A 56202-nucleotide genomic window follows, 5' to 3' on the forward strand; every position below is an offset into this window, starting at 1 on the left:
GCGGCCTTGCTCGCAGCATAATGAGACAGTCCGGCCGCGGGTCGGTGACCAAAGGTGCTCGACACGTTGATGATGGTGCCGCACCTCGTCTTCAGGTGCGGAAGGGCAGCGGAGGCAAGCAGGCTAGGACCGAGCACATTAACCGAGAAGATATCCATGATCCGATCGGCCGTGGTATCGGCCAATGGAAGGATTGCGCCCGCGCCGGCGTTGTTGACCAAGGCGTCTATTCTGCCCCAGAGATCCATCGCCTTGGCAATTGTGCGCCTGGCATCATCGATCGAGGCCGCATCCGCAACGATACCCGCGATGTTCGGATGCTCGGCGATCGTTTCGTCCAGAGGACCCGCCCGGCGGCCGGTCACGAGCACCTTGTCGCCCTGGTTGGCAAGGCGGATTGCCGCCGCTCGCCCGATCCCTGAAGTGCCGCCGGTCAGGACAATGACCTTTTCTTCGCTATGCATGTTGATCGCGTTCCTTTGCGGTTACTGGGCGGTCCAACCGCCATCAACCGAGATCGCGGTTCCGGTGATCTGGTCGGCGGCGGACGAACATAGGAAAGCGACAGTGCCGCCAAGCTGCGCCGGAGAAACAAATTCGAGGGACGGCTGCTTCTCCGCCAGGAGTGTCCTGGCCGCTTCCGTCCGGCTGACCCCTCTTTGCACAGCGATGTCGTCGATCTGCTTGTCGACGAGGGGCGTTCGCACCCAGCCCGGACAGACTGCATTGCATGTGACCCCGCTCCCGGCAGTCTCCAGGCCGACTACTTTGGTCAAGCCGACCAGTCCGTGCTTGGCCGCGACGTAGGCTGCCTTATGCGTCGAAGCGACGAGGCCGTGCGCGGAGGCAATGTTGACGATCCGCCCCCAGCACTGCTTCTTCATCTGCGGGACCGCCGCCGCAATGCCGTGGAACGCGGCCGACAGATTGATCGCCAGGATCGCGTTCCACCTGTTGGCTGGGAACTCTTCGACCGGCGCAGTGAATTGGATGCCGGCATTGTTGACGAGGATGTCGAGCCGGCCGAATTTCTCGACCGTCGCTGCGATCAATCCGCGCACGGCCTCCTCCTTCGACATATCGGCGCCATCGTAAACGGCGCGCACACCATGCTCGCGTTCGATGCCGCCTCGGATCGCCTCGATTTCGCTGGCATCGCCAAAGCCATTCAAAACGATGTCTGCCCGGAGCTTAGCCAACTCCCTAGCGATACCGAGCCCAATACCGCTGGTCGATCCGGTGACGACGGCTACCCTGCCCTTCCACATGGGACTTCCTTTCGATGGTTTGGGATTAGATTTGCCGCGAGATCAGTCACGGCGGTGGATATCGTGCGTGACAATGCCGAGCTCGGGAGCAGGCGGGTCGAGCCGCCGCGGATCGGCCAATGTACGGCGGATATCCTCCAGACCGCTCTGCCAATGCGCCCGCATCGCATTCAACCCGAATTCGTAATCCTTTGAATGGCGCTCGTAGATCTTGGACTGGTAGATCAGATGGATGATGTTGCAGGAGCGATGGCGAGCCATGTCCGCGATGGCGCGGATTTCCGGATCCTGCTTCGCGCCATCCGGTAACATTTCGAGCATTCGCTGCAGCGCCTGACGCATCTTCTGCATCCGTAGCGCCTGGTCCGTGATGGCGCGTGTGCGGCTGGAATACTGAATGTCCTTCTGGCGGCTCGACACCTCCATCAAGTCATTCGGCACACGGCCCCGTGCCGACCAAAGATCGACCTGGAAGGTCAGCGTGTCGCGCGGCTCGCTCGACAGCACTCGGGATAGAGGCGTGTTCGAAACGACGCCGCCGTCCCAATAGTGCTCGCCGTCGACCTCGACCGCAGGGAAGCCCGGCGGCAGGGCACCGGATGCCATGAAATGCTGCGGTCCGAGCCGGCGTTCAGCCGTGTCGAAATAGGTCAGGTTGCCCGTACGGACGTTGACCGCGCCAACGCTGACGCGCACCTCCCCGGCGTTCAGCCGATCAAAGTCGACAAGCCGCTCCAACGTCTGCTGCAATGGTGAGGTATCGTAGAAACTCGTCGCCGCGTTGCCCGAGAAGGGCGACAGGAACGGTGGCGGGAAGCGTGGCTTGAAAAAGCCGGGTTGCCCCTGCAAGAGGGCCCTGAGCGCCGCCAGGGCATTGTGCGCTGAGCGGAGATCGAAGGCGAACGGCATCGCATTGGCAAGCCCTTCGCCGACCGGCCATTCCACCGCCGCCGCGCAGATGCTCTCCCAGAACTTGCGTAGCCGTTCGATCCGCTCGGCCTCGGGCGAGCCGGCAATAATGGCGGCGTTCAGCGCGCCGATCGAAATGCCAGCCAACCAGTTCGGCCGTATGCCGGCTTCGTGCAGTCCTTCGTAAACGCCGGCTTGATATGCACCAAGCGCGCCGCCACCCTGCAGCACCAAGGCCACGACATCATATGGCAATGGCTTGGCCGCTTGCGGCGCCGGATCGATATCCCCGCGCATGACGTTCAGCATTTTCTGGAGCTCCGGATGTAGGGCTGATCTCGGTCAGCCGGCATTTGCTTCGATCAAGACGTCCGAGACCGAGCCGCAGCCCTGGTCGGTGGCAAGATAGTCATGGACCACGCCGCCTAGCCCGAGCGTCAGGTCCACGACGAGGTGCTTGGCCGACAGCACCTGCAGCACCGGCAACTCGGCGACGGGTGCCAGGGCATGCGAGTACAGATCCAGGGCAGCGGGGCCGGTCCAAGCACCCTTCACGGTGATGTCCTTTAGGTGGAAACGCACCAGCTCGCAGATGCGCGGCGAACCATCGACATGCGGAATGATCTTGAGCAGGAAATTGGGGGCTGCGAGCTTGCGGGCTTCCGCCGCCGTATCGAGCGACCGGTGCTTGTAGCCCATGGTGCCGGTCGCAATGCGGATTGAGCCATAGTTCAAAGTGCCAACCAGCGTATCGATTTCGACCTCGAGCTTCGGTTGCGCCAATTTCTTGGGAAACCCCCATAGCTCGCGCCCGCCCGCAATCGGCGGATGGTCGTTCAGGAACATCTGATGGGTGAAGCCGCCCAGCTGGCCCCTGTAGGATACGGGAATGACCTGGCCGCTCTCGGTGTAGTCGCCGAAGCCGGTGGAATCCGGCATGCGAATGAACTCGTAGTTCACTAATGGTTCGGTGATCTCCAGCGGCTCCGGCACCACGCGGCGCAGCGCGTCGGGATCGGTGCGGTACTGGATGATGAAATATTCGCGGTCGACGAAGCGGTAAGGACCGGGAGGAAAGGCCGGACTGCTCAGCGGCATCGCGAACGACGATGCGCGCACGGTCTCGTGTTTCACGGTGGTAAGCTCCAAGCTTGTCAGTGGCGGGCGCGGTCGCCGCTTGTCAGCGCCCGCCCCTGGTTCGGATTTGAGCCAACAATCGGTCAGTAGTCCCAGAAGGCCGGCACCCAACGAAACGCGTCGCCTGCGACCGCAACATGACCGACCGACGGGAACGGCATGTGCGTGGCCACCAGCAGTTCGCGGTTCGCTGCCAGTTCGCGCAAAAGTTCGATCCGGACGCGAGCGGCTTCCTTGGGATCGTGCTCGAAGCCGTTGTGCCAATCCGGGTGCTCGAACCCGACGGTGAAGACGAGGTCGCCAGCGAATGTCAGCCGGTCGCCGCCGGATGCCACGCGAACCACGCTGTGTCCGGGAGTGTGGCCACCGGTGCGGCGGACTACGACGCCCGGCGCAACTTCGTGCTCATCTTCGAACGTCCGCAGCTGGTTGTGGTACTCGTTCGCGAACCGCTTGGCGGTGGCCCGAAGCGCGTCCGGGAATCCCGGCGGCATGGAGACGCGGGAGAAATCGGGCGCCTCCCAGAATTTGACCTCCGCGGCCGCCACGTGGATCCGCAGGTCCGGACGCAGCCGGTCCTTCACGCCCTCGACCAGCAAGCCGCCGACATGGTCCATGTGCATGTGGGTCAGCACCACGTCGGTCACGGATGCCAGGTCGATGCCGGCGGCTTCCAGTCGCTTGACCAACTGCCCGGCCCGCGGCAGGTGCAGATCCGGGTCCAGTCCGAGACCCGCGTCGATCAAGATGGTCTGCGCGCCGCTGCGTACCACGACCACGTTCAGTGCCCAGTCGAACGCGTCCGGCGGCAGGAACATGTCGTCCAGCCAGGCGGCGCGGACGGCCGGGTCGGCGTTGTGCGCCAGCATCTTGGACGGCAGCGGCAGCACGCCGTCGCTGATCACCATAACATCGATGTCGCCGATTTTCAGCGCGTAGCGCGATGGTACCAATTCGTCGGGCTTCGATCTAACGGAGCGTACGGCAGTGTCTAAGTTCATGGTTGTCTCCTGTTGAGTATTGCGAATCATCCGATCCATCTTCGAGAACTTCAGCGCTCGATCCTGAGCGGCTCGTGCTTTCGCGCAGAAAGCGCGGTCAATGCTCGTGAGGTGTTTAGAGATCAGTGACACGCTCCGGATCAGCGGAAGCAAGAGCAGCGGCACGCTCGGCCCGCGGCGGATAGATCCAGACGGTATTAATCTCCTTCTTGGTCTTCTTGGCTTCGTCGCCAACCATCTCGACCTTGCGCTCCCAGCCGCGCGTGAAGAGCGCACCGGCTTCTCCTAAGTCGAGACAAGTGACGTAAGCCTTCTGGCGGTACGGTTTGGTAGGGACGCCGAGCAGCTCGGCGGCCGCATTGTTGCCGGCGAAGGCGCCCATCCGCGTGGCGTGTTGGCAGGACATCAGCGCGTAGTTGCCAACCTCGTCACATGCCGCCCTCGCCGCATCGCCGGTCGCAAAGACCCCAGGCACCGACAGCACGCGCAAGTCGGGATCGACGAGCAGGCGCCCAAAGTTGTCGCGCTCAGCGGGAATCTGCGCGGTTAGCGGAGCGGCACGCATGCCGGCCGCCCAGATCACGGTCCCGCTATCAATATGCTCGCCGCTGGAAAGCGTGACGCCGGACTTGTCGAGCGAGGTAACGCCAACCCCGAGCCGGGTCTCGACCCCCAACTTGCGGAGCGCGGCTTCGATGATAGGACGAGGACCTTCGCCCATGTCGGGGGCGATCGCACTGTTTCGTTCGACGATGATGACACGCGGCTTGGCATCCTTGCCGAGGATCTCACGAAGCCGTGCGGGCATTTCTGTCGCGACTTCGATGCCAGTGAATCCGCCGCCGGCCACGACAACCGTGTCGCGCATCCGTGATACCGGCCACCCCACCAAATGATGCAAATGCCGGTCGAGGGCGATCGCGTCGTCGAGCTGGTCGACGCTGAAACCGTGTTCAGCGAGCCCGGGGATACTGGGACGGAACAGCCGGCTACCAGCTGCGACAATCAATCGGTCATAGGTGAGTCTCTGCTTCGCACCCTTGGCCGCAACGATGTCTACCACTTGAGACTTGGTATCGATCGACTCGGCGCTGCCTTTCACATAGGCAACGTCAACGGCCTTCAGCACATCCAGGAGCGAAGCTGTCAGGGTCTCCGGTTTCGGCTCATAGAGCCGCGGTCGAATCACCAGCGTCGGCTCCGGTGAAACCAACGCAATTTCGAACGCCTCGGGCGAAACGCCCTGGATGTCGCGCAACCGGGCCGCAGAGAGAGCGGCATACATGCCGGCGAATCCGGCGCCAATGATGACTAGTCGCATTTGATTACTCCTTGGGTTTGACTCTCTTCGATGAAGGCACCGGGTTAGGCGCTCACGAATTTCAGCAAGTCTGCGTTGATGATATCGGGATGCGTCGTACACAGACCGTGCGGTAGCAGGTCGTAGATTTTCAAAGTGCTTCGTTTCAGAAGCTTCGCCGACAAGGTTGCAGAATCGCCAACGGGCACGATCTGATCGTCGCCGCCATGCAGGACGAGCGTGGGGACGTCGATGTTCTTCAGATCCTCGGTGAAGTCGGTTTCCGAGAAGGCTTTGACGCCATCGTATTGTGCCTTGGCGTTACCCATCATTGCTTGGCGCCACCAATTCCAGATCACCGCCGGGGACGCCTGTGCACCTGGGCGATTGTAGCCATAGAACGGGCCACTCGCGAATTCGAGATAGAACTGTGCCCTGTTCGCTGCAAGCTGCTTGCGCAATCCGTCAAGCACCTCAATGGGCACGCCCGCCGGATTGGCTTCCGTCTTCAACATCAAGGGAGGCACGGCCCCGATCAGGACCAGTTTGGCCACCCGGTTCCTGCCGTGGCGTGCGACGTAGCGCGCTGCTTCGCCGCCGCCCGTGGAATGACCAACGTGAATGGCATTGCGAAGATCGAGATGGTCAACGACAGTCGCAACGTCGGCTGCGTAGTGGTCCATGTCATGGCCATCGCTCACTTGACTCGAGCGGCCATGACCTCGCCGGTCATGCGCAATGACTCGATAGCCCTTGCCGACGAAGAACAGCATCTGCGCGTCCTAATCGTCGGAACTGAGCGGCCAACCGTGATGAAAGACGATCGGCTGGGCGGACTTCGACCCCCAATCCTTGTAGAATATCTGCACGCCGTCCCTGGTCGTCACAGAAGTCGCGGGATCGCTTCCTTGTGTGGCCGACATCGAATGGTCCCTTTCCTTGCCAATCGCCGAAGACGGGCGAACGGCCAGCGATGTCGCGCAAATGAGCGTGCTCGCCAGCAAGTTTCGACGCGACGTGGCGAGGCCGCTGAAGGTCTTTTTGGAAATCATCTGTTGGTCTCCGTGTCGTCAGATTTCTTGCGGCTATCTAGGGGAGCTCGCGGACCACTGCCCAAGAGCGATTGCGCCGATTGCAGCGCGATTGCTGCTAACGCATGCTGCGCCGCCAATTGGTCGGCGTTTCGCCGGTGAACCGTTTGAATGCCGCGGCGAACGCGGTCTGAGAGCCGTAGCCGAGGACCTCCGCGACCGCGACGACCGATGCGTCCGTGTCGCGCAGCATCTCCATGGCCTGCTCGAGCCGTCGCTGGCGGAGCCAGGCATGAGGCGAAAGGCCTGTGCTCTCCTTGAAGGCACGGCAAAAGTGGTAGCGCGAGAGGCCGGCCTCGGAAGCGAGTGCTCCGAGGGAAACGTCCGCATCGTTATCGGAGCGCAAGCGCTCGATGGCGCGGCGCAGGACATTTGGCGACAGGCCGCCCAGAGCTGGCCGGACCGTGATCGACGAGCCAGCATGTGCTGCCAAGAGGCGCGTTGCCAGAAGGTCCATCAATTGCTGCCTGAACAATGCTTCCAGCGTCGCGTGTCCTTCCAGAACATCCACTGCACTCATCAGCAACCGGGATGTAACGGGATCCGAGTACACTGTCCGCTCCAGAAGATCGCCGGGCGCGGCCACGTAGGCTTCGTCGGCAACACGCGAGAGTGTTGCCTGCGGAAGATAGAGCTGAAGGACATGCATCGGCCGGTGAATATCCCACCGAGAGGTCGAACCAGCCGGAATGAGCGTCACGACGCCGGGACGAGCCGTTCCGATCGCAACTGATCGTCCGGTGCGCCGCTCGAGCCGTTGTACGCCGGTCGGGTAGGTCATGATGACGTGATCGACCATCGGCTTGACGATGTCGTGTACGGGCTCGTGCTTCCAGTATGCAATCGTGCCGCTGGACGGCTCCAAAGCAACGCGAAAGGGCTTAGTCCTGAGCACGCGTGCCATCTCTTCATTGGCGGGGCGCCGCTCACCGACCGGCAGGTCACTCCTATGCGCCTGCGTCGCGCCGGGCACATTGTCCAGGGGGGCGCGCAAGATGGGCTTGCTCATGAACTTCCACTCGCATTGGGGAAGAGCGTTCGTTCCGCGTGTCTGCGGATGCATCGCTTCCCGTGTGCTGCGATCATGGCGGTGAGCGCTGTACGAGGGCATCGTGCAGCGGGTCTGGTCGCGCTGGTTCAGCGGATAGGTCGACCTATACCTCGGTATAGTTCGGGAGAGATTGTCCGCATCGCGGGCGCAATTCCTTGCAAACGCAGGCGCTCATGCGAACGTTGGCGCACTTACCGAATGAGCGCGACAACGCTGGAATCGGGACCGGCAGTCGCCGGCACCGGAAGCGTGAAGCGAAAATGCGCGCCGCCATTTGGACGATTCGCGCCCAAAATGCTGCCTCCGTGCGCCCTAACGATCGACTGGCAGATCGCGAGGCCGATGCCAATTCCTGCATCCTTGGTGCTGAAGAAGCTGTCGAAGATGCGCCCGAGGTCTCCGGTGGCGATACCCGGCCCATTGTCGAAGACGGAGAAGCCGACCGAGCCTTCTTCGGTGACCGACGTCTGGACGTCGATTCGACGTGTCGGTTGACCGGAGTGCACGATGGCCTGGACGCTGTTGACGAGCAGATTGATAATCACCTGCTGCAGCTGAATCCGGTCACCAATCACTTGGGGAAGCCCAGATGCAAACGTAGTCGACAAGGCAATTGATTTTGACTCAATGTCGTGGCGAATGAATAACAGCGCTTCTTTCGCGACGTCATTGATCTCCATGAGCCGCTTCTCTGGTTCATGCTTCGCCGCCATGCCTCGTATGCGATGAATGATTTCGCTCGCGCGCCGCGCATTCTCCACGATTCGGGACGTGAGCTGGGTGACCTTTTCGATGTTTTGATCTGCGCGCGCCAGCCACCTCAAGCTTGCCTCACCATTGGTCACGATGGCCGTAAGCGGCTGATTGATCTCATGCGCGATCGAAGTTCCGAGCTCCCCAAGAGTTGCGATGCGGCCAGCATGCGCGAAATCAGCTTGCAGCTTCCGAAGTTGCCGTTCGGCGTTCAAGCGCTCACTGATGTCCTGGATGGTGATGAAGGTGTTGTCGAGTTGCTCGGGAGGCACAGGATATGTGACCGTGAACAGGACATCGATGAGCGAACCGTCGAATGCACGGATCCTGGTCTCCTCTATGAGATTGCGTCGACCTTCAAAGTGAGCCACCATGACCCGCTCGGCGAGCCCCGGGACGGCGGCAAACAGGTATCGAACCGGTTTGATTAGGTCGGCGGGATTGCGTGCCCGAAACAGTGAGACTGCATCGTGGTTGACGTCCGTCACACGAACGACGTCCTTGGCGTGCTCGATAAGATCAGGGTGTGTCGCCAGATAGGAAGCAATATCGCGAACACCCTTCGCCTTCAGATCGTCGAAGACCTCGCCCGCGCGTCGGGAATCGACCTGCCAGAGAGCCGTCGGTAGATACTGAATGAGCTTGCGATATCGATCCTCGCTCGCGTGCAACTCCCAGGACGTGCGGTCATCATCGATCGCGCCGTTGATCGTAACAAGCACGGTGCCCGACGGCTTCGGGTCCGCAGAATGCCAGGCCCTGATGATGGGGTTGCGTATCGCGCCGCTCAGGACCATTCTGCGGGTCTCGAGGCGCGAGCGGTCTGTGGCAACGTCTCCGATTAGTCCGGCCAGGATTGAGCGGCTTTCAGCCGGCCAGAACGTACCGATCGGTTGACCGATCATCTGCTCGTGCCCTGCATGTGCCCCGAACATGCGAACCGCGCGATCATTGACAGCCAGAATTCGAGTGGCGGTAAGCAGTCCGTTGACCCAGTCCGGATGCTGATCAAGGTCGATAGCGGCTCCGCCGCGCCTGTGCTTCGCGATTGCATCGAGCAGGGGCCGGGCCGGCGAGGCATCAAGCTCCCAAGCAGCGGCCAGAGATCCCTGCAACTCGGCATCCATGCGCAGGTACGCTGCTTCGGTTAGTGGTCCTGCATTTCGGCCACACTCAACGATGTCAAGGACCGCGCCGGTTGCGTCTCGTCGCACCACCTGCCGCACGGCCGCCGCAACCTCGACCCCGGTCAGGCTACGCCGAAAGACGATACCTTCCCATCGACCTTCGCGGAGCAGTATGTCGATGTGATCGACACCCGAGTGGCCGCGCGAGCCGATCTCTGCCACGTGTCGACCGACCATCGCCATGGAAGGCCAGCCGTACAGGACTTCCGATGCGGCATTCCAGTACTGGATGACACCGTGCAGGTTGCTGACGATGATGCTTTCGGACACAAGGTCGGCCAGTTCCGTGCCGGGAGCAGAGGCAACGAGATTCGGCTGGCCGCCTTGCGATATCTGTCGGGCGAGATTAGTCATCTGATGGTGGATCCCGTCGCTCGTTGCGTCGCGAGCGGCCTGCGCAGTTCATTGCGTTCTGCAGGAGATGAAAGAGCACCTCATCATTGACCGGCTTCGTCAGGCAGGCATAGGCACCGCCCCTCAGTGCGCGAGCCTCTGTCGCCGGGCTTGTGTCCGCGGTGATGAAAATGACCGGCATTGACGAGCCCAGCTCGCGCAATCGCTCCTGTAGTTCGAGCCCGCTCCGGCCGGGCATGCTCACATCCGTGATCAGGCAATCGAAGCGGCCTGGCACAAATTCAGCCATGAACGCCTCCGCCCGATCAAACGAGCGACACGCAACGTCCAGGACCAGGAGGAGATCGCAAAGAGCCTCTCGTACAGCTTGGTCGTCATCTACGATGGCAACTAGGGGCGTTTTGGACAAACAGATGACTTTCGCTGGCATGGCCCGCCGATCATCTGCCCATTGCTGATCGGGTTGTACCTATTCCTTGGTGTAGGATGGGCTACCTCCCGCGAAGTTCCGCAGGAAGTGCTTCCCAAATCCGGATCAAGTCTCCGACGGACGTTGCTTGCAGCTTTCTCGTCGCGTTGCCGCGATGCAACTTCACAGTGATCTCGCTGATGCCGAGATCAAAGGCGATCTGCTTGTTGAGGCGCCCCCTTGCTACCTCGCCCAGGACTTCACGTTCGCGCGGTGTCAGCGTTGCGAAGCGGGCGGCGTGTTGCGTTATGCGCCTGGCCGCGGCTCTTTGCGAGACATCCTTCTCGATCGCCGCCGCGACGGCGTCGAGGAGTGTCTGGTCTCTGACTGGCTTCGTCAGGAAGTCGACGGCTCCCGCCTTCATTGCCTGGACGGTCATGGCTATATCGCCATGACCCGTGAGGAAAATGATCGGCCTCGTGTTGCCGTTCAATGCCAGACGCTGTTGCAGATCCAGCCCGCTTGCTCCGGGCATGCGAACATCGAGAATCAGGCAGCCGGGCCGCTCCGGAAGATCGGCACGCAACAATTCCTGCGTCGAGCCAAAGCAGCACGCGTCGATGCCGACCGATAGCAAAAGCTCCCGAAGCGCCGACCGGATCTCCTCGTCGTCGTCCACGATCAAAACAAGTGGGCGGTCTGCAGTGTTAGTATTGAGAGTCATAGGTAAGCGCGCTACGTGCGATGAAGGCTGCGAGCCCGTGGATACGGTTGCCCTAAGCATTTGCGTGGCCTCCTGATCGCTTCTGCCCCGCGGTCTTTCGCTGCTTTTTCGCAGATGCCCGTAAGGTCCATGTCATGACACGGCCGTCACGGTCACTTGGCTTCTACGGCGTGTTTCTAGGGCTCGCAGGGCCCCCGCGTCTTTCCCAAAGCCGTCATGTCTTGCCTCATTCCGTGCCAAACGAGGACCATGCGACTGCGAGTCGCGGAATCACGTGTGCTTGCGAATCGTTGCGACCTGCGCTCCGGATTTCACCCCAGTTCCTGGCGGCAGTTGATTGGGTCGACCGCATTGAAATTGCTTCCGAATTCGTTGCGACTTTCGCGACGATTTGCCCTCACGAAAAGTTGCGCGTCGCCGGGTGGCCGTGGACAGCCGCTTGCCTATTTCCGATAATGCACCGCAAAATTCGCAGGGCGATCAGCGCCTGCGGTCTAACCTTCCGGATCAACTCAAATGGCACAGGCCGGCGTCTACGGATCGAGGCTCGGACGACCCCTGCAGGCGAAGAACGCACCTTCGCTGATTGCACGTACGCTGCGCAGTTCCGAGCTGGCGGTGACCGAAACCCGAAACGACGACCCGGTGCCGAGCCTTTCCGGTTCGCTGCCCTCCGAGGACGCCTACCTCGTCAGCCTCAAATTTCGTGATTATCCGGACTGCGAGTGCTGGGAGCGGGGCCGATGCGTCATCAAGACGAATGTCCACGGCGGCGCGACCTATCTCTACGATCTGAAGCGCGATCCGCGCTACGTCATCGACAAGCCGTTTCACTCCCTCTTTTTCTATCTTCCGCGCTCGGCCCTTGACGACATTGCGAGGCAGGCCGGCGCACCGCGCATTGGCGAGCTTGCCTATGAGCCGGGTATAGGCCACGACGACGCAGTCGTCCGTAACCTCGGTGCGTCGCTCGTGGAAGCTTTGCGTCGAGCGGACGAGACCAACCAGCTTTTCGTCGACCACATGTTGCACGCACTTACTGCGCACGTCGCTCAAACCTACGGTGGCCTTCGGCGTAGCGCCAAGACGATACGCGGCGGCCTCGCTCCGTGGCAGTTAGACCGCGCTTGCGATATGCTCAATGCCGATCTCGCCGGAAAGACTCCTTTACGGCAGATCGCAGCCGAGTTTGATCTTTCGGTCGATCATTTCTCGCGGGCGTTCCGAATCTCCACTGGTCTGCCGCCGCATCGATGGCTACTTCGCCGGCGGGTGAAGACGGCCGAGCAGTTGATGACCATCCGCGATCTGCCGCTGTCCGAGGTTGCGAAATCGGCTGGGTTTGCCAATCAGAGCCACTTTACGAGGGTATTTTCAGCAATGGTCGGCGTCAGTCCGGGAGCGTGGCGCCGAGGAGTGCGAGGCGCGTCGGATAGTGAGGGGTAATCAGGGTTACGCATAAAGACGGTCTGCGACCTACACAACCGCAACGTATGCATGGCTAGGCCGACCCTCATGACGATAATCCCGGCGAGCAGCACCAATTCCTAGCCGTCCTCGCACGACAACTAAAAGGCATTTTCGACGCCCAACTCATGGAGCGAGCTTCAATAGCGCGCGCGCCTCCGGCACGGTCGCTGGACGCCGCCCGTATCGACCGCAGAGTTCGACCACACGCTTGACAAGCGCAGCGTTCGACGGTGCAAGCTTCTCACGATCCAGTCGCACATTGTCCTCAAGTCCTGTGCGGCAGTGTCCACCGAGTTCAAGAGACCACGCATTGAGCGTGATCTGGTCCTTTCCAATGCCGGCGCCGGTCCAGGTCGCATCAGGCGCCAACCGGTTAAGGGTCTCAATATAGAACTCAAACGCTGCTCGATCGACGGGCATTGCGTTCTTCACGCCCCTTTGCTTCGCAATCTCTGACGATGCGGCCATCACGGGTCGATACCACGATCGGCGGGGTGGTGTAGTCGTCGCCTCAATCGCCACAATCTGCTTCAGGATGGATTATGCTGCACTTCCCTTGCACTCTCGTAATGGTTGCTGTTGGATAAGTGGGCGTCACATTGGCGTGTCGCGAAAACATTTCATTGTCTATTTGAGGAGGAAAGTATGCTTCGGATCACTGCTCTTATTTTCTTCGCCCTTACCTGGTCCGCGAATGCCCAAACAAACCGCACCGAGTTGAAACGCGCCGACCTAAGCGGCACGAATATGGAGATTGTAGTCAGCGTCGTCGACGTACAGCCCGGAAATAATCTCATTCGCCACACGCATCATGGCGAGGAAGCCGTTTACGTTCTAGAGGGCGCAACGTTGGCGCTACCCGATGGAAAAGAGGTGCCATTTCCTACGGGAGCAGCAACAATCAACATTCGCGACGTGCCCCACGGTGGTTTCAAGGTGGCAGGCGACAAAACCCTGAAGATGTTGACGGTCCATATCGTCGATAAGGGTAAACCAATGATGGAGCCTGCAAAGTAAGAGGTCCCCTCAAACCGACATCAAGAAAAAGCGGTCGCAAACGCGCACCCGCTTTTTCAGCTTGAGAAAGCTACGCCGGGGGCATTCTCGAATCCAGATGGTCGCCTCCGCGCCCATCCGCGCCTCGGCGACGCGCTCAACGCCGCATCGCTATCTCGAAGTAGCTCCAGCTCGGGGGGCACGTCGCCTTCCGCCACGGAAAGGACAGCGCATGGTCATTAAGCGTCGGCACTTCAAGCAAGAGCACTCTCTGGAGGAACGCCTTACCGAAGAGGCCAAGAGTCTTCGTGAAGAAGCAAGCGTACTCCCCGCAGGTATGGAAAAAGAGCAGCTACTTAAGAGAACCCGGCAAGCTGAGACCGGCGCGCATATGAGCGAGTGACTTCAATCTTCCGGGTTCTGGCCCCCCATATGAACCAATCAGCGAAGCCAAGCGCCGGACGAAAGATAGCGGCCGGGGCGTCTGTTTTGCTCGCCCTGCTACTGATGGGTTTTTTCTTTGTCGCGTTCTAAGGTAGGCCCGCAGCGAATGTCCTAACTAGGACGGCACCCAATCGCATGACCCCAGGCCGGCGAGCATCTGTTCGGCTAACCGAATAAACACGACTTCAGCTGAATGTTTATTTCGGTTCGCTGATAACGCTGGCACTCCGCGGATCACCCAGGTCAGCAAAGACCTTTTCGCGTAGTCTTTGCAAAAACGGCCCCAACGCGGTGAGGCGCGGCGCGGAGGGCCGAGTTGCCACGATCACCTGCACGCCAAAACCAGCATCACTGGGCCGTTTATCCTAACGATCGATAATAGGAACGATCGGCTTGGCAACGAGTCGGCTCAGGTCCCCCAGCCGATCCAGCCCCCCCCCGGCTGCTGGAGGAAAACCCGCATTGTTCGGGTTGGCGGCCCTCGGGTTGGGGCCGTTTCAATTCGCTGGACGCATGAAACCCTTCAATTTCACAGGTGGTGTTGCAATGGAATTTATTGGACGCCCGATGAGAGGCCGATTCCTCGTTCGGCAAGGCGGCAACGGCTGGATGGTCTACGATAGCGAATGCAAAGGACCGGCCCAGATAGAAAAGGACGGCGCGTTCGCCGAGAAGCTGACAAAAGACCAGGCTGAGATTTTAGCGAAGCTATTCACGAGTCGCGAAAAGCGGCCCCTGACGTTAGAATGGCCTCAACGCCCGCGGAGAGCGCTAAGGCCGCGGTAATAGTCCCAGTCCATCGTTTAGATTTGACGTCGTGGACTGCTGCTCGTTCCCTGAACAGAACGGCCCCGGCGAGACGCTGAGGCCGAGTCGACGGCCCTAGCGAGGTGCAGCCGGGGCCACCGGTTTAAACTGATTGAGAATGTACCCCGGATCTTCGGGGGCAAGGAAGCGTTGGCAGGAACTAGCTTTGGGTGGCCGACGTTACTGCCGCGACGGTCAATTTTGCAAACCGCCCCGACAATAGCCTGATCTTCTTCGGACCAGCCAACGGCCGCGACCTTTTATTTTGGGATAGAAGCAATGCCGGACAATTTAACCAACCGCGTCCAGCCAGATCGCTCGAAGATCAACATGCACGAGCCATACGAGGTGAAGTATTGGACCCATGCACTTGGTGTGTCGAAGAATGACCTTCAGAAGGTCGTCGAAAAGGTCGGCAACTCCGCTGCTGCGGTCCGCAAGGAATTGGGTCTGCCCGACAAAGCTCAAGAATGACCAAACCGACCTGTCCGATTTGCTTGGGGTTGGGCTGGGTCTGCGAGAACCATCCGCACTTGCCTTGGACGGCGGAGGCACATGGCTGTCAGTGCGGCGCCGGCATGCCTTGCGAGTGCAATCGGGCGGATGGGATTGATGAGCCTGATGCGAGCAAGGTCATTGAGCAATCCGAATAAGATATTGCCGTCTGGCAATTCGTAGGGCTGCGCTGCATGGACGCTACCGACGAGCTAGGAAGGCGCCTAGCAAGAATGCAACGGCAAGGGACTGAAATGGAGCTGCCCGGGTCGCTTCACTCAAATGATGCAGCCACCGATCATGTTGTGGCAAATGTTGCAACGCGTCGTCTTCAGCCATCCGCCGGATCGCTTCTGAAGCTCGGTCTATTCGCTGCTCGGGCGTGGCAGTAGGTGCAACTGAGCTTTCGTCAGCCATGTAAGTCTCCTCGCGCCGGTCGCCTACCAAACGGACTTGTTGCATGAGCGCTAACGTCCGGCGAATATCGACTGTTCCTAGGTTGTGCCGTTCGGGCCGATAGCTGATCGGCGGCCTCTCGGGCATCTTCGTCAAGGCCGTTGGGGGCGCGGCTTGTCCGTCGTACAATCGGGCATCGCTTGGATCGCGGGTCCATAGTGCAAGAGCGGCCAGTTCGGATAGAGCGCAGGCTGTCGGCCATAATGGCGGCCGATGTCGCCGGCTATTCACGGCTCATGCACGATGACGAAGAGGCCACGCACGCCAAGCTGAGCGAACTTCTCGCAAGAGAAGTGAGCCTGCTATTGCCAGTCACGGCGGCCGTATCGTGAAGAACACCGGAGACGGGTTCTTGGCAGAGTTTCCGAGCGCGGTCGAAGCAGCGCCATGGGGCATGCGGCGAGAAGCTGCCCTCAGGGAGGCCGTGTCGCTGATGCGCTGTCCCTGCGGCGCAACGTCGATAGCCAGCACCGGCCGAGAGCTGCACACACCGCGGGCACATCTAAAAACGACGCAATTCGACGATGAAGATGAAGAAAGAACACTTAACTCAAAGGCAAACCTCGGGTGGAAGCCTGCCGGATGAATCGGAGCGCCGAAGCAATGCAGTCACCTGCCCATTAGCGCTGGGTAACAGTCGTATACGTAGAGTCGGCGGGGATTTGTGCTTCGTAATGCTTGGCTTTTTCTATCAGTGCGTCGCGGACTGGACCTTCCGGCAGAAGCGCGGCTTGATGGCGCGCCTGTCTCGCGCATTCTGCGATTTTACTTGCCAGTTCCTCCGTCTCGCGATCCATCGTCGCCGCTCCTCCGAACTAGAAGCCACGCTAGCGCGGTGGGCTAGCGCTTTCTTGGCACGCCACCGAATGCTCGGAAATCCACTTGGTTGCGTCGTGCTCCGTAACAAAACCTTTGATGACTTCGGTTTCGCCATCGGCCCACAGAATATCGATTCTCCAGCCGGTGCCGGGGTTTTTGCAAGCCATGAAGGCTGGGCGCTGCTCGATCATTGCTTGACTATGCGCCGACTGGTGGCTGCTACAAGCCAGTGATCCTGCCACACTTCGCTTTTTTGGCCCCAATCTATTGAACCTTAACTCCCGCGCTCGCGCCGTTCTTCCTAGATCGGGAGTCAAGAAGATCGGGCAACGGTGGTAGTTGCTGGCGCTATGCAAGAAATTCACTGACTTGAAAAATTTGAAGGCTCATTTCGCACGGCTTGATGAGGTGACGCTGAACGGATGCTCGACCGTCTCGCGACGAAGGCGCATAGCAAGCGGGTTCGCATCGAGCCGCTGCTGCAAAGCGTCGAGCAGATCCTCGCGCTCCCATCGCGTGATCCGTCGCGCTGATCCGGGCGTGGAGGCGCAGCGCCTCGTCGGACTCTTCGTTTGTGTAGCGATACGCCAATCGAAGTGCACGTGGCGTGGCGCGGAGCGGCGGTGAGGCGATAGCCAAATCGCAATCCTGAGACAGAAGCGCTGACCTAAATTCACCCTCGATTGAAATAAAATTTGATGGGATAAGTCCAAAAGCTGACTTGATCTTTAAGCTTCCTTGAAATCGCAACGCTCCGCCAATTCGAATGGGTAAGAAGCGATGACCGATCAACAGCTGGCTCTTCATGCCGTCAGCGAAGCCCTGTGCATATTGGACGAGTATCTTCTGCCCCGCCCCCACGACAGTGAACGCATACTCGACAAGTTAGTTGAGGTTCTTGAGCGGCCCGACTTGGTCGTTGCTGTAAGTCGACTGCGGCAACGAAGTAGTCTCTAAGTGTTCCGATGAAGAGGCAATTTTCATTTATTCCTTTGGCCGCTCGCATCGCTACTTTTCTATTGATTGGAATGCCGACCGCGCAGGCAAAACAGCAATGCAGTGCGGTGATGCCCCCAAATCCGCGCGAGTATTGGTCTTGGCGCCTCATCGACGGACGAAAATGCTGGTACGAAGGCAAGCCCATGCTTTCAAAATCATTATTGGAGTGGCCCGTGCGGATTTCGACGCAGGCACGTCCCACCGAGGAGCTTGCAAGTGCACTCATAGAGAAGCCCAGCGATCCGATCGGTTCAGAAGAATGGACGCCATCTCGCCAGAATACCTTCGATGCCCTGTGGCGCACCAGGGTTGAACAGCGGTAGGGCTTTGACCTTCAAATTAAGAGAGGCTGACTTTCTCTTCATCGCTGAGGCTGTAGGACTCGGTGACTGGTATAGTCGACGTCGGCCATGCATCGATCGATCGAACCAATACTGTAGCTTCGTCGATCTCAAGTCTTTCGCTTCGATTGCCGTGAGAGCGCCATATTTTCCAATGAATGCACACGGAACGGCGCCCCGCAGAAAAGTAGCTAATCTCCAAACCGCCGATGAAACTGACCGCAGATCGTCCTTTACGCCAGTCCCGAGAAAGCCGCCCGCAGGATCATGGAGCACGCTCACGCATTCGAGCCGATCCAGGGCGGCCGGATCTAGATCGAGAAGATCAACTATCCAATGCTCTACCGGGATAAGGCGACACCGGCTGAGTATTGGGCTGACCTGAAGTATGCCGAGGAAACATGAAGTGGCTTGAGTACCGCGAGAACGGCACCTTCGTCAGAATGACGCAGGCTGGCAAAGGCCCGTTCGGCTGATCGGCAGAGAGCACGCCAGTCGTGCGACAACGTGGGCGCGCCGCGCGTTCTGACGGCAAGCTACCCCTTCAGGGGTATTAAACTTTTTAAGTCTTTGTGCAGACTTAGCTTAGCCAGGATTTTGCAGATCCTTCCTGGGGCTAGAACCGACGCCGTCCGCATGCATTTTAAGCGGGCGGCGTTCGTACAATCTGAGCCGGCGTAAGCAGCAAGAAGCCCCGACGGGGGCTAGCGGCGTCAGGGCTTCTTTCCGGATGTGATCCTCCCCGGACCGCATCCTCAGCGCGCGACTGGCTGAGCGCACCGTCAGTCTACCGGGAAATCTCAGCATTTTAGACCGCTCTGCCGGATTACCTCGACTTGACACGTGTCTAAGTTCGGTAATGTCTCACCTTGAATTTTATCGTATCCCTCCGTTGAGGGCCGCCTTGTTTGACGAACGCGATCGCTGCAGGTCCTAGGGGTAATCCTAGGAAGAAGCGCTATGACGATTTCGAGGGCGGAGGTGATCACGTCGGTCGAGCGGCGGCGCCGCTGGTCGCAAGATGAGAAGGAACGGCTTGTTGCAGCGTCGCTGGAGCCCGGCGCCAATGTTTCCGAGGTGGCTCGCGTGGCCGGGCTTCATGTGAGCCAGCTGTTCAGGTGGCGCAAGGAGCTTTGCAGGCACGGCGAAGCGAGCATAGCGCCGTTTGTTCCGGTCGAGATTGGGTCGTCCGCGCCACCGCGGGAGGTGGCCGAAGCGCCGTTGACGACGACGACGCGTCGACGCAAGAGCCACGGCATCATCGAGATTGATCTTGGTACCGGGCACCGCATCCGGGTCGATGGCGACGTTGATGGAGACGCGCTACGTCGTGTTCTCGATGCTTTGGTCCGCCGATGATCCCAGTTCCCACGGGCGCGCGAGTGTGGCTCGCGACAGGCTACACGGACATGCGCCGAGGCTTTCCGTCGTTGGCACTCCAGGTGCAGGAGGTGCTGCGCAAGGACCCGCTCAGCGGTCATCTGTTCGTCTTCCGCGGTCGCCGAAGCGATCTTGTGAAGGTGATCTGGCACGATGGCCAGGGAGCATGCCTGTTCACCAAGAGACTCGAGAGAGGAAAGTTCGTCTGGCCATCGGTTGCGGGTGAAGCTGTGACGATCTCGCCGGCTCAGATGAGCTACCTGTTGTCCGGAATCGATTGGCGTAACCCTCAAGAAACCCATCGGCCGACGCGGGTCGGATAGCCGCTTTTACGATTTGAATCTGCTGCTCGATCTGATTCAATGGCTTCATGACATCGAAGCCGGACGATCTTCCTTCTGACCTCGCGAGCGCCTACCTTGCGCTGCTGGCCGAGCGAGAGATGTTGCAGGCTGAGCGCGATGTCGCCGTCGCGGATGCCGCCAGTGCGCGGGCGGAGCTGTCGGACAACGAAGCGCTGATCGCACATCTTGAGCTGCGGATCGAGAAGCTCAAGCGCGAACTGCACGGGCAGCGATCCGAGCGCTCGGCACGGCTGCTCGAGCAGTTGGAGTTGGAGCTCGAGGAACTCGTAACCACGGCGAGCGAGGATGAGCTTGCCGCTCAGGCGGCGGCGGCGAAGACGCAGAACGTCCGTCCCTTCACGCGTAAGCGGCCGGTGCGCAAGCCTTGGCCAGACGATATCGAACACGAGCGCGTCGTCGTTGAAGCTCCAACGACCTGCGCCTGCTGCGGTGGATCACGGCTGGCGAAGGTCGGCGAGGATGTGACCAAGACGCTGGAGGAGATCCCGCGCCGCTTCAAGGTCATAGAGACGGTACGCGAGAAGTTCACCTGCCGCGATTGCGAGACGATCAGTCAGGCGCCGGCGCCGTTCCATGCCACGCCGCGCGGCTTCATCGGTCCACAATTGCTGGCGACCATCCTGTTCGACAAGTTCGGCATGCATATCCCGCTCAACCGCCAAAGCGCGCGCTTCAAGAGCGAGAGGATCGACCTGTCGTTGTCGACGCTGGCGGACCAGGTCGGCCACGGGACCTTCGCGGTCATGCCGCTCTTCCACCTGATCGAACGCCATGTGCTCGCTGCCGAGCGCCTTCATGGCGATGACACTACCATCCGGATCCTGGCGAAGGGCAAGTGCACGACCGGACGGATCTGGACGTATGTACGGGATGATCGGCCCTTTGCCGGGCCTGCGCCGCCTGCGGCGGTCTATTACGCCTCGGGTGACCGACGAGGCGAGCATCCCCAGAAGCATCTGGCCGCCTTCGCCGGCATCCTGCAAGCCGATTGCTACAACGGCTTCGAGCCGCTGTTCGATCCGCAGAAGAAGACACTACCAATTACGCCGGCGTATTGCTTTGCCCATGCCCGGCGAGGCTTCTTCGAGCTGGCTGACATCGAGAAAAATGCTCGGGAGGGCAAGAAGGGTAAACCGGTCTCCCCGATCGCACTGGAGGCGGTCAAGCGGCTGGACGCGTTGTTCGAGATCGAGCGCGCCATCAACGGCTGTGACGCTGACGACCGGCGCGCCGTCCGCCAGGAACAGAGCAAGCCGCTTCTCGACGACATGCACGCCTGGCTGCTGCGCGAGCGCGAAACCCTCTCGCGCTCGTCCGAGGTCCTGAAGCCGATCAACTACATGCTCAGGCGCTGGGAGGGCTTCGCCCGCTTCCTCGACGACGGCAGGATCTGCTTGACCAACAATTGCGCTGAACGCGCATTGAGAGGCATCGCCTTGGGACGGCGCAACTGGACCTTCGCCGGCAGCCAGCGTGGGGCCAACCGTGCCGCCATCATGCTGACGATGATCACGACGTGTCGTCTCAATGACGTCGATCCAAAGGCCTGGCTTGCCGACGTCCTCACCCGTATCGCCGATCTTCCCACTTCGCGTCTGCACGAACTGCTGCCCTGGGAATGGAAGCTTCTGCGCCAGGCTGCAGAGCCCTCCGATCAGCGGGCCGCCTGATCTTCACCCAACGCCATCATAGCGCTCTCGAGACCCGCGCGCATGCGTCAATCGGGCGGCCCTCGTCGTGTGCGTACATTTTATCCCGCTTTGTCGCGTTTTCAGACGCGCGCTCCATCTGCTCGGCCGTAAGGAGGCGCACGCGAGGCTAGAGCGTTGATTCTTTGCCGCAGATGATCAACCAGCCGCTCCGCACCGACAGTCATGCAGCCATCATGCCCCCAAGGCACTTGGACGACCTCGAGCTGAGAACACAGGTGCCGCCAGTTCCGTCCCTCGTGTTCGGCCGCGTAAAAGGCAACGGCGACCTCGAGCGATGCCGGAAGATATCGCGCCATCGCCATCGAATAAGCATCCCACAGAGCCGGCGAAATCTTGCCCTTGGCGGTCCATACCGGTTCGCTCGTCGAATGCTTGGCGTCTCGCTATGCGGAAGCGATACTGGCGCTGGATCATGCGCGCGCTTTGCCGCCTGGGCCGGCTCGCGTTGAAGCGATGAAACATGCCGGCGCCCTTCGCGTCGCGGCAGACCGGATCACTGGCCCGAAGCTGCCCCGTCGCGGGCGTCCACCAAGTTAATCGGGCGACAAGGAGTGAGGCGCATTGCTCATCAAGCGCTTTGACAGGATGTCGCAGCGCCGGAACGTTTGAGCGATTCGTCAAATCGGTTCGGGATGGGAAAGTTTCGGCATCACGCTACTAAGCGTCGCGATAATCGCGGCGATGTATTTCTACGCCCTCAGTCTCGGATAGCCTATCCGCTCTCATATTCCAGTTCGCGCGCACCTACCTTTCTTGACTTGCAAGGCCGTGCGGCGTGCTTGCCGCTAATGCGACAGTTCCTGGACAGCAATTAGATCAGCTTCCCCGGGCCCGGATCGCGGACCCGTACCGCGTTCCTAATCCCGGCCTTGGCCGTGAACCCGAGCGCTTGAGATACACGGACTCAGATGTCTGACAGTCTGACATATCGCAGTCCAACTAACGCGTGACCAGCGGCCCTGACTGGGCCGAGCGCACTAAGCGTTCAGCCGCGCGCGTGCCGGGTCTCCACATTTTTCTCAGGGCCTCGTGGTGCGGGAAGTAGAGGCGCGCTATATCGCTTCGCCTGAGGAGATAAGGTTCCCGCGGCGCGGGCGAGTACCTGCGCTAGGCTTGCTCGCGCGAGCGCTTCCTAGAACTCGCTTTCAAGACCCGATTTGCGGCCGACCGGTTATTCGACGATGCTCCCACACGCTTTTCGCGAATGCAGCGCACTTTGATGACGAGCACACCGCATTTCGAGGGCAATCAGATTGGTACTCGGTAATAGTCATTTACCGATCGACCGGCCGCCGGATCATTCCAATTCCATGCCGTCTCATCACGATATTTGGGCGCGCCCTGCAGTTGGCTTTCTGTCACGCCTGTGACGTACCCGCCAAGATTGGTGTCGTACTTCAACGATTGCCAAGGCAGTGGATAATGGTCATCGCCGATGCCAAGAAGGCCGCCGAAGCTCAGGACCGCGTAGGAGACCTTTCCGCTCTTTTTGTCGATCATCACCCGCTCGATACTGCCGATCTTCTGACTGTCTGCACCGTAAACTGTCGTGCCTTCAACCTTGTCGCTGCCGATCAAGTTGCCGGATTCCTTCGCTTCGAGTGCCATAACATCCTCCGTTTAAGATCTTAACGGCAAATGTCTTCGGGAGAGCAAGGTTCCTACGATACGCCCGGTGCCAGCTTTAAGGTTGGGAAAAAGATGCAACCTTCGCCGTGGAAAGGGATTGCACGCCAATGATGCCTTCGTCGCGGAGCTTGAAATGGCAAATGCAATCACATTGCGGACTGCGATCGATATCGCTTGGAGCGTTTTCTGCGCCACTCACTCCGGGATTGATACATCAGATAGGCGTCGTTGCCTGCTTGAGCGTCACCTCTATGGGAGCTGGGATCGCCGCGAAGGCGATGCGGAAGACCTCGCAAGTTTCGGATTGGCCTATCTGAGTCAGCTTTCCGAAGACGAACATTGACGCGTGGGCAAGAGTTCCTCGAGCGCATCACTATAGAGGGCACGCGCGCGGTGATCGGCACCGCAAGGCCGGAGCATTGCCGAACTCGGTTCGGCTGCAATCATCTTACTGCTCCGAGCGGTGCTTCCTATCTGAAGGACCATCGATGCGCATCGCCCAACTTGCCCCCTCGCTTAAAGCGTAAGCTCTATGGAGGCGCCCGGCTCAACGTCCGGATTGCTGAGACGCCAAAGCTTCCCTTTCACGACGAAGTAGCGGCCATCGGGCGTCACGGGATGCTTTATGCCAGCCACTTCTCAGATGAAGGGTTTGCCCCCGGTCACCGCGACGGTCGTGCCCGAAGTGTAGCTGGATAGCGGGTCGGCGAGCATCACGTAGGCTGTGGCGAGTTCAGCCGGCTGGCCAGCCCTCTTCAGCGGCACTTGCTTGCCAAAGTTCTTTACGGCTTCCTCTGGCATCGTCGAGGGAATGAGCGGGGTCCAAATTGGACCCGGCGCAACGGCATTCACCCGGATGCCATTCTCCGCCAGCATCTGGGCCAGGCCGCCCGTAAAGTTCTGGATCGCTCCCTTCGTCGTCGCGTAGGCGAGCAGGATCGGGTTCGGCATGTCGGAATTTACCGATGCCGTGTTAATGATGGCGCCTCCAGGCTTCATATGCGGGACCGCGGCCTTGGCGAGGTAAAACATCGCATGGATGTTCACCTCGAAGGTCATGCGCCATTCTTCGTCGCTAATGTCGCCGATGTCGGCGAAGGTCGCCTGATGCGCGGCATTATTGACGAGAATGTCGACGCCGCCAAGTTCCTGCACGGCGCGGTCGACAACGGTGCGGCAATGGTCGGCCGAGCGAAGGTCGCCCTCGACGAGGACAGCCCTGCGCCCTTCCTTCTCAATGATCGCCGCGACTTCTTTCGCATCGTCGCTTTCGTCAAGGTAGGCGATCAGGACGTCGGCGCCCTCGCGGGCGAAGGCTATGGCGACCGCGCGCCCGATGCCGCTGTCGCCGCCAGTAATAATGGCGCACTTGCCTTGAAGCCGTCCCGAGCCCTTATAGCTTGTCTCGCCATGATCCGGGCGCGGGTCCATCTTCCCCGTCGAGCCTGGCATGGGTTGTCGCTGGCTGGGAAACGGCGGTTTGGGATATTCGGGCATGATTCTGTCCTTTACTTCGTCCGGACGGCCTTAGCACCAACGGATTTCAGCGCGTCCGCGACGCGCTTCGGATCGTCGCCATGGAAGTCGACGGATACTTCGATCGGGCCCTCAAGCTTCTCGCCCGGCTTCGGCTTTACCTTCACGTCGGCGAGCGCGGGTCGATCGCCGGATGTATTGTCGGCGCCCATCGGCTGCACCACGTCGGTTCTCTGGACTCCGCACTCCTGCACAACGTGCTCGACCGCGAGTTCTGCCGCGCGGCGAGTATCGAATTCGGCGACGAGGATGCCTTCCATGCGTGTCTCTTTCGGGCAGGCGATGGCAAACAACCAACTGCGTCCCCCGGTGTTCCTATGGGGGCTGGCGGCCTTCGATGAACTAGTTAGAGCGCTCGCTTCAAATATTCTGCTGTCCGGCTCCCGGAGGCAGCAACTTGATCCGGTCGTCCGGACGCCACGATGCGGCCTCCTTCGTTTCCAGCGCCAGGGCCGACTTCTACGATCCAGTCGCTCTCCGCTGCAACAGACATATCATGCTCGACCAGAACGACGGTGTTGCCAGCCTCGACGAGCCCTTGCAGTTGATTGCCGAGCTTTGTGACATCGGACGGATGCAGTCCCGTCGTCGGCTCGTCGAGCACATATAATGTGCCGCCACGATGGGCGCGCTGGAGCTCGGTGGCGAGTTTGACGCGTTGCGCCTCTCCTCCTGAAAGTTCGGTGGCCGACTGGCCAAGTCTAATGTAACCGAGCCCGACCTCACGCAGAACGCCCAAAGAGCGCGAAAGAACGTCATCGTCTTTAAAGAACTCGAAAGCCGCGTCGACGGTCATCGCCAGCACATCGGCGATCGACTTGTCCCGTATCTTGATCTCGAGCGTTCTCGCGTTATAGCGAGCGCCCCGGCACGTCGGACACGGAGTATAGACGCTCGGAAGGAACAGCAGCTCTACGCATACATACCCTTCGCCCTCGCAGGTTTCGCAACGGCCCCTGGCCACATTGAACGAAAATCTGCCCGCGTCGTAGCGCCTGGCACGCGCCTGCTTCGTCCCGGCGAACAGTTTACGCACGTGATCGAGCAAGCCGGTGTAAGTCGCCAAATTGGACCGCGGGGTCCGGCCGATCGGCTTCTGATCGACCACAACGAGACGTTTAACGCGATCCAACCCTTCCGTAATTTCCCCACTCAGCGTACGCACGGTCTCCTGCAGCTCAGCTTCGTCCAGATCGGATTTGCGTTGCTGACCTAGGTTCTCCGCGATCGCCTCGACGAGAAACTGGCTGATGAGAGTGGATTTGCCCGAGCCGGACACGCCGGTCACACATGTAAGGACGCCGAGAGGGAGGTCGGCATCGAGACGGCTCAGGTTATTCCGCGTCACGTTCCGCAGCTTCAGCCAGCTGCTCGGCCGACGGATCTTGCGTGGTGCCCTCGCGGCATCTTCGAACAGATACCTTCGTGTTTGGGACGCCTCGACTTTGGCCAAACCGGCAAGGCGCCCGCTGTAGAGTATCCGACCGCCCTGGTCCCCGGCAGCGGGCCCAACGTCGACGATCCAGTCGGCCTCGCGCACCACATCGAGCTCGTGTTCAACGACAAAGAGCGAATTTCCCGATGCCTTCAGGCGCCCGAGTGCCCGCAAGAGCGCCTGAGTGTCTGCCGGGTGCAGGCCAGCGGAGGGCTCGTCCAGTACGTAGACGACCCCGAACAGGTTCGATCGGACCTGCGTCGCGAGACGCAGACGCTGCAGTTCGCCCGGCGATAACGTCGGCGTGCTGCGCTCTAAGGTGAGATAACCGAGGCCTAGCTCAAGCAGAACTTCGAGACGCCCGACGAGATCCTCGACGATTCTCTGAACAACAAGCGCCTTTTCGGGATGATCGTCGGTACCGTCTTTCTTGCTTCCATCAATATACGGTTTGATAAGCTCGTCGAGCTTGGCCAACGGCAGGCGAGACATCTCGGCAATGTCCATTCCTGCGAATTTGACCGAAAGTGCTTCTGCTTTTAGCCGCTTCCCACCGCAGACCGGGCAATCATCGCTCGACAGAAACTGCGCTACACGCCGCTTCATCATGACGCTCTGCGTGGTGGCATATGTCTGAAGCACGTACCGGCGGGCGCCGGTGAAGGTGCCCATATAGCTGGGCTCCTCCTTGCGCTTCAGGGCTTTTCGCGTCTCGGCTGGCGTGTATCCCGCATACACCGGTACGGTTGGCTGCTCGTCCGTGAAGAGAATCCAGTCACGATCTTTCTTCGAAAGCTCGCGCCACGGCCTATCGACGTCATACCCCAAGGTGACGAGAATGTCCCGGAGATTCTGGCCCTGCCAAGCCGAAGGCCAGGCCGCAATGGCGCGCTCACGGATCGTCAAAGTGTCGTCGGGTACCAGACTTCGTTCGACGACCTGATGAATTCGCCCGATGCCGTGACAGTTCGGACAGGCGCCTTCCGGCGTGTTGGGCGAGAAGGACTCCGCGTAAAGCAAGGCCTGCCCGCGTAGATATGTGCCCGCCCGCGAATACAGTATGCGCAAGAGGTTGGAGAGCGTCGTGACGCTTCCCACCGACGACCTGGTTGTCGGCGATCCGCGCTGCTGCTGAAGAGCGACGGCTGGCGGCAATCCTTCGACTGCGTCGACGTCGGGCACCTGCATCTGATGGAATAGCCGACGTGCGTAAGGTGATACGGATTCGAGATAACGACGTTGAGCCTCCGCGTATAACGTCCCAAACGCTAAGGAGGACTTGCCGGATCCGGACACGCCTGTGAAGACCACGAGCTCATTGCGCGGGATGTCCAGCGAAACGTTCCGGAGGTTATGCTCCCGCGCTCCGCGGACGCGGACGAAACCGTCGGCAATCGCGGAAGTCAGTTCTTCACTTCTATCGGCTTTCTCGAACATCGAGAGGTAAAAGCCCGGCTGCATCTCGTGGTTCCCGAGGGCACCCGGTCGAGTCGCCCGGGGCGCGTTAACGAAGGAACCATGAAGGAACACCCTTGTTGCGTCTGATACGGCAAAGTCCTTGAGACGACCGAAGAATGGCCAAGAGAGATGTGCTACGGCTGGGGCCACCTGGCGCCAATACGATTCACATCTGCGTCGACCCAAGTATCCGTCAGGCTGGCTCGATCGCCCTCATGAGGTCCCGCGCGATCTTTTGCTTCATCTGTTGGTGCACTGGTTCGCCTTCTTGTCGGACCTCCATCTAAGGATGGTCGTGCCGTGCCGAAAGCGGCCACCGGTGAAGTGATCGTAGGACACTTCGACAACGTATTTCGGCTTCACCGCCTGCCATTCGGACGACCGTCTCGTCGACCATCGGCTTGGTCCGCCTGGCGCGTTGCCAGTGAAGCTTTTGGTCGCCGCAATCATCTCGAGTCTTTCGGTCAGCGCCGGCTTGTCCTTTGCCTTGATGGCTGACGAAAAGCCGACGTGGTGCAGGAGGCCATCTAATCTGCATCGTAAAGCCCCAGCAGCAATGAGGCGACAGCTTTGCGGCCGGCCTGCAGCTTCTCGCCGTAGCGAAAGCCTCCAATGACGCAATCAGCGCAGCGATATCGCTTGATCTTCTGCATGCCCTCGCGCTTCCCGGTCTGGTACGGAAGATCGAGCCGCTTCGCGACCACGCCGTCACTTCCGCCGCCGGCCGACTGCAGCCACCGCTCGGCATCCCCGAACTTCGTGCTGGCCGGCGATAGCCGAAATAGCGGCGCGCTCGAAAAACTGCGGCCAGCAAGCTTTTCCAACTGAAGTCGCCGTCGGGACAACGGTTGGTCGGCCAACTTTTTGTCGCCCAGCTCCAGCAGATCGAAAGCGAGAAATAGGGCCGGCGTGTCCCGGGACAGCTTCTGAACGCGGCTAGCGGCCGGATGGATGCGCTGCAGGAGGTCATTGAACGAAAATTGCCCGCCAATCTCGACGACGAGCTCGCCGTCAAGCACAAGCCTCTGCTCGCGCAAATCGCGGGCTGCGGCGACGATCTCCGGGAAGTATCGGGCGAGATCCCGGCCGGACTTCGAGCGCATGGACACCGCGTCCCGGTCCCGCGCCAGCAGGCAACGAAATCCGTCCCATTTGGGTTCATATTGCCACTCCTTTCCGACTGGAATGGCATCGACAGAACGTGCCTCCATCGCCTCCATACGGACACCACGCGGCGGCATTTCGACCTCCTGCTCGATGATTGGTCGCGGGAATACTATCGTGCGCGCCACTTTGGCGGTCAGGAGCCGCGCCAGGACGTCACCCGTAACTTTCAAATGCGCTTCGACGAGCGCGCGGGGAAGCCATTGGTTAAGCGAGATGTCGACATACCGGTTCGACCTGACATCTCCAGAAACCGCAGCGGGCGGTCTCCCGTGTTGTCGATGTAGTGCCCATCGCGAACGCGGCGTGTGGGCGAGCCAGTCGGTTAGTAGGAAAGTGTTTTCTTCCGAGAACGCACCATCGTCGAAGACGAGCAGAAACTCGCACCCTTCACGTCGCTGTTGATTCCTTGGATCGAGTGCGGGATTCCCGCCGGAAAATAGAAACATCGTCCGCGAATGTTCGAGCCGGCCTCGTCGACCGCGGTGATCCGCGCCTTGCCTCGAAGCATGTACGACCATTCGGCTTGTTTGTGCCAATGCAGTTCAGACGCCCCCTGCCTCCAGTCTCATGTTGACTCCTGACACGTCCTTTGCGATCGGCAGTTCTCGGATCGTCGTCTCGCGGGTCCACCCGCTCTTTTCGATCCTGACGTGACTGTCAGCGAACGACCATTTCAGATTGGGCATCGAGCCGTGATCGGTTTCCGGCGGGCGGATGGTGAAGGGCTCCTGAACTTCCCGCGCAGGCTTGCGAGAGCCCGAGATGTGGGCCCCTTTGCCGTCTCGTTTAGGCTCCGGCGGATCTTTAGCCATGACCATTCTTGATCGATCGTTGTCGGTCCTTCCAGAACGGCCTCGGGTCCCCTTCGTTGCTAGAGCACCGCGTACGGCCACAGCGTTCGCAGTAGGAACGGTTCCGCCGCCGGTCCATTGCCCAGATTGAAGGAGCAGGGAATGGCGGATCAGGTGCGGCGCGGAGCGATGAAGCGCAATCCAGCACAGACGTTTCGGAAGGCGTGAGACCGCCCGCACGGTGCGGCAAAGGAAAGAAGGGCAGCCGCCGGGCCAGGTGCTCGCATTTCTGCGTGATGTGGTGCGAGAGGCTCCGCTGCCCTCGGTGCTCGTCGCCTTCATGCTGGGCTGCCTGATCGCGCGTCGTTAGCCGGGAATATCGCGATCAATCGCAAGATCATCGAACAGGGGCGAAGAACCTCCGGCAAGCATCGCCGCCAGAAGTTCCGCCGCGAGGAAGCTGAAGGTAATGCCGTTGCCGCCATAGCCAAAGGCGGCGAAGATATTCTTGGAGCCGGGCACCCTGCCGATCAACGGCAAGCCGTCATGGGTGGTATCGAAGGCGCCCGACCAGCCGAACGCCACATCTTCCGATGCATGCGGCCAAAGCGCCTTCAGATAATCTTTGAGCGCCCTCACCTTGGCAGGCGTGGCGTCATCACGAGCGTCAGGCTCGATGAGCGTACGGTCATCTTCGCCACCAAGGATGATGCGGCCATCAGCGGTGGTCCGCGCATAGTGATAGTTCCGGCTCGCTTCCCAGATGAGCGCCTGTTCGGGCCACAGATGGCCTGGCTGCCGCCGGCTCGCGATGACCCAGCTGGAAGCTGGTTGCTGCGCCGTGGGCCGCACAATATCCGGCATCACATAGCCGGTCGCGAGCACAACCTGGCGCGCCTCGATCGAAAGTCCGTTCTCAAGGCCGACGGTGACTCTCTGGGCCGTGCTGTCGTAGGCAACCGCGTTGGCCTTGAGAAGGCGGGCACCGCGTTGCAGGGAGATATCAAGCAGGCCATGTGTGAGCAGCACAGGATCGGCATCAGCCGCGTCCCTTGACAAAAGGGCGCCCGCCCGCGCGATGCCGAAGCGCTTCAGCAGCGCGGCGTGATCGAGATAGAGGGACGGCAGATCGGCGCGGCTCCTCAGCGCATATTCATCCTGAACAAGGTTCGGACTGTCATCGACGACGAGATAGAGCGAGAGACGCCGTCGCATCTGGCAGGCAATTCCATGCTGCCTAACCAGGGACGGCAGGCCTTGCGCGGCATGGTGGCTGGCCCGATAGCAGCGAACGGCCTTCTCGAAACCATAGAGCTGCGCGAGTTCGAACAGCGGCCGGTCGATTTCCCAGAGCAGCATGGCGGTGCTGGCCACCGTGCTGCCGAGACTGGGAAGCTCGCGATCGATGACGACCACCTGGCGGCCTTGCCGTGTCAGGCGCTCGGCCATCAGCGCACCGGTGATGCCGGCGCCGATGATCAACACCTCGCACCGAAAGCTGTCAACGATCGGCTCAATTGGCAGCGGCCGTAGGACGGCCCACGGTGTGCGCGGGCTACGCAGATCGCCCTGCTCGATGTCCTCGTCCTTGAAGATGGAACGCTCCCTGAGCCTTGACCGGATCTCGCTAGACCTTTACCGGGCGCAAAGCCGACACGGCCGGAGCATTGATCGGCCGTCCGTTGGGCGCAAAGATCGAACCGTGGCACGGACAATCCCAGCAGCTCTCGAAGCTGTTCCAGTGCAGATGACAGCCAATATGCGTGCAACTGGCCGAATGAAGATGCAGTTCGCCAGCCTTGTCCTTGTAGGCTGCGATCTTTTCGAGTCCCCGCCGCAGAATGGCGCCCTCACCCGGCTGAAGCTCTTCGAGCGAAGCGATTTCACCCGGCGCCACATATTCCGCGAGGTTTTGCAGGATCGTCATGTTCTCGCGCAGGAAATTCCGCGCCGCTGCGAGCGGCTTGCGATCCGGCGCATAGACGGACTTCCACGGATGATCTTCGCCCAGAATGAGGGCTGTGTTCAGCATCGCGCCCATCACACCATGGGTCAGGCCCTGGCCTGAATCGCCCATTGCAAGGTAAATGCGCTGGCTGCCGGGCTCGCGGCCGATGAAGCCGGCATAGTCGATCGTGTCGAGAACCTGACCCGACCAGCGATGGGTTAGGCGGTCCAAAGCCGGGATCAATTCACGCGCCCAGTTCTCCAGCCGAGCAAAGCGCTGGTCGGCATCGTTGGCCTCACCGCTTTTATGGTCTTCGCCGCCGACCAGCACGAAATCAACCTCCTCGGGGCCCGTTTGCAACCGCACATAATGGTAGGGATCTTCGGTGTCCCAATAGAGCGCGTCGGGCAGTTCGCCCCGCGCGATGGCAAAGGCGAGCACGTAAGTGCGGTAAGGAGCAACCTTGGTATGCAGTTGAAAGCGGTCGGCGATTGATGCGTTGGTCGCGATGACAGCATGCGCGGCCGTGATCTGCCCCTGTGAGGTTCGCAGCGTGACGCCGCCGTCATGTTCGGCGACTTCCTCGACCGGGCTGTTGGCAAAGAAACGGACGCTGCCGCTTGCGCAAGCGGCAGCAAGTCCGGCGAGATATTTGAGGGGATGGAATTTTGCCTGGCGCGGATAGCGCAAGACGTGCCGGCTCTCGCAGCCCTTGAGCGGCACGCCGACCAGCCGGTGCACCGGTGCGCCGACCTCGCGCACCGCTTCCAGCTCCTCATCGAATATGTCGGCCGGCATGCCATTGCCTTGAAAAAGATAACCGTCAAGACGGAGAAAGTCGCAGGCAATTTTCTCGCTTGTCTGGATTTCCTCGACGCGATCCACGGCGGCGGCCTGACTTTCGTAGAACAGCTTGGCGGCCTCGGCGCGGCGCAGCTTCCTGAATTCGCTCATCAAATCATCGCAGAGCGGCGCAAGATGCGCCGAAGTGCGCGCCGTCATGCCGCTTGCGATACCCTTGCGGTCGATGACGATGACCGAGCGGCCGCGCTTCATCAATTCGTACGCCGTCGACAGTCCGGCGATGCCCGAACCAACCACGGCGACATCGCATTGCACATCGCCTTTGAGGGCACCCGCCTCCGGCAGGATTTCGGTCTCCATCCAGAGCGAGGTGCTGACCATGTTGAACTCCACCCAAAGAGGCAAAACGCGGCCTGTTTGCGCGAGTTCCTGCGGACGCACGAGGCGCCCCCACCATCATAATCTTCCCGGCCGGCTGCGGCGTTCACGCCCAGGAACCAGCACGGCGAGCATGCGTTCCCCCCGCTTTAGGAGCGAGGAGCGGCGTCATGGGACTATTCACCAAAGACATCAAGACGATGGATGATCTTCTGCTGCATGGCTTGCAGGACATCTATTATGCCGAGCAGCAGATCACCAAGGCCCTGCCGAAAATGATCGACAAAGCCAACAACCGGGATCTGGCCACGGGCCTCAAGAGCCATCTCGAGGAGACCAACAAGCAGATCGAGCGTCTCGAAAAGGTGTTCGAGAAACTCGGCCAATCGCCAAGCGGCACGCAATGCCCAGCCATCGACGGGATCATCAAGGAAGCCGACGAGACGGCCGGCGAGATCGAGGACAAGACGGTGCTGGATGCGGCGCTCGTCGCCAACGCGCAGGCCGTCGAGCACTACGAGATATGCCGCTACGGCACCTTGATCGCCTGGGCGGAGGAGCTCGGCCACGACGATATCGTGCGCTTCCTTACCACGAACCTAAACGAAGAGAAGGCCGCGAACGCCAAGCTCAATACGGTTGCGTTGCGCAAGGGCGTCAACAAGAAGGCCTCCACCTCCGCCTGATTCCCGGCAGGGCTCGGCGGATCGATTTCCGTCGGGCCCGCTGCTCCTTTCGAGGCCCGAGTCGTCCGCCATGACCAATCTGACAAAACTACCGAGTTGGGCCGACCATAACAACATCTTCGCCGTGGTCGAGACGCCGCGCGGCAGTTCGTGCAAGCTCGATTTCGATCCGAAGCTTGGCGTTTTTGCCTTGGCGAAGCCACTGATGGCCGGCCTGACCTATCCCTACGACTGGGGGTTCATTCCCTCGACCAAGGCCGAGGATGGCGATCCGCTGGATGTGCTGATCTTGCATGACGCGCAGACCTATCCGGGCGTCGTGCTGCGCTGCCGTCCCATCGGCATTCTCGAAGTCGAACAGAAGAAAAAGGGCAAGACGGAGCGCAACGATCGGGTGTTTGCGGTGCCTGATAGATCACCGCTCGAAACTGATCTCAAGGATATCCGCGATCTTCCCACCCATGCACGCGATGACCTCGAACAGTTCTTTCGAGCAACGAATGCGCTGGAGAACAAGGAGCTGAAGTTTCTCGGCTGGCATGGTCCCAGCCGTGCGGCCAAGACCATCAAACGGCTGGCCCGCTGAATCGGGCTCGAAATAGGAGGTGAACCCTTGGGACGAACCATCGTGTGGCTACCCTGATCCCTTGGTTGATGCAGCAACAATTTCCGGGAGTATTTGCCGTTCAAGCTGACGGGCTGTCGCCTCCGCCGACCATCCAATCCTCGATACCTTCTTCATCTTCCTCGGTGCTAAGCCGCCAACCGCGTCGGCCGGCTTGGTCGGATGGCTGGTGCTTGAGCCGAATTCTGGTGCGGCGCATCGATCGAGGTTCTCCAACCTATCAAGCGTGAAACATCTGACAGCGTTCCTATGAGGACACCGCATTCGGTATATCCTCTAACGGATGCTCGGAATGGTGCGTTGGAACTTGCCAGCGCCATCTAGATTGTCGATGCGGTGGATGGGAAAGCCGACAGCGCGGAAGTCATGCTTCTGGCAGTTCAACTAGCAGCGTCTTTTAGTGGAAAGTGAAGAACCCATGGCAAAAAAAGCCAAGAAGAAGCGTCGCTACTCGAAGAGCTCGGGCTCGGACGTCAAGAGCGAGATGCGACGGTACAAGAAGGGGACGGCCAAAAGTGGCCGTGGCGGAAAGGGCGGCAAGGTAAAAAGCAAGAAGCAGGCGATCGCGATCGGACTTTCCAAGGCCCGCAAAAAAGGCAAGAAAGTCCCCAAGAAAAAGAAGTAATGGAGCCGATGTACAGGTCGCTGCGTAGTGACGCGTATACCTCCGCCACGTTTACCGGCACTCGGCTTAAAACTTCAGGGTAGTGCGTAGGCCAACCACCACCTCGCCTTTGACGATAGCTTGGCCAAGAACGGGGCGGGAATCAGCGAAAAGCGCAAATGCGACGGCTACTGCGTCCAGTTCCGCCTCAACCGCAAGGAGGTCTACACCCGCAACAGGCTCGTTTGGTCACGGGATCGTTCCACCGCCCGAGCGGTCGAAGATGCCGCAAGACCGATTACTTGAGGCCGCTGCTATCTGGCGGGTCTCCTGTTGCGGCCGGTCGCCACTACGACGTCTTGATCGCCTGGATGGAAAGCTCAGCCACACGATATCGTTCGATCCCTCGCCGCCAAATTCGACGAGCAGACCGCGACTAAGCTCAACTAACGCCTCGCAAGGGCGTCAATTGCAAGACCGCAAACTGATGGAGATACACATGAGACGCACTATAATAGCAATCGCGTGCATTTTGCTGGCGACACCGGTCATGGCGCAATCCGTCAGCGAAAAGACCGGGGTCAATTCCGTGCTCGGGGTCAGCCCCTCGACGGTGGATTTTGTCAAGCAGGTCGCGATATCGGACATGTTTGAAATCGAGTCTAACAAGCTCGCACAGCAGAAGGGAAATGCAGCGGAGAAAACTTTCGCTTCCCAGATGGTAACGGACCACACCAAAACCAGCACCGAGCTGAAGGGACTTGTCACCAGTGGCAAGGTGAAAGCCGAATTGCCCAGCGCTCTCGATTCATCGCACCAAAGCAAGCTCGACAAGCTGAAGGGTGCCAACGGTAACGACTTCAGCTCGGAGTTCAATTCGATGCAGGTCAGCGCTCATAAGGATGCCGTCGACCTGTTCGAGCGCTATGCCAAGGGCGGCGATAACGCGGATCTGAAGAATTGGGCCGGCAAAACCCTGCCGGTGCTTAAGCATCATCTTGAGATGGCGCAGGATCTCGACAAGAAGCCCGCGCCTACGGTCGGCGAGGGCAAGAAATAGCGGAAGGACGGAGCCGTTGCGAGGCGGCTCCTTTCCCCTTTTGCTGCCGCTGGCGGTTGGCCGCCCGGTCTGGGATTCGGCAATGCACCCAGATTCCGTCGACCCGGCAGAAATCGCAGTCGACGTTTTCGAGTTCCAGGATAGCTTCAGCGGTCAATCGCGGTCATGACGCTTTGGTAGTAAGGCGCACATTCCTCGCCGCGCGCGCCCACGAGCTCCTTGGAATAGTCGTCCAGCGCTGTGGCGAGATGCGCGGTCGTGCGCGCCGTCATGGCGGTGTCGATCCAGCACGATCACGGAGCGCCCACGGCTTGCAAGCTCCACGCCACCGGCAGCCCAGCAATGCCAGAACCGACCACGACCACGTCCGCCCGGTCGGATCCCGACAGGCTAGCAACTTCGACCACCGGGACATTCATCCAGAGCGATTGCGTATATTCATCTCGCACGCAGAGTTCTTGGCCAATTACGGAGGCGCGCCTGAGCAACGGGCGCTTTGGCGGCCTAACAGGTATCCCCTCCTATCCGCTCGACCATCCCGGAGGCCTGCTCGCTCCCCGGCAACTACTGCAAGCTGGCATGCCACCGCGAGCGGAGCATCCTGGCGAGCTCGGCACTGCCATCACGCTTCAAAACACCTCAAGTTAAGGTTTAGCTATCATCAGCCAGAGTATAGCGGCCACCGCCATGAACACTGGAATGCCGAAGGCAAACCACAGCCAGCAGATTCGGTGAGACGAGAGATACAGCACCATCGACCACGATCCATCCTTCCCAGAAGGAGTAACCGACGTGCAGCACAAGCAGCGAGCCTGTTGACGGGCTGTGCAACGACAGCGGTGGTTGTGAAGATACAATCCGCGCCTCGTTGAGATCGTGCCAGGACACCTAATGTCGGCGATTCTACTCATCGAAAGGACCGAATGGCCGTGCGAGGAAAGCCAGCCACAATAGCGGACCTTAAAAGTCCTGTCGCTCCGATGACGGCAACCTTCATTGATGGTGCTCCGCGTTCGGAGCTAAGCCCTCTTCCGCGACCGTAAGCCTCGAACGAATTCCTCCATATAGGGAAGGACTTCAAACAGCAGGACCGCGAATAGAAACGCCGCCACATACGTCCATGGTAATGGCTCTCGCTTCAGGGCGAGTTCGTAACGTGCGGGCCCAGAACCCAGTCCCCAAAGGCTGAGGAATTGCGGCCAGTTTAAGATGATGACGATCACCATCGCCATGAGAGGCATCAGCTCGAGAAAACTATGGACCTGCTGTTCGATGGGCGTGATGTTCCGCTTATGGCTGGCGAATGTTGTATCCCAGAGGGCTGTCAGCTGGTGCGTAACAAAGCCCACGATCATAGCCGCAATAATAAGAGCGTTGATTTCAAAAAAAATCGCCGCCAGCAATGGTATCGCAAGTTCGATCAACATCAACAGATGAAGTAGGGTTTCCTTATAGCCGCTTGTCGTCTCAATCCGAGATGCGCGATGGCAAAGATAATCAGCAAACCCCGCCAATAACCAAAGGGGCAGCACAAAGTACAGCAATACAGTTTCGGCTGCTGCGGAATGAGACATCCGGTTAGCGCTTCTTCTCTGCTTACAGGCTATCTGGAGTGCGGAGGGGAGATGACTTGTCCTCGTTTCGCAACTCCTGCTCCGCCAACCGCCAGAATTCTTCCTCCCTGCCTTCGGGCTTGCCGCTCCGCTCCCATATCTCGTAGGCGCGCTTCTCGATTTCCTTTTCGGTCGGTTGGGTCACCACGTGCCTCCTTCAACTCTGTAGGGATCGTGGGCTGGGTTTCCGCTAATCACGGCCTCTTCGACGGTTAGTCGGCAGCGACACGCTCGGCCGCCGCTATCACAGCAGTCATTTCCACTCGCTAGCGCGATCCCTCCTTCCGGTGATAAACCCGCGAAGTCAGCGAGGTTCCTCCGTTGAAACCTTGCCCTATGAGCGGCAAAAAGTCGCCCTTGGCCGAACGAAATCGCGGTGGTGACCGCCGCCTATGCCAGTTCAGGAAGGAAATTTCAGCTGCCTCCTGAGATGCCGATCTTGGTCTCCCCCAAAAACGCGTTTCACAACCCAGCCAACGATCGGCCCTCATTTTACCGGATATCGAGCCATCTTCTTCCCATAACCTCAGCGTTCGCCTTTGCCATTGCGGTTGGTAAAGCGGGCGTTGCCGAGACCGGTGCCGATCGTCAGCACGCCCCAACGCTTCACGTCTTGCATGAAGGGGACTCAGAAAGTCCCTGCACGACCCCATCGTTGTGCATGATGACCGCGGTGTCGTTCTCCCCGATCTGCGGGATCGCCTGGACGAGACTTGCGGGTACATTGAACTTGCTGCTCTCCCAGTTGCCGGGCAAGTTCTGCGCGCCCTTCTCGATCGAGCCGTCGCTCTTGATAACGCCTGGGCATGCGATGCCGATGAATGGCGCGAGCTTGAATCCCTCGTCTTCCGCCTTCGCGATCAGTTCTTTGAGCATCTTGACAAGGCGCCTCACAGCGTTCTCACGCGACGGCTCGTCGTCGGCATAACGCCATAGCTCGAACTGCCACACGCACGCCTTGGAGAGGTTCGGCGCCTTCTTGCGTCGCGTTTCCACGACGCCGCAGCGGATGTTCGTGCCTCCGATGTCCACGGCAAGGATGGAGTCGTGCGCTTCGAATATCCAGGATGGAGCGAGATATAGCGCGCCGATAAGGCCGGCGTCGTCCGGATGAGAATGGATCGGGAGCATCTCGACCTTATAGTTGTCCGCCTTCAGGAGGATGTCGGCCCGGGCGATGGCGAGTTCGCCGAGGCGGCTGTCCCGAAAACCGCCGCCCACTACGATGCGCTCGGTTTTTTCCCGGGCCTTGGCTTTTAGGAACTGCCGCGTTACGCGGGCGAGCTCCTGTGCAAAGTCCTCGATGGCGCTGTGGACGACAACGGAGGCTTCGGGATCGTCGCCGCCAAGGACGGCGTCGAGCTCCTTTTTGCTGATATCTTCGGAAAGCTCCTTCCCGAAGGGATCTTCGCCAAATTTGCGCAGCGGCTTTCGCCATTTTTCGAGAGTTTCCCGGAAGGCGCCCTTGCTGGCACGGTCCCCCAGGAATTCGTCCTCATCTTTAAGTTCGAGGTTGAAACTGTCGATCTCGACCCACGGGAGGCGAGAGGCGCCGTGTGCGGCTATGCCGGTGGTCTTGGTCGTATCGTCGGCCATTCTAAACCTTGCACAAGCCGCGGGCAGCAACTGGACTGCTTTGCATTCAACCCGCGCCGATAACCGCAGTTCCTCTGGTCTCCCTTGTGCACGATCTTGGGACGAACCGTGCTGCATTTCGCCGGCCCTCAAATGCCCCAATAGGACCTCAAGTGCCTCAACAGGAGTCGCGTCAGCCCGTGTACTGCTGGGAAATCAATATCTGGGCGGGTGACGGTGCCGATATGAATGCCCGGAAGGTAGCTCGGCCATGACGAGATCAAACTTCCTCATTGCGAACTAATGAAGAAAAGATCGCCAGCCCGTCTATCGCGTTCGCGAATTCGTGGAGCCGCTGGGCTCTTTCACGGTCCGCGTCGATCTCATTTTCCGGCGCACGTACCAAGCCGCTACCGCGATAGTCAACCAGGCGAGGGAGGCGCCGACGAAGACGGCGGGGATGTTGCCGCGTGGGATTAGCATCGAGAAACCAACCGCGAAGGCCAGCATGCCCAGCGCGCCGAGCGCAGCGCCAGCGGCATCGACGGCGGCCGCCATTTGCCCGCGGCGCTTGCCGGCGAGACCCGCTTCGCGCTTGCGGCGAATTTCATGCTTCTCAATCAGCGTTGCGCTCGCGCAGAATATGGCTGGAAGGGCAAGAAAAACGCCACCGATGACTGCTCCATAGCGACTGCTGATGAGGCCGGTATAGACGGTCGCAGCGCCGCCAAGCACGAAGCGAATCAGATATTCGTACCAGCGGCCTTCCTTGAGAGATGACGTTGAAAAGCGGATGGGGCTCACGTCTGACCTCCAGCGAAAACCAGCAGCCCGAAAGCGGCGACCAGCCAAATGACGAGTGACAGCAAGGTCGCCGTCACCGCTCGCAGCTTTGCGCGGACAAGCAGATGGCAGGCGACGACACCGTAGATGGCGAGCGCAACAGCTCCCGCAATCATCGCCTGAGCTTGCAAGGCGGCGTAATTGACCCCGTGCTGATACACCGCGATCCCAAGCGTCGCGAGCGCGACCGAGGGTGCTGCTCCGAACAGGCCGGCGAAGCTCTTTGGACGCAGGAGATCTCCCAGCATTGCGAAGGCCGATACGACGGCGCCCCCGAGGACGAAGCGGATGACGTACTCGGTCATTTCGCTTTCTTCCAGAGCTTCGAGAGCGGCCCGCCGGCCCCATAGACCGGATCCTTACGCGGCACCGAAACTTTCGGAATGGCTTTCAGCGCCCGCTGACGGTCTTCGACGCTCGTGCACTCGTCGTATGTACCGGTCGGCGGGTATGCCCCGATGACGAGGAACTCATCGCCCGCGGAAAGGCACTGATGGCCTGTGCCGGCGGGAAGAACCGCGATGTCCCCAGCCTTCAGGGTGAAGATCTTCCCTTTGTTGCCGCCGAACCGAACGCGGCCCTTGCCGCGCGCGATGCCGAGCACCTCATGGATCCTGGAGTGATAATGCACGTAATCGTAGATGCCATCCCGCCAGCTATCTCCCCATCCGTTCGCTTCAAATAGGTCCTCGATCACGGCTGCGGCGTCCAGGCCCTCGTCGAAAGCGACCGCGTTTCGATACAGTATAAGCGGCCATCGCGGGTGATTTGGAATGAGACCGTCGTCCTTAAAGCGAACCGTAACAGGCTTTCGCGCTCGCGCGAGATCCACAGCCTTCCGCTTGCCGGGGCGCTTCAGACCGGTTGCGCGCTCCATGTATCCCTTCAGGTCTTCAAGAGTCGGCATGATCATCCTCCTTTGAAATTCCGTTCGAGTAGCCGGTCCAAAGCCGGAGGACCCGTTCGAGAATCGCCCCGAGTGCGAAGCCGGCAACGACATCGCTCGCCCAATGCGCCAGGATCGCAATGCGAGTGAGCGACAGCCCGACCGCAATCGCGCGGATCGCCCGCCGGGGACCAGCCGGCAACCCGCTGGCCGCCGGTGCCAGTCCATGTGCAGCGCGTGGCCTGAGGGAAACGCATCTTTTCGTTTGCCGGAAAGCGGGACGCCATGCATATGCCCAATCACCGTCGGACGATCCGGCCGAGTTTGGTCGAATACGAGTTTTAAATCATGGGGCAGCAGCGACGCAGTGACCGTCACTGGCAGAGCATGGTTTCCTGCGCGCCGCAGCGGCACCCCACAACCGCGCGAGGCAAGCCGGCCGACGGCTGTCAGGACCAGAAGAAGCTTCTCATCTGCGCCCCAGGTCTGGGCGCGGGCCACCTGCTCCGGGGCCGGCGCAGTGCTGCGGGCGATTGAATGTGCCACCGCGACATCCGCTCTGGTCGGTCTAACATTCACCGGAAAGCTTGGACTGCGGCCAAGGCGCCTTGCTGACAAGCTAGCGATCTTGAACATGTCTCAACGATCGGAAAGGTAAGTACCTCCCCAACGCTCAACGTGCCGTCGAGGTCCTCCCCCGGCTTTCCAAACAAGGAAAGTCGGCGGTTCGGCGTCCGGGCAGGAATCCTCCGTCCGATAGGAACAAACGATCCTGGCTTCCGTTCGGGATGATCTCCCCTCTCATTGCAAGGCCTTTCGATGTACCACCATGTCAAGAAGCTGATGTTCACTGTCCGCGTCGATGAACCAGACCCTCGTTTTGGCAACATGCTTCTTGAACAGTTCGGTGGTGCCAACGGCGAACTCGCTGCCGCGATGCAATATTCAATACAGGGGCTCAACTGCGAGGATCCGGATCGCAAGGACCTGCTGATGGATATTGGCACCGAGGAACTGAGTCACCTCGAAGTCGTGGGGACACTCGCCCGGATGCACCTCAAGCCGGCGAAGTTCGATCGCCAGGCCGCCGAAGCCGATCCCCTGATTGCGATTGCTGGTGGCGGCGGCGTGAACCTGTTCAATTCCCAGGGCAATGCGTGGACGGCCGACTACCTGAAGATAACGGGCGAGCTCGACGTCGATCTGCGCAGCAACATCGCCGCCGAAGCGCGGGCCAAGATCGTCTATGAACGCCTAATCAATTTCTGCGACGACGCCGGTACCAAGGACGCGCTGCAGTTCCTGATGACTCGGGAAATCACACACATGAGAGCGTTCGCGCTGGCGCTCGAGAGCATGGCCAAGCCCGCTTTCAGCATCGGCCGCATCGCCCCGACACCGGGACTGGTCGACCAGTTCTTCAACGACTCCACCGGGGCCGGCGACCACGGCGAGATCGACGCCCGCGGTCCGTGGAACGAGGGCAATGGCTGGGTCTTCACGGAATCGCCAGCGATCCAGGCTGACCCCGGCACGTCCGCCGCGATCGTCGCGGAAAGTTCGCCGCCAGAAGACCAAGCCGGGCTTGGCGACTTGTTGATCGATGAGCTCCGCGACATCCTGCATGCCGAAAAGCAACTCACCAAGACGCTTCCGAAGATGGCCGAGGCAGCTCGCTTCGATCAGTTGCGAGAGCTGTTTGAGCAACATCTCGTCGAGACCGAAAACCAGGTGGAGCGCATCAATGAATGCTTCGAGTTGCTCGGCAAGACCGTCCGAGCGAAGCCTTGCAAGGGCATGATGGGGCTTATCGAGGAAGGCCAGGAAATCATGGCTGAAGGAGAGGAAAAGGAAGACGCGGCCGCGGACCTCGCCTTAATCGGAGCTGCACAGCGTGTGGAGCACTATGAAATCTCGGCTTACACCACGGCGAAGAATCTCGCCCAGCAGCTACGCCACAGTGCAGTCGTCGCGCTGTTGTCGAAGTCACTTGCGGAGGAGGAGAATTCTGATCAGTTGCTAAACCAAGTCGCTCGATCTCTGATGTCGGTAGCCAAAATGCCAGCCGCGATCGAACAGGCCGAATAACGCCGGCTGGCGGGGCCGCAAGTGCTCAGGGCCCGAAGGACCGCAAGACCAGCAGTTCCTGTCAGATACCGGAATGAGAGCGCTGCGCCAATACCTCGGTCATCTTTTGGGTATTCAGTATCCCAATATGATGGCACTTCGCCGGATTTTCGGCCAACATATGAATTGGATCCAGGATGAAAGAGGCCGCCAACTGAGGCGGCCTCTACGACATCCGCAGCCAAATCAACGCGAACTCTCAGGCCAGCAGCTAAAGCCACGTTGACGTAGGTCAAGCTAGGTGGACGGCTGGAGTCCGGGAGGGGAGCCACTCGCTCATGTGAGCGCCAGTCTCAGCCTGTCGGGCCTTCTTCAACAGCTCTTCTTTCTCGATACCTGGTGGAAGCCCGCTGGCTTCGTCGCGCAGGCTCTTGGCCTCTTCTGTCAACCGCACTTCTAGAGAATGCTCTTGTTTGAAACGACGCCGCTTTTGCATGCGTTGCTCCACTGCCATTAGCGATGCTCTGTTAATTTTGGACAGAAGGCGCGTTCCTCTCGGAAATTGTTCACCAATTATCGCTAGTTCGAGGCCTCCGAGTCGGGCTGCCCTGTGCCCTCGGCTTTGCTTCTAGCTTCGAACGCCTCTTGCTCCGACTGCGGGCGTCTCCGGAGTAGGCCTAGCCAGCCCTGCGCCACACGGAGACGATCATCGTCCGAGATCGCTTTGTCAGCTTGCCGCGCGCTGACTGGCGGCAGCGCCGGTTCATTCGCTGCTCGGTCCGGCAACATGTCGCGGCTCGAGCAAGCTCAGCGCGGTGTCGATCTTCGCGAGCAGCTTCTCGATTTCGTCACGCTCTTCCGGAGCAGGATCGCCCAGCGCATTTAGCCGCTCGACAGTATCCAGATCGCTGATCGACAACGCCAGGCGTCGGCATCCCTGCGCCTCCGCGAGCCAAACTCGTCTTCCAACCGGCGGGTTGCAAAAAAGCGCTCAACCGCCCTTCAGCGCGTCCTTGACTTGCGTCGCAGGCCAGCTGTCGCCCACGGGCCTCGCGCGCACCTTTGCGCCACTACCGACCAGGACATGAGACGCAACTTCGTCGTCTGCATCGAGAACCATCAGGTCCGTCTCGGGCTCCCAGTTCAGCGTCAAGTCGAGATCGCCCGGAAAGATCTGCCATCTCGAGCCGTCATCGAGCTCGACGATGTGGCTTTGCAAGTGCGCGCGTATCTTCATGATTCAAACGGCATGCGGCTGCTGTGGGGGGCGTTCGACGGACGTGGAGCGTCGCAGCCGGCCATCCTCGCCATGGCCGCACTTGGCGCATCTCAGCCGAACGTCCTGATGGGAATAGGGGGCGTCCGGGCCCGCCGCCATAGGCCAAGCGCCGCAGTTGGGGCACTTCACCAAAAGGGTATCGGTTTCGATCATCGGCGGCTCCGTAGCTGCGCCCCATTCGAGGGTCAACGTACGGCGGTTGGCGTGGTTGCCTGGCTTCGTCCGCTGCCCGTCCGAAAAGGGCGCCGGCCCGGCAGAAAAGCGACTCGCCTGACATGACCGGACGGGCCGCTTCGTGATCATCGTAGTTTGATCAGTGTATGTGAATCAGCCAATAGCCGGCGCCGCCGATCACGGTGACGGCGGGAACGGCCCACAACAGAAATACAGGCATCGTTCATCCTCCTTGTCCTTCCGACCGGCCCGAACCATGGCCGACGGATCATCACTGTTCGGTGCAGACCTTGGTGGTCTTCACGGCGGATTCGGCTTCCGTCTTGGTCTTATAGACGCCGTCGCCAACGACCGTCGTGGTGGTAGTTGTCGGCTTTGTGTCGACGACCGTGCATTTCTTAGTCGCGGCATCGCGCACGATGTAGAATTCGGCGGCGCTCGCAGCCTGCGCACCGAGCACAAAAGCGGCAAGGGCGCCGCAGACGATCAGCTTATTCATCTCACTCTCCTCCATTTCTGGCCCCACTCACGAACGGCAGCGTCAAGGCAAAGTTCCGATTGCTCCCGGGGTTGCCGTTTTCAGCCGGCTCGCCTCTCGCGCTGCCGCAAAAATCACGGGCTTGGAAAATCACCTGGGCGGAACCGGCCAACGGGCGCGCCCTCTTGAGTTTGCTATTCGACCGTGTCCCAATGTGCCCCTGTCTTGCGGACTCCTCGCTATGCGGTTCGATTGAACATGGTCGTTAGATGCCTGACGCTGACGGTCCTTGTTGCGGGGCTTCTCGCCGGCACCCACGCTTTCGCGCAGGAAGACAAGAAGACCGACGAAGACAAGCCTGCCGATCCGGACACCGGCGAGAGCACCATCGAGGAGAAGACGCTTGGACTTCTGCCGAACCCGTTTCAAAAATACGGGATCAAATTCGCCGCGACCTACATCGGCGAGACGCTCGGAAATTTCTCCGGCGGGCTGAAGCAGGGAGCGATCTATGAAGGCCGGCTGAACCTTGCCGTCGATGTCGACCTGCAGAAGCTCGCCGGCATCGACAAGCTTACCTTCCACGCCAATATGTTCCAGATTCACGGTGCGGGACTGTCGCGCAACTATCTCGACAATCTCTTCGTCGTCAGCGGCATCGAGGCATTGCCGTCGACGCGACTTTACGAAGCCTACTTCGAGAAGCAGTGGGGTAACAAAAAGGTCTCCCTGAAGTTCGGGCAGCTCGCCGCCGATAGCGAGTTCTTCAACACGAAATATACAGATGTCTTCACCAACGCATCGATGGGGTGGCCGGCAATCACATCTCTCGACCTGCCCAGCGGCGGTCCGTCGCCGCCGTTGGCGGCAATGGGCACCCGGCTGCTGGTCAACATCACGGATCAGCTATCCATTCTTGGCGGCGTCTTCGACGGCAACCAGGCGGGTCCGGGCCCAGGCGATCCACAACAACGCAACCGATATGGCGTCAACTTCCGGATTAACGATCCGCCCCTTCTGCTGGGCCAAATCCAGTACTCCTGGAACAACACGAAGGGCGATCCCAATCTGACGGGCCAGATCAAGTTCGGCGGGTGGCGTCACCTCGGGCCATTCTCCGATCTTCAACTCGCCAGCAACGGCGTTTCGCTTGCGGCGCCGGCCAGCAGCGGCACTCCCCTGATGTTGACAGGCGATGTCGGCGGATGGGCAGTCTTCGAGCAGCAGATTTATCGCGTGCCCAAAAGCGATGATCGGGGAATCGGCGTTTTCGCTCGCATCTCCGGCGCTCCCGCGGACCGCAATCTGATTGATCTCTACGCTGACGCCGGACTCGAGTTCATCGGCCTCAGCGACAAACGACCAGACGACAAATTCGGCATCGCTGCTGGCTACGCCCACGTCTCGAGGCGGGCTCAGGCACTGGACGTCGACTATCGCGTACTCTTTGGTCCGACATGGCCGGTGCGCAGCTTCGAAGGACTGTTGACGGCGGTGTATCAATATCAGTTACGGGACGGCTGGACCCTGCAGCCAAATTTCCAATACATCATTCATCCCGGGGGCGGAGCAACGGACCCGGCGGGGCCGATCCCGGGCCGAGCGCTCAAGAACGCAACAGTCTTCGGCCTGCGCACGACTTTGAAATTCTAGGAGGCAGATTCCGCCGTTAATCGACGAAAATAGCTAGACGATCATACGGCTCCAAAGGGCGTAACGCACGAGAGCGTGGATGCGATCGACGCGGTTCGCATCGTTGGCAATATTGGCGCCCACATGGAAAAGGACGTGAATCTAATCGTCGACATCGAGCCCGGCGAGGCTCAGATGTTGTGACTTGATCGAGATGCTTTTTGATGAAAAGCATAAGCGAGAAATGCGGCTGGCGGAAATCAAAGCGCTCAGCGCTAACAAGGCGAATGAACTAGCCGCGGCAAAGGCGGCGGCTCCAAATGCGGCTAATCCGGAGGCCACCTAAGTCGCGTAAAGCTCCAATCCGATTTACTTCACGCCGGAATCGCGCTTGTTTCGCTTATAAAGCTCCTGGTCAACGGCGCTAGCTTGGAACAACGCGGGTGCAGCACCCATGCTCAGGCTGAAGCCGGGTGCGTGAGGGATGAGCGGAAACGCATGTGCGAGAGCGTCTGTGCAACCCGCTTGGGTGAACTCGCAGCTTATTGTCGCTGGCGGCGGATGTCCCCCAGTGACCAGACATGATGATTGCGACTTCTTGAAGTAGTGCGTTCGCTGCCCGTTCATTGTGGCGGCGCCGGTACCGCATGGCTTGTAGAATGTTCCAACCTGCGTCTGAAGCTGTCGCTCCGCGTAGTAGTCAACTTCATAGTCTCGGCTCGCGCCTGCCTTTGCTTGTGTCCCGACTACGATTCCGACCATTGCGATACCGAGGAAAAAGAATCTCATGAACGATCTCCCAATACACGAGCCACTTGACGCATTCGGTTGTGTTCAACAACTCACTCTATCGCGTCGGGAGCGTTCTGTCGCTGTATTTCACGGGTCGGCCTCGCGCGGGATAAGTCAGTGATCCATTTGGATCACGACGGACGGGCCTTCGATGCCCATAATGTCTGGACTGCTGGATTCGTCCACTCTGAACAATTTTTGCTCTTTGGGCTTGGCTTGGCCACTTCGTTCAATCATCGCCATCGGCAGTTTCTGGAGCACCTTCGGGGCGGTGAATGGGTCCCCGCTGTCGATCTGCCAGATCAGGCAAAGTTGAAGCTGACCTTACTTCGCCATCAGTGGATTGAGATTCGAGAAGCTGACGGAAAGGTCAGCTATCGCATTACTGCTGGCGGGCTTGCGGAGATGAGCAAGCCTACCAGGGTTCGCTAAACAAGCCCCCGCTCAGCTGCCATGCGCCGCGCCCCAACCTCCAGATAGAGTCGCGCCGCCCCGAATGCCGATTCTCGGTGCCGGTCCATCCAGCAACTGCTGGAAGCGCGCCCTGCGCCATTCTTCAGCCAGGCAAAGACCCGTTCGGGTGATGGCCTAGAGAAGTAGCCCCAGCGCGGGGGCGTCGCTGGAGCTCGGCTCCGTCGTTGTCGGAATGCCGCGGGGGGCAGTGCGCGCGCTGATCGTGGCGCCGCCGCGCACCGGCAAAACGGTGCTGATGCAGAACATCGCGCACTCCATCACCGCCAATCAACGCTGATTGGGAAACAGCGGCGTGAGGTTGTCGAAATTGACCTTGTGCTTCGACTTGTCCGGAGGCGAGCGGTTGCGCGACGGCCTGGTGGTCGCGATCGCCGGTCCGCCGAATGTCGGCAAATCAACCCTGATCAATCAGCTCGCCAAGCGCGAGGTCGCGATCGTCTCGCCGCATGCCGGCACGACCCGCGATGTGATCGAGGTGCAGCTCCGCCGATGACCCAACCGCCGAATGAGGACCTGTTCCTGTGCTCCCCAAACAGGCCGCCCGCATTTCAAAAAGCGGGGCCACTAGGAACGCGCCTCCGAATTTCGCTTTGAAATGTTAGGAAATGAATGGGCGCGCTCAATGCCTCGGTATTACTTCGATTTAAAGGATGGCAACGGAACAACCCCTGACGAGGAAGGCCTCGATCTTCGGGATCTGGACGCGGCACAGGACGAGGCTGCGCGATCTTTAGGCGGCATGGCCCGTGATGCCGTAGCGACCCTCAGCGGTAGCGGCGCTGAGCAAATGGAGATCGAGGTCCGGGACGACGCCGGCCCCGTTATGACGGTCCGCTTTTCCTTCGCGATCAGCCGCAACAAAGTGAGCTAACCTCAAACTGCAAAAACGGCCCCAGCGCCCGGGAAGAGCACTGAGGCCGAGGGGTCGTCCCACTCCTCATCAAAGCGAGACTAGAACCGCGCCTGTGGCCCTCTGTTCCAAAAAAAAGGCCCCAGCGAGGGGACTGGCTGGGGCCTAGACTGATTGCCGAACCGCTGTCCGCCAGGATGCAGCGGTCGTCATTTTAGGGCTGTAAAAATAGGAAATGAAAATCACCTGCCCCATGCCATCGAGGATCTTGGCAAAGTAGGGTTCCCGAAATAACCGAAGTGAATCTTGCGCCCGGCGGAGCGCACTTTCTGCATCAATTTGTTACAGCGAGATATCCTACCTTTCTCGCAGGGCGAACACGCATCTGATGGTTCAGTCAAGCGCGGGAACTTAGTTCCCTTTCCCGCGTTGCTTGAGCATCATCGGCCAAGGCCTTTTCTGTGGGCGCTGGTGACTGAGAGACACTCTCGTGCTCCCGCCTGCGAAGGGGAGGGAGTGTCTGATGCCGCATGTCAAGCTAATCGCGCGTTTGCTGTCCGTCGTTGAGCTGTCCGAGCAAGACAAGGTTCGGCTCCAGCAGATGCCTCACATCATCAAAACATTTAGAGACGGCGACCGCGTCGCACAGCAAGGCGACGTGCCCGTGCATTGTGCCGTCGTGATGACTGGAATGCTGTCGCGTCGAAGGGTTGTTTCCGAACGCAATCAAATATCGTCCATCTACGTACCGGGGGACGTACCTGATCTCCATACGCTGCATCTGCCCGTTTTGGATCACGATCTCTGCAGCGAGGGGACCTCGACTGTGGCCTTCATATCCCATTCGCATCTCCGGCGGATGTTGAAGGAATCTCCGGGGCTGACAAACGCATTTTGGCGAGAGACCCTTATCCATGCAGCGATCTACCGAGAATGGGTCGAAAACCTGGGCTCAAGGGCGGCGCTGCCAAGAGTCGCGCATCTGTTCTGCGAGCTTGCCACCCGTTTTGAGATGGTGGGTTTGCTCGACAACGACACTTTCCGTCTTCCTTTAACGCAGCAAGACCTTGCGGATGCCTGTGGCCTCTCAACCGTCCATGTCAATCGCACAGTTCAGGAACTGAGAAAGATGGGATTGCTCGATTGGCGCGGACAAATCGCCTACGTGCTTCGGCGCGAGGAGCTCGAAACGGTGGCCGAGTTCAGCGCCGATTATCTCCATGCGCTAAAAGTCCCAAGTCCGCGCGCGATCATATTGGCAGCCGAGTGAACCGGCCTAGGCAGCGCCGGCCCGAACCATATCCAGGCAGGGGAAGATCAAGAACCGGACGCACCCGGCAATGTCGCAGGAGTCGTGAGTGACCAAAGACGCATTTGATCAATGGTGGGAGTGGGCCACGAAGCCACGTAATTCAAACTTGGAGATCAACGTTAGCATCTGGCGCCCTGTCTCGATGCTCTCCCCCGAAGATCGGCTCGACCGCCACAAAGTTAATGAAGCTGTGGCGAGGCACAAAGAAGAGCCCGACGCCGATTGGGCGCCAGCTTATGTTCACTATTGAGCAAAATCGCTCCAGCGCCGTTGATGAGTTATCACCGGCCAAGGCTCTGCCCGTAGGCGTCGGTGGCTGAGAGACCGAGAGCTCTCCCGCCTGCAAAGCCAAGGAGCACAGCCATGCCAATCCAACCTGTTCATCGGGTTCACGATGAAGCCGCCCAAATATCCAAGCAGACCGCATTCGTCCGCGAACTCATTGCAAAGGCGGCTGAACTATTAAAAACTACCTCCGCCTGACACCTTCCTCGGCCGCAAAACGCACGATCCTTTCCCGCAAGAGGAGAGCCAGCACGGGAACCCGCAATCCTAACCTGCGTTTTCCCGGCAGTGTTTTGGCGGAGAGCCCGATGGCGTCGCCAATACCGCCTACAGACAAAAAGTATCTGTGCCCGATTTGTCGCGAGCTAGCGTTGATCCTTTCGGCAGCAACGCTTGCCTTCGCGTCCCGGACGATATCCGATCTCAGCTGCCCTAATGGGCACAGCATCAGAATCACACCCGGGGGCAAGGTCGTGACTTCCTCAACATCTCGGCGTGAACGAAAGGGTGCTGGGAAAGTCTAGGGAGGGAAACAGGCGTGAAGGCATCAGGCCGAGTACCGCCTGTCCAGAAGATCAGGCGGATTCGTTCGCCACTCGCGCCACTCCTGAACGCGATGGCGATGGTGAGAACCGAGAGAACGATCATGAAGGCTGGAACTCCATCACATCCTGGCTTTGATGAAGTCGGCGAGATGGTTAGCGGCTCGCGCCAATGAAGCGGATGCTTCCTTCAGTTCATCCTGAGCCTTCTTCAACCGCTCTTCCTGCTGGGTGAAATCTTTGTCCCCGCGCCCGTCGCCGGCGAAGATGCGTCGAAACTGATTGATGATCTGGTTCATCGCTTTGCCCGTATCTCTGAGGTCAGGGCTTCCAACGCGGTACGCGTGCTGTGAATGGCTTCGGCGAGGCGATCGGCAGCCAACACGCGCTTGTCATAGCTTTCGGTCAGCTGGTTTTCGAGCAGCTGGATTCGGATATCCTTTCCACTTCGCATTGCCCTACCGCTTAAGTCGCGCGACAATTTTCGCCGCCAGCTTTGGCGATGAACAGCTAGCCAAAGATGGCTCCCATCCATTGATCCAGTGGGGAGGGAAGCGCAGCAATCGTCCACGACTGTGGAAAGGCGCATGCCTTGCACCAAAGGACTGAATAGATGCATACAGCAGCAAACCAGAAGCCTGCTGGCACGATGAACAGTAGTGGGAACCACCATCCGCGACCGGTTAAAATAGCGACTTGAGACGAGAGGTAGGACTTCGCGAGATCGGCCTTGACCTGCTCTCGGGTCGTCTCATTGTTAATCGCGTTGTCCACGGTACTGAAGATGCGGTCAAGCGGCCCCTTCAAGAACCATCCAATGACGGTCTCCCACATCGGTCAGGCCTTCCCAACCGATCGAAGCCGAGCCGCGATAGTGATGGCTGAGATCCCATCAACACGTAAGCGAGGTACTGCGGGTTGTCCTCCAGCGCCTCCATCACTTGGGCCTTCAGATCAGGATCGCCAAGCTGCTGATTCCGCTCGATGTCGCCCACCATTCCGGAATGATCTCGCCCACCGTTCCGATTTGATGTCGCCCACCATTCCGAGATGATCTCGCCCACCATTCCGGGATGATGTCGCCCGGGGTGACGAGGCCTCTTCTGGCTCCGATACGGTCCCGCCTTTCGGCTTTGCGAAGGGGGACCTGGATGCCGACGGAGAGGTTTGCGATGCGCCATGTGCGCGATGTGATCAGATTGAAGTCGGCCGGGATGCCGACCCGCGAGATTGCGCGGCGGGTGGGGACAGCCCCTTCGACGGTGCGGTTGACGATCCACCGGTTCGAGGCAGCGGGGCTGACCTGGCCATTGCCCGACGACATCACCGACGCTGCGCTGGAAGCCCGGCTGTTCGCCAGCGCGGGAGCCGGTCCCGGCACCCGGCGGGGCCATCGCCGGCAGGCCGAGCCGGACTGGGCGGCGGTACACCGCGAACTCCGGCGCAAGCATGTGACGCTGTCGATCCTGTGGGACGAGTACATCGCGGGCGAACCCGGCGGGTATCGTTATTCGCGGTTCTGCGAGCTCTACCGCGCCTGGGAAGGCCGCCTGTCGGTGACGATGCGCCAGTCGCATACGGCCGGCGACAAGCTGTTCGTCGACTATGCCGGCGACGGCGTGCCGGTGGTAATCGACCGGTTCACCGGCGAGCGACGCGCCGCGCAGATCTTCGTCGCGGTGCTCGGCGCATCGAGCTTCACCTACGCGCAGGCGACTTGGACGCAGGGGCTCGCCGACTGGATCAGCGGCCACGTCGGCGCCTTCGAGGCGATCGGCGGCGTGCCGGCGCTGCTGGTGCCGGACAATACCAAGGTCGCAGTGATCAAGGCCTGCCTCTACGACCCGCAGATCAACCGCAGCTACGCCGACATGGCGGCGCATTACGGCACCGCCATTCTGCCGGCCAGGCCGCGACGGCCACGGGACAAGGCGAAGGTCGAACAGGCGGTCCTCATGGTCGAGCGCTGGCTGCTCGGGCGGCTGCGCCACCGCACCTTCCACAGCCTCGCCGAGGTCAACGCAGCGATCACCGAGCTAATGACCCGGCTCAACGAGGAGCGGCCGATCCGGCGGCTCGGCGTGACCCGCCGCAAGCTATTGGAGGAGATCGACCGGCCGGCGCTCAAGGACTTGCCGGAGAGCCCCTACGTGTTCGCCGAGTGGCGGATCTGCCGGGTCAGCATCGACTATCACGTCGAGGTCGAGGCGCATTACTACAGCGTCCCGCATCGCTTCGTCCGCGCCGAGGTCGAGGTGCGCTTCACCGCCCGCACCGTCGAGATTTTCCACAAGGGCGAGCGGATCGCCGCGCATCAGCGCATGAGCGGCAACCACAAGCACACCACCGTGCCGGAACACATGGCGTCCAGTCATCGGCGCTACGCCGGCTGGACCATCGAGCGCATTCGCAAGGAGGCCGCCACGATCGGGCCGGCCACCGCGGCGCTGTGCGACCTGATCCTCGATGAGCGGGCGCACCCGGAGCAGGGCTTCCGCGCTTGCCTCGGCATCATCCGGCTCGGCCAATCCTACGGGCAAGAGCGGCTCGATGCTGCCGCCATGCGGGCGATCGACATCGGCGCGCGCACCTACGGCTCGGTCAAATCGATCCTTGCCAACAACCTCGATCGGCGTCCTTCACCCAAGCGCCCCGCGGACAACGCGCCGGTCCTTCATCCCAACATCCGCGGGCCACGCTACTACAACTAGGAGATCACGCCTTGCTCACGCATCCGACCCTCGATCAACTCCACGCGCTCGGCCTTCATGGCATGGCCAAGGCCTTTGCCGACATCGAAGCCGGCGGCGATGCCGCAAGCCTCGGCCATGCCGAATGGCTCGCGCTGCTGCTCGAACGCGAAGCCTCGCTGCGACGCGACAAGCGGCTATCGAAGCGGCTGCAATACGCCAAGCTGCGCCAACAGGCTTGCGTCGAGGACATCGACTATCGCACCCCGCGCGGCCTCGACCGCAGCCTCCTGACGATGCTGGTCGAAGGCCAATGGATCGACGATCACGCCAACCTGCTGATCTGCGGGCCCTCCGGCGTCGGCAAGAGCTGGCTCGCCTCGGCGCTCGGCAACAAGGCCTGCCGCGACAATCGCTCCGTGCTCTACCAGCGTGTCCCGCGGCTGTTCACCGACCTCGCTTTGGCGCGCGGCGACGGCCGCCACCCGCGGCTCCTGCGGGCGCTCGGCCGCATCGATCTGCTCATCCTCGACGACTGGGGCCTCGAGCCGCTCGACGCCGCAGCCCGCCACGACCTCCTCGAGATCCTCGAGGACCGCTACGGCCGCCGCTCCACCACCGTCACCAGCCAGCTCCCCGTCGATCAATGGCACGCGCTGATCGGCGATCCCACCTACGCCGATGCCGTCCTCGACCGCCTGGTCCACAACGCCCACCGGATCGATCTCAACGGCGAGAGCCTGCGGCGAACCCGCAAACCCGATCGAAAGGCCTGAGCCAGTGGCGCTGTGGACATGCCGCTGCGCTTGGACAACGCAAAGAGCGTTGCCCACATGCCCACAGCAGACCAACAGCAGACGAAGAAGGGCCTCAAGCCGCGATTCAAGGTTGACCCCGCGGCTTCACCGATGCCAGAAACCAAACAGCCAGAACGCCTCGCGCCCCGGGCGACATCAAATCGGAATGGTGGGCGAGATCATCTCGGAATCCTGGGCGAGATCAAATCGGTACACCCGGGCGAGATCATCGGAATCCGCACGCCAAGCGCCGCGGCAATTGGATCAAGCCACTGAAATACGGTCCCGATGCCGGTCAGGAACAAGCCCCATAGCACCGTGACCGAACGCCCCGTGAGCGCCCAGACCTTGCCCCAGAACGTGTTGGCTTCAGCGTAGAAGCTCTTGAGCGCCGGGATCGCATGGAGCACCGGGCTAGGAACATGAAATAGACTTGGAAGCACCAGATCGCCATCGCATCGTCGACACCGATATCCCACGCGGTGTTCACGCGCAGATAGCGATTCACCGCGACATCGGGGATCCGGTCGCCCTGCTCTGCCTCTCGGATCTGCTTGCCCCAACAGGAGCCCAGAACCGCAGCCTCGAAGGAACAGAAATATTCCTGCTCGATCAGCGCATCGCCGGCCTCGTCGCCGTAGATACTCCCTGCGCTGGATCTCAACGGCTTCACGCGAGATCGCGCCCGTGTTGTCGACAGTCAGAACCTGCGCGAACCAGTCAGAGCTCTCGCGCGCCACGTCCAGCATCGACTTGGCGTGGTTGGATCGGGGCGAGATACGCATACGCTGCTGGGTTCGCAAGCGCCCGTTCGGAGAATGTCACACCGGCTGGAGGAGACCCGACGTCGAGTTATAGCTTTCCGAGCCGACGACCTGCCAGGTCGCCCCGTTCTTGAACCGAATGAAAAGATCGCTTTGCGCCCCTGCGGGCCGCTCGAATGCCGACGCGGCCGCCCAGTGCAGGCAAACGTCATCCTTGCCGGCTCGACGATGCCAAATCCCGATCGCGCGCCGACGCCCGGCTTCAAAGCGCACTCCAGAGCGGCGTGGTAATCCCGCGGCTCCCACCTATTCGGTAGGAGGATTCCGCATCGGAAAACTTGCGGATCTACAAGAACGTATCATATTATGATACAAACCTCTTGCGAGGCGTATCACCGTATGATACACTCTGATCATGATCAAGAGCTTCAAGGACGAGCTGACCGAAGCAGCCTTCAACGGCAAAGCCAAGAAAGGCTTTCCGGCCGATCTGCTCAAGCTAGCTCGCCGTAAGCTCCAGTATCTGAACGCAGCTGTGAACCTACGCGACCTTTTGGCCCCTCCCGGCAATCACCTTGAAGCCCTGAAAGGCGACCGCAAGGGGCAATATTCCATCCGCGTGAACGATAAGTTCCGCATTTGCTTCACACACGCTGAAGGTCCAAAGGAGGTCGAGTTCGTTGACTACCACTAGCCAGACCAAGGAGGGTCATATGGCAAAGAAACTGCCCCCAATGCACCCCGGTGAGGTGCTACGCGAGGAATTTCTCATCCCGCTCGACATTTCGGCCGGTGCGCTCGCCAAGGTTTGCGGCGTTCCCCGTACCAGGATTGAGCGTATTGCGAACGAGGAGACCTCGATTACCGCGGACACTGCTCTTCGCCTGTCCAAGGCGCTGAAAACCTCTGCTCAGCTTTGGCTGAACCTGCAGAATGCCTATGACGTGCAGATGGCCGAACAAGAACTTGGCAGCGACCTGGAAAAGATCAAACCGATCGACGCGAAAGCTGCCTGAAACGAGAGACGCCCGGACGGGAGCCGCCGGGCGCATCTATTCACTCAAGCTGATTTGCGGGCGAATATTGGCTACGACTGCAAAAGTCAATCCACTGGGGATCTCGCTCCACAAGGCCGGCTGTCTACCGGAAGTACGTCATGCCGCCAACGACGATCGACAGGACAAAAACCAAAGTGGCAGCTCCAATAATCCACGGCATGTCACGGCGTTCTCTGGGGGTCATGTTACTTCCTCATGTGTACGTCCTCGAGCGCCTTAGGCGGCTGTAGCCCTGGCGATGTCAGCCACTCGTTGATATGGGCTGCCGTTTCGGCCTGACGCGCTCGGCGGAGATATAGCTCGCGCTGAGTGCCCGGCGGGAGCTGCGCAGCAGCGACCCTGAAGCGAGCGGCCTCCTCGGCCAATCTCTCTTCGAATGTCTTGGTATGTTTCGTTCGATTGCGACGCTTGATGACCACAGCGCACTCCTTTCCGTTGCACAAGGCGGGAGCGCGTTGACGGCGATCTCATCACCGATAGATACCCAAAGCCGTGCGGTGAT

Annotated in this window: 57 protein-coding genes and 6 pseudogenes (1 of these 63 cut by a window edge); 26 read left to right on the forward strand and 37 right to left on the reverse strand. The window is 60.2% G+C overall.

Translation table 11 applies throughout. The annotated features are described in order from the left end of the window. The 11 genes and pseudogenes from ACVMDN_RS30305 to ACVMDN_RS30355 all read right to left on the reverse strand — a co-directional run. Positions 1–464, reverse strand: partial view of an SDR family NAD(P)-dependent oxidoreductase gene (locus ACVMDN_RS30305; protein WP_076826845.1) — the 5' portion only. Its footprint begins 286 nt before the window's first position; the window shows 464 of its 750 coding nt (coding positions 1–464); the start codon lies at positions 462–464; its stop codon lies off the left edge, out of view. Between the two features lie 21 nt (positions 465–485). Beyond that, positions 486–1268 (reverse strand): 3-hydroxybutyrate dehydrogenase, encoded by a 783-nt coding sequence (locus ACVMDN_RS30310; RefSeq protein ID WP_456834788.1) that lies wholly within the window; start codon positions 1266–1268, stop codon positions 486–488. 42 nt (positions 1269–1310) lie between these two features. Then, positions 1311–2486: a DUF3734 domain-containing protein gene (locus ACVMDN_RS30315; protein ID WP_253625474.1), complete on the reverse strand. Its 1176-nt coding sequence runs from the start codon at positions 2484–2486 to the stop codon at positions 1311–1313. A 33-nt stretch (positions 2487–2519) separates the two neighbouring features. Then, a complete protein-coding gene (locus tag ACVMDN_RS30320; RefSeq protein ID WP_456834787.1) occupies positions 2520–3311 on the reverse strand; it encodes an acetoacetate decarboxylase in 792 nt (263 codons plus the stop codon). Between the two features lie 86 nt (positions 3312–3397). Then, positions 3398–4354: an MBL fold metallo-hydrolase gene (locus tag ACVMDN_RS30325; RefSeq protein ID WP_456835854.1), complete on the reverse strand. Its 957-nt coding sequence runs from the start codon at positions 4352–4354 to the stop codon at positions 3398–3400. A gap of 76 nt (positions 4355–4430) precedes the next feature. Continuing rightward, entirely contained in the window at positions 4431–5636 is a 1206-nt protein-coding gene (locus tag ACVMDN_RS30330; RefSeq protein ID WP_229188906.1) for an NAD(P)/FAD-dependent oxidoreductase, read from the reverse strand. 44 nt (positions 5637–5680) lie between these two features. Further along, a pseudogene (locus ACVMDN_RS30335) lies at positions 5681–6538 on the reverse strand (alpha/beta fold hydrolase). Between the two features lie 226 nt (positions 6539–6764). Beyond that, the gene (locus tag ACVMDN_RS30340) at positions 6765–7715 is read right to left on the reverse strand and encodes a helix-turn-helix domain-containing protein (protein ID WP_076826971.1); all 951 of its coding nucleotides are present in this window, start codon (positions 7713–7715) and stop codon (positions 6765–6767) included. Positions 7716–7948: 233 nt separating this feature from the next. Further along, complete coding sequence (locus tag ACVMDN_RS30345) at positions 7949–10051, reverse strand: ATP-binding protein (RefSeq protein ID WP_456834786.1); 2103 nt, start codon at positions 10049–10051, stop codon at positions 7949–7951. Then, positions 10044–10481, reverse strand: a complete 438-nt coding sequence (locus tag ACVMDN_RS30350) for a response regulator transcription factor (protein WP_141340811.1) — start codon at positions 10479–10481, stop codon at positions 10044–10046. The genes ACVMDN_RS30345 and ACVMDN_RS30350 overlap by 8 nt, the downstream gene beginning before the upstream one ends. A 61-nt stretch (positions 10482–10542) precedes the next feature. Continuing rightward, positions 10543–11184, reverse strand: a complete 642-nt coding sequence (locus tag ACVMDN_RS30355; protein ID WP_141340810.1) for a response regulator transcription factor — start codon at positions 11182–11184, stop codon at positions 10543–10545. A 516-nt stretch (positions 11185–11700) separates the two neighbouring features. Between ACVMDN_RS30355 and ACVMDN_RS30360 the strand changes: the two genes are divergently transcribed. Further along, positions 11701–12630 carry a helix-turn-helix domain-containing protein gene (locus tag ACVMDN_RS30360; RefSeq protein WP_141340809.1) on the forward strand — a complete coding sequence of 310 codons (930 nt, stop codon included), beginning with the start codon at positions 11701–11703 and terminating at the stop codon, positions 12628–12630. 147 nt (positions 12631–12777) lie between these two features. On the opposite strand, the gene ACVMDN_RS30365 is transcribed toward ACVMDN_RS30360, so the two are convergent. After that, positions 12778–13122 (reverse strand): 3-keto-5-aminohexanoate cleavage protein, encoded by a 345-nt coding sequence (locus ACVMDN_RS30365; RefSeq protein ID WP_456834785.1) that lies wholly within the window; start codon positions 13120–13122, stop codon positions 12778–12780. 177 nt (positions 13123–13299) lie between these two features. On the opposite strand from ACVMDN_RS30365, the gene ACVMDN_RS30370 reads away from it, so the two are divergent. The 4 genes and pseudogenes from ACVMDN_RS30370 to ACVMDN_RS30385 all read left to right on the forward strand — a co-directional run. Beyond that, positions 13300–13671, forward strand: a complete 372-nt coding sequence (locus tag ACVMDN_RS30370) for a cupin domain-containing protein (protein WP_016844188.1) — start codon at positions 13300–13302, stop codon at positions 13669–13671. A 211-nt stretch (positions 13672–13882) separates the two neighbouring features. Further along, positions 13883–14053, forward strand: coding sequence for a hypothetical protein (locus ACVMDN_RS30375; protein WP_168855288.1), 171 nt, complete (start codon positions 13883–13885; stop codon positions 14051–14053). 1127 nt (positions 14054–15180) lie between these two features. Further along, positions 15181–15375 carry a DUF3606 domain-containing protein gene (locus ACVMDN_RS30380; RefSeq protein ID WP_016844186.1) on the forward strand — a complete coding sequence of 65 codons (195 nt, stop codon included), beginning with the start codon at positions 15181–15183 and terminating at the stop codon, positions 15373–15375. Positions 15376–16007: 632 nt separating this feature from the next. After that, positions 16008–16273, forward strand: a pseudogene (locus ACVMDN_RS30385) (adenylate/guanylate cyclase domain-containing protein); the annotation flags it as partial. 199 nt (positions 16274–16472) lie between these two features. Here ACVMDN_RS30385 and ACVMDN_RS30390 read toward each other — a convergent pair. Next, complete coding sequence (locus ACVMDN_RS30390) at positions 16473–16649, reverse strand: hypothetical protein (RefSeq protein WP_168855287.1); 177 nt, start codon at positions 16647–16649, stop codon at positions 16473–16475. 30 nt (positions 16650–16679) lie between these two features. After that, complete coding sequence (locus tag ACVMDN_RS30395; RefSeq protein ID WP_253625471.1) at positions 16680–16862, reverse strand: hypothetical protein; 183 nt, start codon at positions 16860–16862, stop codon at positions 16680–16682. A 774-nt stretch (positions 16863–17636) separates the two neighbouring features. Here ACVMDN_RS30395 and ACVMDN_RS30400 point away from each other — a divergent pair. From ACVMDN_RS30400 to tnpC, 4 genes are all read left to right on the forward strand, one after another. Next, entirely contained in the window at positions 17637–17993 is a 357-nt protein-coding gene (locus ACVMDN_RS30400) for a hypothetical protein (RefSeq protein WP_125459264.1), read from the forward strand. Positions 17994–18992: 999 nt separating this feature from the next. After that, positions 18993–19370, forward strand: a complete 378-nt coding sequence (gene tnpA / locus ACVMDN_RS30405) for an IS66-like element accessory protein TnpA (RefSeq protein WP_176937120.1) — start codon at positions 18993–18995, stop codon at positions 19368–19370. Beyond that, positions 19367–19714: an IS66 family insertion sequence element accessory protein TnpB gene (gene tnpB, locus ACVMDN_RS30410; RefSeq protein ID WP_057016787.1), complete on the forward strand. Its 348-nt coding sequence runs from the start codon at positions 19367–19369 to the stop codon at positions 19712–19714. The genes tnpA and tnpB overlap by 4 nt, the downstream gene beginning before the upstream one ends. A 47-nt stretch (positions 19715–19761) precedes the next feature. Beyond that, positions 19762–21426 carry an IS66 family transposase gene (tnpC, locus tag ACVMDN_RS30415; RefSeq protein ID WP_057016788.1) on the forward strand — a complete coding sequence of 555 codons (1665 nt, stop codon included), beginning with the start codon at positions 19762–19764 and terminating at the stop codon, positions 21424–21426. A 1290-nt stretch (positions 21427–22716) separates the two neighbouring features. Here tnpC and ACVMDN_RS30420 read toward each other — a convergent pair. Further along, a complete protein-coding gene (locus ACVMDN_RS30420; RefSeq protein ID WP_018273495.1) occupies positions 22717–23076 on the reverse strand; it encodes a PRC-barrel domain-containing protein in 360 nt (119 codons plus the stop codon). A 118-nt stretch (positions 23077–23194) separates the two neighbouring features. On the opposite strand from ACVMDN_RS30420, the gene ACVMDN_RS30425 reads away from it, so the two are divergent. After that, positions 23195–23440 (forward strand): hypothetical protein, encoded by a 246-nt coding sequence (locus ACVMDN_RS30425; RefSeq protein WP_158074207.1) that lies wholly within the window; start codon positions 23195–23197, stop codon positions 23438–23440. A 296-nt stretch (positions 23441–23736) separates the two neighbouring features. Here the strand turns inward: ACVMDN_RS30425 and ACVMDN_RS30430 are convergent, their stop codons facing one another. The 8 genes and pseudogenes from ACVMDN_RS30430 to ACVMDN_RS30465 form a co-directional block, all read right to left on the reverse strand. Further along, entirely contained in the window at positions 23737–24594 is an 858-nt protein-coding gene (locus tag ACVMDN_RS30430) for a glucose 1-dehydrogenase (protein ID WP_141342592.1), read from the reverse strand. A gap of 11 nt (positions 24595–24605) precedes the next feature. Next, a complete protein-coding gene (locus ACVMDN_RS30435; RefSeq protein ID WP_076829424.1) occupies positions 24606–24893 on the reverse strand; it encodes a hypothetical protein in 288 nt (95 codons plus the stop codon). A gap of 86 nt (positions 24894–24979) precedes the next feature. Beyond that, positions 24980–27505 carry an excinuclease ABC subunit UvrA gene (locus tag ACVMDN_RS30440; protein ID WP_141342595.1) on the reverse strand — a complete coding sequence of 842 codons (2526 nt, stop codon included), beginning with the start codon at positions 27503–27505 and terminating at the stop codon, positions 24980–24982. A gap of 261 nt (positions 27506–27766) precedes the next feature. After that, positions 27767–28737 (reverse strand): annotated as a pseudogene (locus ACVMDN_RS30445) (ATP-dependent DNA ligase). A gap of 278 nt (positions 28738–29015) precedes the next feature. Next, entirely contained in the window at positions 29016–29201 is a 186-nt protein-coding gene (locus ACVMDN_RS30450) for a cupin domain-containing protein (RefSeq protein WP_076829427.1), read from the reverse strand. 34 nt (positions 29202–29235) lie between these two features. Beyond that, entirely contained in the window at positions 29236–29505 is a 270-nt protein-coding gene (locus ACVMDN_RS30455) for a cupin domain-containing protein (protein ID WP_253625470.1), read from the reverse strand. Between the two features lie 345 nt (positions 29506–29850). Next, complete coding sequence (locus tag ACVMDN_RS30460) at positions 29851–30969, reverse strand: NAD(P)/FAD-dependent oxidoreductase (RefSeq protein WP_076829431.1); 1119 nt, start codon at positions 30967–30969, stop codon at positions 29851–29853. A gap of 142 nt (positions 30970–31111) precedes the next feature. Beyond that, positions 31112–32617, reverse strand: coding sequence for an FAD-dependent oxidoreductase (locus ACVMDN_RS30465; protein ID WP_076829533.1), 1506 nt, complete (start codon positions 32615–32617; stop codon positions 31112–31114). A 167-nt stretch (positions 32618–32784) separates the two neighbouring features. Between ACVMDN_RS30465 and ACVMDN_RS30470 the strand changes: the two genes are divergently transcribed. The 4 genes and pseudogenes from ACVMDN_RS30470 to ACVMDN_RS30485 all read left to right on the forward strand — a co-directional run bounded on the left by ACVMDN_RS30470 (position 32785) and on the right by ACVMDN_RS30485 (position 35589). Then, on the forward strand, positions 32785–33300 hold the full coding sequence (locus ACVMDN_RS30470; RefSeq protein WP_076829434.1) for a YciE/YciF ferroxidase family protein: 516 nt from the start codon (positions 32785–32787) through the stop codon (positions 33298–33300). 124 nt (positions 33301–33424) lie between these two features. Further along, positions 33425–33886, forward strand: a complete 462-nt coding sequence (locus ACVMDN_RS30475; RefSeq protein WP_246786723.1) for an inorganic diphosphatase — start codon at positions 33425–33427, stop codon at positions 33884–33886. A 457-nt stretch (positions 33887–34343) separates the two neighbouring features. Beyond that, positions 34344–34541, forward strand: a pseudogene (locus ACVMDN_RS30480) (DUF6496 domain-containing protein); the annotation flags it as partial. 487 nt (positions 34542–35028) lie between these two features. Next, the gene (locus tag ACVMDN_RS30485) at positions 35029–35589 is read left to right on the forward strand and encodes a DUF4142 domain-containing protein (protein WP_076829442.1); all 561 of its coding nucleotides are present in this window, start codon (positions 35029–35031) and stop codon (positions 35587–35589) included. A gap of 146 nt (positions 35590–35735) precedes the next feature. Here the strand turns inward: ACVMDN_RS30485 and ACVMDN_RS30490 are convergent, their stop codons facing one another. The 7 genes and pseudogenes from ACVMDN_RS30490 to ACVMDN_RS30520 all read right to left on the reverse strand — a co-directional run bounded on the left by ACVMDN_RS30490 (position 35736) and on the right by ACVMDN_RS30520 (position 40527). After that, complete coding sequence (locus tag ACVMDN_RS30490) at positions 35736–35861, reverse strand: hypothetical protein (protein ID WP_256521279.1); 126 nt, start codon at positions 35859–35861, stop codon at positions 35736–35738. A gap of 747 nt (positions 35862–36608) precedes the next feature. Continuing rightward, positions 36609–37163 (reverse strand): hypothetical protein, encoded by a 555-nt coding sequence (locus tag ACVMDN_RS30495; RefSeq protein ID WP_076829445.1) that lies wholly within the window; start codon positions 37161–37163, stop codon positions 36609–36611. A 22-nt stretch (positions 37164–37185) separates the two neighbouring features. After that, complete coding sequence (locus tag ACVMDN_RS30500) at positions 37186–37347, reverse strand: DUF2934 domain-containing protein (protein WP_075968978.1); 162 nt, start codon at positions 37345–37347, stop codon at positions 37186–37188. Positions 37348–37728: 381 nt separating this feature from the next. Continuing rightward, positions 37729–38798: pseudogene (locus tag ACVMDN_RS30505) on the reverse strand (ROK family protein). Between the two features lie 306 nt (positions 38799–39104). Next, entirely contained in the window at positions 39105–39581 is a 477-nt protein-coding gene (locus ACVMDN_RS30510; RefSeq protein ID WP_076829448.1) for a DUF3147 family protein, read from the reverse strand. Beyond that, positions 39578–39925, reverse strand: a complete 348-nt coding sequence (locus tag ACVMDN_RS30515) for a DUF3147 family protein (protein WP_076829450.1) — start codon at positions 39923–39925, stop codon at positions 39578–39580. Before ACVMDN_RS30515 ends, ACVMDN_RS30510 begins: the two co-directional genes overlap by 4 nt. Beyond that, on the reverse strand, positions 39922–40527 hold the full coding sequence (locus ACVMDN_RS30520; protein WP_076829536.1) for a cupin domain-containing protein: 606 nt from the start codon (positions 40525–40527) through the stop codon (positions 39922–39924). The genes ACVMDN_RS30515 and ACVMDN_RS30520 overlap by 4 nt, the downstream gene beginning before the upstream one ends. 798 nt (positions 40528–41325) lie before the next feature. Between ACVMDN_RS30520 and ACVMDN_RS30525 the strand changes: the two genes are divergently transcribed. After that, the gene (locus ACVMDN_RS30525) at positions 41326–42594 is read left to right on the forward strand and encodes a DUF892 family protein (protein ID WP_076829453.1); all 1269 of its coding nucleotides are present in this window, start codon (positions 41326–41328) and stop codon (positions 42592–42594) included. A 271-nt stretch (positions 42595–42865) separates the two neighbouring features. Here ACVMDN_RS30525 and ACVMDN_RS30530 read toward each other — a convergent pair whose 3' ends face one another. The 4 genes from ACVMDN_RS30530 to ACVMDN_RS30545 form a co-directional block, all read right to left on the reverse strand. Then, positions 42866–43069 (reverse strand): hypothetical protein, encoded by a 204-nt coding sequence (locus ACVMDN_RS30530; protein ID WP_076829540.1) that lies wholly within the window; start codon positions 43067–43069, stop codon positions 42866–42868. Positions 43070–43336: 267 nt separating this feature from the next. Next, positions 43337–43492, reverse strand: a complete 156-nt coding sequence (locus ACVMDN_RS30535; protein ID WP_194295374.1) for a hypothetical protein — start codon at positions 43490–43492, stop codon at positions 43337–43339. A gap of 72 nt (positions 43493–43564) precedes the next feature. Further along, the gene (locus ACVMDN_RS30540) at positions 43565–43792 is read right to left on the reverse strand and encodes a hypothetical protein (protein ID WP_233475235.1); all 228 of its coding nucleotides are present in this window, start codon (positions 43790–43792) and stop codon (positions 43565–43567) included. Positions 43793–44297: 505 nt separating this feature from the next. Next, positions 44298–44525: a hypothetical protein gene (locus ACVMDN_RS30545; RefSeq protein ID WP_076829459.1), complete on the reverse strand. Its 228-nt coding sequence runs from the start codon at positions 44523–44525 to the stop codon at positions 44298–44300. 237 nt (positions 44526–44762) lie between these two features. Here ACVMDN_RS30545 and ACVMDN_RS30550 point away from each other — a divergent pair, with 237 nt between their 5' ends. The 7 genes and pseudogenes from ACVMDN_RS30550 to ACVMDN_RS30580 all read left to right on the forward strand — a co-directional run bounded on the left by ACVMDN_RS30550 (position 44763) and on the right by ACVMDN_RS30580 (position 49814). After that, positions 44763–46157 (forward strand): carbohydrate porin, encoded by a 1395-nt coding sequence (locus tag ACVMDN_RS30550; RefSeq protein ID WP_076829462.1) that lies wholly within the window; start codon positions 44763–44765, stop codon positions 46155–46157. A 184-nt stretch (positions 46158–46341) separates the two neighbouring features. After that, on the forward strand, positions 46342–46482 hold the full coding sequence (locus tag ACVMDN_RS30555) for a hypothetical protein (protein WP_158074208.1): 141 nt from the start codon (positions 46342–46344) through the stop codon (positions 46480–46482). A gap of 563 nt (positions 46483–47045) precedes the next feature. Continuing rightward, the gene (locus ACVMDN_RS30560; protein ID WP_158074209.1) at positions 47046–47360 is read left to right on the forward strand and encodes a hypothetical protein; all 315 of its coding nucleotides are present in this window, start codon (positions 47046–47048) and stop codon (positions 47358–47360) included. 376 nt (positions 47361–47736) lie between these two features. Next, positions 47737–47886: pseudogene (locus tag ACVMDN_RS30565) on the forward strand (GTPase); the annotation flags it as partial. A gap of 138 nt (positions 47887–48024) precedes the next feature. After that, the gene (locus tag ACVMDN_RS30570) at positions 48025–48273 is read left to right on the forward strand and encodes a DUF6894 family protein (RefSeq protein WP_028344455.1); all 249 of its coding nucleotides are present in this window, start codon (positions 48025–48027) and stop codon (positions 48271–48273) included. A gap of 502 nt (positions 48274–48775) precedes the next feature. Then, positions 48776–49522, forward strand: a complete 747-nt coding sequence (locus ACVMDN_RS30575) for a Crp/Fnr family transcriptional regulator (protein WP_253638718.1) — start codon at positions 48776–48778, stop codon at positions 49520–49522. 88 nt (positions 49523–49610) lie between these two features. Further along, a complete protein-coding gene (locus tag ACVMDN_RS30580) occupies positions 49611–49814 on the forward strand; it encodes a hypothetical protein (protein ID WP_253589130.1) in 204 nt (67 codons plus the stop codon). 699 nt (positions 49815–50513) lie between these two features. Here the strand turns inward: ACVMDN_RS30580 and ACVMDN_RS30585 are convergent. Together ACVMDN_RS30585 and ACVMDN_RS30590 are read right to left on the reverse strand one after the other, a co-directional pair. Continuing rightward, the gene (locus ACVMDN_RS30585) at positions 50514–50690 is read right to left on the reverse strand and encodes a hypothetical protein (RefSeq protein WP_158074210.1); all 177 of its coding nucleotides are present in this window, start codon (positions 50688–50690) and stop codon (positions 50514–50516) included. 211 nt (positions 50691–50901) lie between these two features. Next, positions 50902–51225, reverse strand: a complete 324-nt coding sequence (locus ACVMDN_RS30590) for a hypothetical protein (protein WP_092088741.1) — start codon at positions 51223–51225, stop codon at positions 50902–50904. 338 nt (positions 51226–51563) lie between these two features. Between ACVMDN_RS30590 and istA the strand changes: the two genes are divergently transcribed. Together istA and istB are read left to right on the forward strand one after the other, a co-directional pair. After that, on the forward strand, positions 51564–53102 hold the full coding sequence (gene istA / locus ACVMDN_RS30595) for an IS21 family transposase (protein ID WP_083715045.1): 1539 nt from the start codon (positions 51564–51566) through the stop codon (positions 53100–53102). Between the two features lie 11 nt (positions 53103–53113). After that, positions 53114–53857: an IS21-like element helper ATPase IstB gene (gene istB / locus ACVMDN_RS30600; protein ID WP_076828398.1), complete on the forward strand. Its 744-nt coding sequence runs from the start codon at positions 53114–53116 to the stop codon at positions 53855–53857. 200 nt (positions 53858–54057) lie between these two features. On the opposite strand, the gene ACVMDN_RS30605 is transcribed toward istB, so the two are convergent. Next, positions 54058–54288: a hypothetical protein gene (locus ACVMDN_RS30605; RefSeq protein WP_456834784.1), complete on the reverse strand. Its 231-nt coding sequence runs from the start codon at positions 54286–54288 to the stop codon at positions 54058–54060. Positions 54289–55057: 769 nt separating this feature from the next. Between ACVMDN_RS30605 and ACVMDN_RS30610 the strand changes: the two genes are divergently transcribed. Next, positions 55058–55336 carry a type II toxin-antitoxin system RelE/ParE family toxin gene (locus ACVMDN_RS30610; RefSeq protein ID WP_253589129.1) on the forward strand — a complete coding sequence of 93 codons (279 nt, stop codon included), beginning with the start codon at positions 55058–55060 and terminating at the stop codon, positions 55334–55336. Between the two features lie 19 nt (positions 55337–55355). Next, complete coding sequence (locus tag ACVMDN_RS30615) at positions 55356–55658, forward strand: HigA family addiction module antitoxin (RefSeq protein ID WP_092088747.1); 303 nt, start codon at positions 55356–55358, stop codon at positions 55656–55658. Positions 55659–56202: the final 544 nt, after the last annotated feature.

The sequence above is a fragment of the Bradyrhizobium sp. USDA 4510 genome (assembly GCF_054059095.1).

Bases quoted from the DNA above. Each gene is read 5' to 3' on its own strand.
- ACVMDN_RS30530 (WP_076829540.1), bottom strand. From the start codon at position 43,069: ATGCAAAAGCGGCGTCGTTTCAAACAAGAGCATTCTCTAGAAGTGCGG.
- ACVMDN_RS30485 (WP_076829442.1), top strand. From the start codon at position 35,029: ATGAGACGCACTATAATAGCAATCGCGTGCATTTTGCTGGCGACACCG.
- ACVMDN_RS30310 (WP_456834788.1), bottom strand. From the start codon at position 1,268: ATGTGGAAGGGCAGGGTAGCCGTCGTCACCGGATCGACCAGCGGTATT.
- ACVMDN_RS30360 (WP_141340809.1), top strand. From the start codon at position 11,701: ATGGCACAGGCCGGCGTCTACGGATCGAGGCTCGGACGACCCCTGCAG.
- istA (WP_083715045.1), top strand. From the start codon at position 51,564: ATGCGCCATGTGCGCGATGTGATCAGATTGAAGTCGGCCGGGATGCCG.
- ACVMDN_RS30545 (WP_076829459.1), bottom strand. From the start codon at position 44,525: ATGAATAAGCTGATCGTCTGCGGCGCCCTTGCCGCTTTTGTGCTCGGT.
- ACVMDN_RS30450 (WP_076829427.1), bottom strand. From the start codon at position 29,201: ATGCTTCGAGGCAAGGCGCGGATCACCGCGGTCGACGAGGCCGGCTCG.
- tnpB (WP_057016787.1), top strand. From the start codon at position 19,367: ATGATCCCAGTTCCCACGGGCGCGCGAGTGTGGCTCGCGACAGGCTAC.
- ACVMDN_RS30325 (WP_456835854.1), bottom strand. From the start codon at position 4,354: ATGGATCGGATGATTCGCAATACTCAACAGGAGACAACCATGAACTTA.
- ACVMDN_RS30455 (WP_253625470.1), bottom strand. From the start codon at position 29,505: ATGGCTAAAGATCCGCCGGAGCCTAAACGAGACGGCAAAGGGGCCCAC.
- ACVMDN_RS30330 (WP_229188906.1), bottom strand. From the start codon at position 5,636: ATGCGACTAGTCATCATTGGCGCCGGATTCGCCGGCATGTATGCCGCT.
- ACVMDN_RS30435 (WP_076829424.1), bottom strand. From the start codon at position 24,893: ATGGAAGGCATCCTCGTCGCCGAATTCGATACTCGCCGCGCGGCAGAA.
- ACVMDN_RS30375 (WP_168855288.1), top strand. From the start codon at position 13,883: ATGGTCATTAAGCGTCGGCACTTCAAGCAAGAGCACTCTCTGGAGGAA.
- ACVMDN_RS30550 (WP_076829462.1), top strand. From the start codon at position 44,763: ATGGTCGTTAGATGCCTGACGCTGACGGTCCTTGTTGCGGGGCTTCTC.
- ACVMDN_RS30575 (WP_253638718.1), top strand. From the start codon at position 48,776: ATGCCGCATGTCAAGCTAATCGCGCGTTTGCTGTCCGTCGTTGAGCTG.
- ACVMDN_RS30495 (WP_076829445.1), bottom strand. From the start codon at position 37,163: ATGTCTCATTCCGCAGCAGCCGAAACTGTATTGCTGTACTTTGTGCTG.
- ACVMDN_RS30365 (WP_456834785.1), bottom strand. From the start codon at position 13,122: ATGGCCGCATCGTCAGAGATTGCGAAGCAAAGGGGCGTGAAGAACGCA.
- ACVMDN_RS30355 (WP_141340810.1), bottom strand. From the start codon at position 11,184: ATGACTCTCAATACTAACACTGCAGACCGCCCACTTGTTTTGATCGTG.
- ACVMDN_RS30525 (WP_076829453.1), top strand. From the start codon at position 41,326: ATGTACCACCATGTCAAGAAGCTGATGTTCACTGTCCGCGTCGATGAA.
- ACVMDN_RS30490 (WP_256521279.1), bottom strand. From the start codon at position 35,861: ATGACGGCGCGCACGACCGCGCATCTCGCCACAGCGCTGGACGACTAT.
- ACVMDN_RS30345 (WP_456834786.1), bottom strand. From the start codon at position 10,051: ATGACTAATCTCGCCCGACAGATATCGCAAGGCGGCCAGCCGAATCTC.
- ACVMDN_RS30440 (WP_141342595.1), bottom strand. From the start codon at position 27,505: ATGTTCGAGAAAGCCGATAGAAGTGAAGAACTGACTTCCGCGATTGCC.
- ACVMDN_RS30395 (WP_253625471.1), bottom strand. From the start codon at position 16,862: ATGATCGAGCAGCGCCCAGCCTTCATGGCTTGCAAAAACCCCGGCACC.
- ACVMDN_RS30520 (WP_076829536.1), bottom strand. From the start codon at position 40,527: ATGCCGACTCTTGAAGACCTGAAGGGATACATGGAGCGCGCAACCGGT.
- ACVMDN_RS30465 (WP_076829533.1), bottom strand. From the start codon at position 32,617: ATGGTCAGCACCTCGCTCTGGATGGAGACCGAAATCCTGCCGGAGGCG.
- ACVMDN_RS30380 (WP_016844186.1), top strand. From the start codon at position 15,181: ATGCCGGACAATTTAACCAACCGCGTCCAGCCAGATCGCTCGAAGATC.
- tnpC (WP_057016788.1), top strand. From the start codon at position 19,762: ATGACATCGAAGCCGGACGATCTTCCTTCTGACCTCGCGAGCGCCTAC.
- ACVMDN_RS30400 (WP_125459264.1), top strand. From the start codon at position 17,637: ATGAAGAGGCAATTTTCATTTATTCCTTTGGCCGCTCGCATCGCTACT.
- ACVMDN_RS30470 (WP_076829434.1), top strand. From the start codon at position 32,785: ATGGGACTATTCACCAAAGACATCAAGACGATGGATGATCTTCTGCTG.
- ACVMDN_RS30350 (WP_141340811.1), bottom strand. From the start codon at position 10,481: ATGCCAGCGAAAGTCATCTGTTTGTCCAAAACGCCCCTAGTTGCCATC.
- ACVMDN_RS30610 (WP_253589129.1), top strand. From the start codon at position 55,058: ATGATCAAGAGCTTCAAGGACGAGCTGACCGAAGCAGCCTTCAACGGC.
- ACVMDN_RS30420 (WP_018273495.1), bottom strand. From the start codon at position 23,076: ATGGCACTCGAAGCGAAGGAATCCGGCAACTTGATCGGCAGCGACAAG.
- ACVMDN_RS30315 (WP_253625474.1), bottom strand. From the start codon at position 2,486: ATGCTGAACGTCATGCGCGGGGATATCGATCCGGCGCCGCAAGCGGCC.
- ACVMDN_RS30370 (WP_016844188.1), top strand. From the start codon at position 13,300: ATGCTTCGGATCACTGCTCTTATTTTCTTCGCCCTTACCTGGTCCGCG.
- ACVMDN_RS30340 (WP_076826971.1), bottom strand. From the start codon at position 7,715: ATGAGCAAGCCCATCTTGCGCGCCCCCCTGGACAATGTGCCCGGCGCG.
- ACVMDN_RS30570 (WP_028344455.1), top strand. From the start codon at position 48,025: ATGCCTCGGTATTACTTCGATTTAAAGGATGGCAACGGAACAACCCCT.
- ACVMDN_RS30515 (WP_076829450.1), bottom strand. From the start codon at position 39,925: ATGACCGAGTACGTCATCCGCTTCGTCCTCGGGGGCGCCGTCGTATCG.
- ACVMDN_RS30615 (WP_092088747.1), top strand. From the start codon at position 55,356: ATGGCAAAGAAACTGCCCCCAATGCACCCCGGTGAGGTGCTACGCGAG.
- ACVMDN_RS30430 (WP_141342592.1), bottom strand. From the start codon at position 24,594: ATGCCCGAATATCCCAAACCGCCGTTTCCCAGCCAGCGACAACCCATG.
- ACVMDN_RS30390 (WP_168855287.1), bottom strand. From the start codon at position 16,649: ATGGATCGCGAGACGGAGGAACTGGCAAGTAAAATCGCAGAATGCGCG.
- ACVMDN_RS30585 (WP_158074210.1), bottom strand. From the start codon at position 50,690: ATGAACCAGATCATCAATCAGTTTCGACGCATCTTCGCCGGCGACGGG.
- ACVMDN_RS30590 (WP_092088741.1), bottom strand. From the start codon at position 51,225: ATGTGGGAGACCGTCATTGGATGGTTCTTGAAGGGGCCGCTTGACCGC.